General features: G+C 55.6%; 53 protein-coding genes (1 of these 53 running past the window's edge). 35 read left to right on the plus strand and 18 right to left on the minus strand.

What is annotated here, in order from left to right; translation table 11 throughout:
* Nucleotides 1–185: hypothetical protein (locus tag CJD38_RS18600; RefSeq protein ID WP_206363058.1), on the plus strand; the 185-nt coding region annotated here is incomplete at its 5' end.
* 181 nt (nucleotides 186–366) lie between these two features.
* On the opposite strand, the gene tyrS is transcribed toward CJD38_RS18600, so the two are convergent.
* Entirely contained in the window at nucleotides 367–1578 is a 1212-nt protein-coding gene (tyrS, locus tag CJD38_RS16905; RefSeq protein ID WP_170107382.1) for a tyrosine--tRNA ligase, read from the minus strand.
* A 213-nt stretch (nucleotides 1579–1791) separates the two neighbouring features.
* On the opposite strand from tyrS, the gene CJD38_RS16910 reads away from it, so the two are divergent.
* The 3 genes from CJD38_RS16910 (at nucleotide 1792) to CJD38_RS16920 (ending at nucleotide 6096) form a co-directional block, all read left to right on the plus strand.
* Nucleotides 1792–3198: a M23 family metallopeptidase gene (locus CJD38_RS16910; protein WP_107941568.1), complete on the plus strand. Its 1407-nt coding sequence runs from the start codon at nucleotides 1792–1794 to the stop codon at nucleotides 3196–3198.
* 14 nt (nucleotides 3199–3212) lie between these two features.
* Nucleotides 3213–4319, plus strand: a complete 1107-nt coding sequence (locus CJD38_RS16915; protein ID WP_107941569.1) for an anhydro-N-acetylmuramic acid kinase — start codon at nucleotides 3213–3215, stop codon at nucleotides 4317–4319.
* A gap of 91 nt (nucleotides 4320–4410) precedes the next feature.
* Nucleotides 4411–6096: a hypothetical protein gene (locus tag CJD38_RS16920; RefSeq protein ID WP_107941570.1), complete on the plus strand. Its 1686-nt coding sequence runs from the start codon at nucleotides 4411–4413 to the stop codon at nucleotides 6094–6096.
* 61 nt (nucleotides 6097–6157) lie between these two features.
* Here the strand turns inward: CJD38_RS16920 and erpA are convergent, their stop codons facing one another.
* Genes erpA through argC form a run of 4 tightly spaced genes read right to left on the minus strand, consistent with a single transcriptional unit; the run spans nucleotide 6158 to nucleotide 8794 of the window.
* Nucleotides 6158–6523 carry an iron-sulfur cluster insertion protein ErpA gene (gene erpA, locus CJD38_RS16925; protein ID WP_107941571.1) on the minus strand — a complete coding sequence of 122 codons (366 nt, stop codon included), beginning with the start codon at nucleotides 6521–6523 and terminating at the stop codon, nucleotides 6158–6160.
* Between the two features lie 20 nt (nucleotides 6524–6543).
* Nucleotides 6544–6999, minus strand: coding sequence for a bactofilin family protein (locus tag CJD38_RS16930; RefSeq protein ID WP_107941572.1), 456 nt, complete (start codon nucleotides 6997–6999; stop codon nucleotides 6544–6546).
* Nucleotides 7000–7003: 4 nt separating this feature from the next.
* Entirely contained in the window at nucleotides 7004–7753 is a 750-nt protein-coding gene (locus CJD38_RS16935) for a DUF6776 family protein (protein ID WP_107941573.1), read from the minus strand.
* A gap of 9 nt (nucleotides 7754–7762) precedes the next feature.
* The gene (argC, locus tag CJD38_RS16940; protein ID WP_107941690.1) at nucleotides 7763–8794 is read right to left on the minus strand and encodes an N-acetyl-gamma-glutamyl-phosphate reductase; all 1032 of its coding nucleotides are present in this window, start codon (nucleotides 8792–8794) and stop codon (nucleotides 7763–7765) included.
* Between the two features lie 92 nt (nucleotides 8795–8886).
* On the opposite strand from argC, the gene CJD38_RS16945 reads away from it, so the two are divergent.
* Nucleotides 8887–9303: a CopD family protein gene (locus tag CJD38_RS16945; protein WP_107941574.1), complete on the plus strand. Its 417-nt coding sequence runs from the start codon at nucleotides 8887–8889 to the stop codon at nucleotides 9301–9303.
* Here the strand turns inward: CJD38_RS16945 and CJD38_RS16950 are convergent.
* The gene (locus tag CJD38_RS16950; RefSeq protein WP_107941575.1) at nucleotides 9300–9746 is read right to left on the minus strand and encodes a GNAT family N-acetyltransferase; all 447 of its coding nucleotides are present in this window, start codon (nucleotides 9744–9746) and stop codon (nucleotides 9300–9302) included. The two genes, CJD38_RS16945 and CJD38_RS16950, sit on opposite strands and share 4 nt — an antisense overlap.
* Nucleotides 9743–11206, minus strand: a complete 1464-nt coding sequence (locus CJD38_RS16955; RefSeq protein WP_107941576.1) for a RimK family ATP-grasp domain-containing protein — start codon at nucleotides 11204–11206, stop codon at nucleotides 9743–9745. The genes CJD38_RS16950 and CJD38_RS16955 overlap by 4 nt, the downstream gene beginning before the upstream one ends.
* Before the next feature lie 167 nt (nucleotides 11207–11373).
* On the opposite strand from CJD38_RS16955, the gene CJD38_RS16960 reads away from it, so the two are divergent.
* Both CJD38_RS16960 and CJD38_RS16965 read left to right on the plus strand, forming a co-directional pair.
* Nucleotides 11374–12381, plus strand: coding sequence for an SPOR domain-containing protein (locus CJD38_RS16960; RefSeq protein ID WP_107941577.1), 1008 nt, complete (start codon nucleotides 11374–11376; stop codon nucleotides 12379–12381).
* 109 nt (nucleotides 12382–12490) lie between these two features.
* Nucleotides 12491–13174: a hypothetical protein gene (locus CJD38_RS16965; protein ID WP_107941578.1), complete on the plus strand. Its 684-nt coding sequence runs from the start codon at nucleotides 12491–12493 to the stop codon at nucleotides 13172–13174.
* Nucleotides 13175–13232: 58 nt separating this feature from the next.
* On the opposite strand, the gene typA is transcribed toward CJD38_RS16965, so the two are convergent.
* Nucleotides 13233–15068, minus strand: coding sequence for a translational GTPase TypA (typA, locus tag CJD38_RS16970; RefSeq protein WP_107941579.1), 1836 nt, complete (start codon nucleotides 15066–15068; stop codon nucleotides 13233–13235).
* Between the two features lie 128 nt (nucleotides 15069–15196).
* A complete protein-coding gene (gene purT / locus CJD38_RS16975) occupies nucleotides 15197–16378 on the minus strand; it encodes a formate-dependent phosphoribosylglycinamide formyltransferase (protein ID WP_107941580.1) in 1182 nt (393 codons plus the stop codon).
* 112 nt (nucleotides 16379–16490) lie between these two features.
* Between purT and pyk the strand changes: the two genes are divergently transcribed.
* The 3 genes from pyk to CJD38_RS16990 all read left to right on the plus strand — a co-directional run bounded on the left by pyk (nucleotide 16491) and on the right by CJD38_RS16990 (nucleotide 19362).
* The gene (gene pyk / locus CJD38_RS16980) at nucleotides 16491–17915 is read left to right on the plus strand and encodes a pyruvate kinase (RefSeq protein WP_107941581.1); all 1425 of its coding nucleotides are present in this window, start codon (nucleotides 16491–16493) and stop codon (nucleotides 17913–17915) included.
* A 62-nt stretch (nucleotides 17916–17977) separates the two neighbouring features.
* Nucleotides 17978–18685, plus strand: a complete 708-nt coding sequence (locus tag CJD38_RS16985) for a glycerophosphodiester phosphodiesterase (RefSeq protein WP_107941582.1) — start codon at nucleotides 17978–17980, stop codon at nucleotides 18683–18685.
* A gap of 17 nt (nucleotides 18686–18702) precedes the next feature.
* Nucleotides 18703–19362 carry a glutathione S-transferase family protein gene (locus CJD38_RS16990; protein WP_107941583.1) on the plus strand — a complete coding sequence of 220 codons (660 nt, stop codon included), beginning with the start codon at nucleotides 18703–18705 and terminating at the stop codon, nucleotides 19360–19362.
* 15 nt (nucleotides 19363–19377) lie between these two features.
* Here CJD38_RS16990 and ppk1 read toward each other — a convergent pair whose 3' ends face one another.
* The 4 genes from ppk1 to CJD38_RS17010 all read right to left on the minus strand — a co-directional run bounded on the left by ppk1 (nucleotide 19378) and on the right by CJD38_RS17010 (nucleotide 24561).
* On the minus strand, nucleotides 19378–21450 hold the full coding sequence (ppk1, locus tag CJD38_RS16995) for a polyphosphate kinase 1 (RefSeq protein WP_107941584.1): 2073 nt from the start codon (nucleotides 21448–21450) through the stop codon (nucleotides 19378–19380).
* A gap of 65 nt (nucleotides 21451–21515) precedes the next feature.
* Nucleotides 21516–22400: a phosphatase PAP2 family protein gene (locus CJD38_RS17000; RefSeq protein ID WP_107941585.1), complete on the minus strand. Its 885-nt coding sequence runs from the start codon at nucleotides 22398–22400 to the stop codon at nucleotides 21516–21518.
* A 90-nt stretch (nucleotides 22401–22490) separates the two neighbouring features.
* A complete protein-coding gene (gene glnA / locus CJD38_RS17005) occupies nucleotides 22491–23900 on the minus strand; it encodes a glutamate--ammonia ligase (protein ID WP_107941691.1) in 1410 nt (469 codons plus the stop codon).
* Between the two features lie 256 nt (nucleotides 23901–24156).
* The gene (locus tag CJD38_RS17010) at nucleotides 24157–24561 is read right to left on the minus strand and encodes a PsiF family protein (RefSeq protein ID WP_206363059.1); all 405 of its coding nucleotides are present in this window, start codon (nucleotides 24559–24561) and stop codon (nucleotides 24157–24159) included.
* 257 nt (nucleotides 24562–24818) lie between these two features.
* Here CJD38_RS17010 and glyQ point away from each other — a divergent pair, with 257 nt between their 5' ends.
* Genes glyQ through CJD38_RS17025 form a run of 3 tightly spaced genes read left to right on the plus strand, consistent with a single transcriptional unit; the run spans nucleotide 24819 to nucleotide 27066 of the window.
* The gene (gene glyQ, locus CJD38_RS17015; RefSeq protein ID WP_107941586.1) at nucleotides 24819–25715 is read left to right on the plus strand and encodes a glycine--tRNA ligase subunit alpha; all 897 of its coding nucleotides are present in this window, start codon (nucleotides 24819–24821) and stop codon (nucleotides 25713–25715) included.
* The gene (locus CJD38_RS17020; protein WP_107941587.1) at nucleotides 25712–26434 is read left to right on the plus strand and encodes a hypothetical protein; all 723 of its coding nucleotides are present in this window, start codon (nucleotides 25712–25714) and stop codon (nucleotides 26432–26434) included. The genes glyQ and CJD38_RS17020 overlap by 4 nt, the downstream gene beginning before the upstream one ends.
* Complete coding sequence (locus tag CJD38_RS17025; protein ID WP_107941588.1) at nucleotides 26431–27066, plus strand: glutathione S-transferase family protein; 636 nt, start codon at nucleotides 26431–26433, stop codon at nucleotides 27064–27066. The genes CJD38_RS17020 and CJD38_RS17025 overlap by 4 nt, the downstream gene beginning before the upstream one ends.
* A 49-nt stretch (nucleotides 27067–27115) precedes the next feature.
* Here CJD38_RS17025 and CJD38_RS17030 read toward each other — a convergent pair whose 3' ends face one another.
* Both CJD38_RS17030 and katG read right to left on the minus strand, forming a co-directional pair.
* A complete protein-coding gene (locus CJD38_RS17030; RefSeq protein WP_107941693.1) occupies nucleotides 27116–27544 on the minus strand; it encodes an organic hydroperoxide resistance protein in 429 nt (142 codons plus the stop codon).
* 39 nt (nucleotides 27545–27583) lie between these two features.
* Entirely contained in the window at nucleotides 27584–29782 is a 2199-nt protein-coding gene (gene katG / locus CJD38_RS17035) for a catalase/peroxidase HPI (protein ID WP_107941589.1), read from the minus strand.
* A 360-nt stretch (nucleotides 29783–30142) separates the two neighbouring features.
* Between katG and glyS the strand changes: the two genes are divergently transcribed.
* Genes glyS through CJD38_RS17055 form a run of 4 tightly spaced genes read left to right on the plus strand, consistent with a single transcriptional unit; the run spans nucleotide 30143 to nucleotide 33485 of the window.
* Nucleotides 30143–32191 carry a glycine--tRNA ligase subunit beta gene (gene glyS, locus CJD38_RS17040; protein ID WP_107941590.1) on the plus strand — a complete coding sequence of 683 codons (2049 nt, stop codon included), beginning with the start codon at nucleotides 30143–30145 and terminating at the stop codon, nucleotides 32189–32191.
* Nucleotides 32192–32202: 11 nt separating this feature from the next.
* On the plus strand, nucleotides 32203–32640 hold the full coding sequence (locus CJD38_RS17045) for a PH domain-containing protein (RefSeq protein WP_107941591.1): 438 nt from the start codon (nucleotides 32203–32205) through the stop codon (nucleotides 32638–32640).
* Nucleotides 32641–32649: 9 nt separating this feature from the next.
* Complete coding sequence (gene gmhB, locus CJD38_RS17050) at nucleotides 32650–33186, plus strand: D-glycero-beta-D-manno-heptose 1,7-bisphosphate 7-phosphatase (RefSeq protein ID WP_107941592.1); 537 nt, start codon at nucleotides 32650–32652, stop codon at nucleotides 33184–33186.
* Nucleotides 33186–33485, plus strand: a complete 300-nt coding sequence (locus CJD38_RS17055) for a hypothetical protein (protein ID WP_107941593.1) — start codon at nucleotides 33186–33188, stop codon at nucleotides 33483–33485. Before gmhB ends, CJD38_RS17055 begins: the two co-directional genes overlap by 1 nt.
* 132 nt (nucleotides 33486–33617) lie before the next feature.
* Here CJD38_RS17055 and CJD38_RS17060 read toward each other — a convergent pair whose 3' ends face one another.
* A complete protein-coding gene (locus CJD38_RS17060; RefSeq protein WP_107941594.1) occupies nucleotides 33618–34634 on the minus strand; it encodes an AraC family transcriptional regulator in 1017 nt (338 codons plus the stop codon).
* Between the two features lie 111 nt (nucleotides 34635–34745).
* Here CJD38_RS17060 and CJD38_RS17065 point away from each other — a divergent pair, with 111 nt between their 5' ends.
* The 14 genes from CJD38_RS17065 (at nucleotide 34746) to CJD38_RS17130 (ending at nucleotide 51435) form a co-directional block, all read left to right on the plus strand.
* The gene (locus tag CJD38_RS17065; protein WP_161554274.1) at nucleotides 34746–35843 is read left to right on the plus strand and encodes a glutathione S-transferase family protein; all 1098 of its coding nucleotides are present in this window, start codon (nucleotides 34746–34748) and stop codon (nucleotides 35841–35843) included.
* A gap of 143 nt (nucleotides 35844–35986) precedes the next feature.
* A complete protein-coding gene (locus CJD38_RS17070) occupies nucleotides 35987–38083 on the plus strand; it encodes a DUF1302 domain-containing protein (protein WP_107941596.1) in 2097 nt (698 codons plus the stop codon).
* Nucleotides 38084–38195: 112 nt separating this feature from the next.
* Entirely contained in the window at nucleotides 38196–38879 is a 684-nt protein-coding gene (locus CJD38_RS17075) for a thioredoxin domain-containing protein (RefSeq protein ID WP_107941597.1), read from the plus strand.
* 3 nt (nucleotides 38880–38882) lie between these two features.
* Nucleotides 38883–39494 carry a 2-hydroxychromene-2-carboxylate isomerase gene (locus CJD38_RS17080; protein WP_107941598.1) on the plus strand — a complete coding sequence of 204 codons (612 nt, stop codon included), beginning with the start codon at nucleotides 38883–38885 and terminating at the stop codon, nucleotides 39492–39494.
* Nucleotides 39491–40543, plus strand: a complete 1053-nt coding sequence (locus CJD38_RS17085; protein ID WP_107941599.1) for an MBL fold metallo-hydrolase — start codon at nucleotides 39491–39493, stop codon at nucleotides 40541–40543. The genes CJD38_RS17080 and CJD38_RS17085 overlap by 4 nt, the downstream gene beginning before the upstream one ends.
* Complete coding sequence (locus CJD38_RS17090) at nucleotides 40540–42297, plus strand: sulfatase family protein (protein ID WP_107941600.1); 1758 nt, start codon at nucleotides 40540–40542, stop codon at nucleotides 42295–42297. Before CJD38_RS17085 ends, CJD38_RS17090 begins: the two co-directional genes overlap by 4 nt.
* 8 nt (nucleotides 42298–42305) lie before the next feature.
* Complete coding sequence (locus CJD38_RS17095; RefSeq protein WP_107941601.1) at nucleotides 42306–43145, plus strand: peptidyl-prolyl cis-trans isomerase; 840 nt, start codon at nucleotides 42306–42308, stop codon at nucleotides 43143–43145.
* Nucleotides 43142–45406, plus strand: a complete 2265-nt coding sequence (locus CJD38_RS17100) for a DUF3604 domain-containing protein (RefSeq protein ID WP_146166011.1) — start codon at nucleotides 43142–43144, stop codon at nucleotides 45404–45406. Before CJD38_RS17095 ends, CJD38_RS17100 begins: the two co-directional genes overlap by 4 nt.
* A 30-nt stretch (nucleotides 45407–45436) precedes the next feature.
* Nucleotides 45437–45709, plus strand: coding sequence for a hypothetical protein (locus CJD38_RS17105; RefSeq protein WP_107941603.1), 273 nt, complete (start codon nucleotides 45437–45439; stop codon nucleotides 45707–45709).
* Nucleotides 45710–45711: 2 nt separating this feature from the next.
* The gene (locus CJD38_RS17110; RefSeq protein ID WP_107941604.1) at nucleotides 45712–46515 is read left to right on the plus strand and encodes an SDR family NAD(P)-dependent oxidoreductase; all 804 of its coding nucleotides are present in this window, start codon (nucleotides 45712–45714) and stop codon (nucleotides 46513–46515) included.
* A 4-nt stretch (nucleotides 46516–46519) separates the two neighbouring features.
* Nucleotides 46520–47698: a glutathione S-transferase family protein gene (locus tag CJD38_RS17115; RefSeq protein ID WP_107941605.1), complete on the plus strand. Its 1179-nt coding sequence runs from the start codon at nucleotides 46520–46522 to the stop codon at nucleotides 47696–47698.
* 52 nt (nucleotides 47699–47750) lie between these two features.
* Complete coding sequence (locus tag CJD38_RS17120) at nucleotides 47751–49490, plus strand: alkyl sulfatase dimerization domain-containing protein (RefSeq protein WP_161554275.1); 1740 nt, start codon at nucleotides 47751–47753, stop codon at nucleotides 49488–49490.
* A gap of 173 nt (nucleotides 49491–49663) precedes the next feature.
* A complete protein-coding gene (locus CJD38_RS17125; protein ID WP_107941607.1) occupies nucleotides 49664–50722 on the plus strand; it encodes a class I SAM-dependent methyltransferase in 1059 nt (352 codons plus the stop codon).
* Nucleotides 50719–51435 carry a pseudouridine synthase gene (locus tag CJD38_RS17130; RefSeq protein WP_107941608.1) on the plus strand — a complete coding sequence of 239 codons (717 nt, stop codon included), beginning with the start codon at nucleotides 50719–50721 and terminating at the stop codon, nucleotides 51433–51435. Before CJD38_RS17125 ends, CJD38_RS17130 begins: the two co-directional genes overlap by 4 nt.
* 446 nt (nucleotides 51436–51881) lie before the next feature.
* Here the strand turns inward: CJD38_RS17130 and folB are convergent, their stop codons facing one another.
* Both folB and tsaD read right to left on the minus strand, forming a co-directional pair.
* Complete coding sequence (folB, locus tag CJD38_RS17135; RefSeq protein ID WP_107941609.1) at nucleotides 51882–52259, minus strand: dihydroneopterin aldolase; 378 nt, start codon at nucleotides 52257–52259, stop codon at nucleotides 51882–51884.
* A 2-nt stretch (nucleotides 52260–52261) separates the two neighbouring features.
* Entirely contained in the window at nucleotides 52262–53269 is a 1008-nt protein-coding gene (gene tsaD, locus CJD38_RS17140) for a tRNA (adenosine(37)-N6)-threonylcarbamoyltransferase complex transferase subunit TsaD (RefSeq protein WP_107941610.1), read from the minus strand.
* 190 nt (nucleotides 53270–53459) lie between these two features.
* On the opposite strand from tsaD, the gene rpsU reads away from it, so the two are divergent.
* The 4 genes from rpsU to rpoD all read left to right on the plus strand — a co-directional run.
* Complete coding sequence (gene rpsU, locus CJD38_RS17145; protein WP_107941611.1) at nucleotides 53460–53675, plus strand: 30S ribosomal protein S21; 216 nt, start codon at nucleotides 53460–53462, stop codon at nucleotides 53673–53675.
* Nucleotides 53676–53770: 95 nt separating this feature from the next.
* The gene (locus CJD38_RS17150; RefSeq protein WP_107941612.1) at nucleotides 53771–54223 is read left to right on the plus strand and encodes a GatB/YqeY domain-containing protein; all 453 of its coding nucleotides are present in this window, start codon (nucleotides 53771–53773) and stop codon (nucleotides 54221–54223) included.
* 246 nt (nucleotides 54224–54469) lie between these two features.
* Nucleotides 54470–56236, plus strand: a complete 1767-nt coding sequence (gene dnaG / locus CJD38_RS17155) for a DNA primase (protein ID WP_107941613.1) — start codon at nucleotides 54470–54472, stop codon at nucleotides 56234–56236.
* 123 nt (nucleotides 56237–56359) lie between these two features.
* Nucleotides 56360–57671 carry the 5' portion of an RNA polymerase sigma factor RpoD gene (gene rpoD / locus CJD38_RS17160; RefSeq protein ID WP_107941614.1) on the plus strand. The gene runs 545 nt beyond the window's last position, so the window shows 1312 of its 1857 coding nt (coding positions 1–1312); its start codon is at nucleotides 56360–56362; the stop codon falls past the right edge of the window.

The following is a 57671-nucleotide window of genomic DNA, read 5'->3' on the forward strand; positions in this document are numbered from 1 at the left end:
CACGGAAGCACCCACACAAATTACTTGCTTTGACTGTTAAAGATCTGGCTGTCGGCTCGCTTCAAAACTTCAAAGCGGCGTCAGCGGGGAGGCGAATTCTACATAGGGCTGATAGGGCGTCAACAACCTTTTATGAAGAAAATATTAAACCAATGATTAATAACGAATTTTTAGTTTTAAAATGAGCATTCAACAGGCCAAATTGCGCAGAATTTCCACGTGCTTCAAATGGTAATTCTTCTATATTCGATCAAATTAAACATTTAACGGCTTAATTTTCGAATCTGCGGCATGCAAACAGCAAAAACCAACTGCATAAAAAATGCCCCGCAAAGCGGGGCATTTTTAGTGACACTTTGAAAGCGCTTAACTATTCGCTTTAAGCACCGCACGTGCATAACGACGCGAACCCACTTGCAGGAGATAAGTCTTCCCCGGCAACAACGCCAGACCTTTGTCTTCTACACGCTGCTGATCCACGCGAACCGCCTTCTGCTCGATCATGCGATTGCCTTCTGTATTACTGGCCACAAGCCCCGCTTGCTTAAGAACGTGCGCCAATCCCATGCCAGCTGCAGGCACAGCGATCTCTACCTCTGGAATATTCTCAGGAAGCTCTCCCTGACTGAACTGCGACACAAATTCTTTCTGCGCCGCCTCGCCCGCTGCAACACCATGGAAGCGCGCAACGATCTCCTGCCCCAATGCAAATTTGATATCGCGTGGGTTGGCGCCCTGCTCAACGCTGGCACGCAAGCCCGCGATCTCGCTTAAGGGGCGGAACGACAGTAAGTCGTAATAGCGCCACATCAGCGTGTCGGAGATCTTCATGATCTTGCCGAACATCTCGCCCGGCGCATCATTGACACCAATGTAGTTGCCCAGAGACTTCGACATCTTCTGAACGCCGTCCAAACCCTCAAGGATAGGCACCGTCATGATGCATTGCGGACGCTGTTGATGCGTCTGCTGCAAATGACGCCCGACTAGCAGATTGAATTTCTGATCGGTGCCGCCCAGCTCCACATCCGCCTTCAAGGCCACGGAGTCGTAACCCTGCAATAAGGGATAGAGGAACTCATGCACGGCGATCGGCAAGCCTTCTTTGTAACGCTTGCTGAAATCATCACGCTCCATCATGCGCGCGACCGTATGCTGCGCAGCGAGACGGATCATGCCCTCAGCGCCCAGCTTGTCTAGCCAATGGCTATTAAACGCGATGGTGGTGCGCTCAGGATCCAGAATTTTGAAAACCTGATCCTTGTAGGTCTTTGCATTCTCTTCAACCTGCTCGCGCGTTAAAGGCTTGCGCGTTTCGTTCTTGCCCGTGGGGTCGCCGATCATGCCGGTGAAGTCGCCGATCAGGAAGATTGCCTCGTGCCCAGCCTCTTGAAACGCACGCAACTTGTTGAGCAGCAGCGTATGTCCAAGGTGCAAATCTTTAGCTGTCGGGTCGAAGCCGGCCTTAATTCGTAGCTTTACACCTTTTTCCGCCGCTTCTTTAAGCCGCGTACGGAACTCTTCGCGAGGAATGATTTCTTCTGTACCGCGTTCGATTTCGGCGAGGTCAATTGTCATGATTTTTGCTTGGACTTTGGTGAGGGCAAACCCTCGAGTGTTGTTTTGTTTAACTTTGTGACGGACACCAACAAGATAACCCAAGTGCTTGCGTCATATGAGAAATTATGTTCCCTTACGTCTTTGCTGCACCAAAAAAGACTTGAGTCACCCAAAAAACAGGGAGAGTGACTGCGCTCTAAGCGCGGCCCGTTTATCTTTTGGATCAAATAGATGAAGCAAGATTATAGCTTAAGCACCGCGCCTCGCCGATTGGCAGCGTGGCGCTCGGTATTGATGGCCGGAATTTGCGCAGTAAGCCTCACAGCGTTGCTGACGCGTGAAGGTACTGCCAGCCGTCACACCGCAACACCGAACGAAGCGACAACTGCAATCACCACCACCGACGCCACCACGGGTGCTGCGTTCGATACTGCCGTTCAAGATTCCGTAAGCGACACCCTGCCCATTCCAAGCTCCACTGACTGGGTCACTGTAGAAGTCAAAGCAAACCAAACCATCTCTTCGATCATCGAAGGGCAAGGCATGGCCAAAGATGAATGGCTTGCTTTGATGGCGCTCGGCAAATCCACTTCGCGCCTCAAAAAGCTGCGCTCCGGTGACAAGATCAGCCTGCGCAAAAACTCAGAAGGCGAACTCGAAGAACTGTCGTTCGAACTCGATCAGACGCACACGCTGCAAGTCCGTCGCGTTAACGACAAGCTAGAAGCAATCACCCTTGAAGCCGAACTTGAACGCCGCATTGCTCAAGCTGCCGGCACGATCACCCATTCACTATATGTAGACGGCGCTAAGGCCGGACTCAGCAAGCGTCAGATTTCATCGTTTGTTTCGCTGTTCAACTATGACGTCGACTTTGCACTCGGCTTGAGCGACGGCGATCGCTTCGTCGTGATCTATGAAACGCTCTACAAAGAGAACGGCGAGAAAGTTCGTGACGGCGACATCATTGCCGCCTCACTGACCAGCCGCGGTCGCACCTACCGCTCGATGCGATACACCCGCGCTAACGGCACGTTCGCTTATTACGCACCAGATGGTCAGTCGCCTCGCAAAGCGTTTATCCGCACGCCAGTCGATTTTGCACGCATCAGCTCCGGCTTCAACCTCGCACGTCGCCATCCCATCCTCAACATTATCCGCGCACACAAAGGCGTGGACTATGCTGCAGCGACTGGCACGCCAGTGAAGGCAACCGCCGACGGCAAAGTAGAGTTCAAAGGCATCAAGAGCGGCTACGGCAATGTGATCGTGCTCAAGCACGGCTCGAAGTACGAAACCGTTTACGCACATCTCTCGCGTTATCGCGAAGGCTTGCGCCAAGGCCAACCAGTCCGTCAGGGCCAGGTCATCGGCTATGTCGGTTCGACCGGTCTCGCAACCGCGCCGCACTTGCACTATGAATTCCACGTCAACGGGCAGTACAAGAATCCGCTGACTGTTGCGCTGCCACGCGCCAATCCGCTCTCGCGTTCACAGTTGGCAAAATGGCGTGCTGAGAATGCATTGGTCATCGCGATGATGGATGAACTCAGCCCTGTCACTGCGTCGAACGACAAACAAGACACAACGAAAAGCCGCAAAGCGAAACTCAGCAAAGCTGCCAACACTCGCGGCTAATGTAGGTTAGCGACATGCGCGCTTTATATATTGGCGTCATGTCGGGAACCAGCATGGATGGCGTCGACGCGGCGCTATGCGAATTTGACGGTCTGATTTTTCGCAAACTCGTTGCGACACATACGCTGCAATACGAAGTCGCTCTCCGTGAGCGGCTTCTGCATTTACAGCGCCGCGAACCCAGCCTCACGCTGCGTGAATTTGTTGAGCTTGACCAGGGCGTAGCCAAAACATTTGCATCGGCCGTGCAAGAACTCATCGCGCAAGCTGGCGTGCAGCCTTCGCAAATCACCGCCATCGGCAGCCACGGCCAAACCATTTTTCATGATCCGCTGGTTCTTGGCAGCAGTCTGCAGCTAGGCAACCCCAGTCTGATCAGCGCGCACACCGACATCGATACCGTCGCTGATTTCCGCCGCAAAGACATGGCGCTCGGTGGTCATGGCGCGCCGCTTGTGCCTGCGTTTCACGAAGCAATCTTTGGCTCACGCAACGAAATGCGTTGCGCCGTAAATATCGGCGGCATTGCCAACATCACTGTGTTGCCATGCGACGAAAAACCAGTGCGCGGTTTTGATACCGGCCCTGGCAATGGATTGATGGACGAGTGGGCTGCGCGTCACTTACAGAAATCTTTCGATCACAACGGCGAATTCGCCGCCGCCGGCACGCTGAACCAAAACTTGCTCGACGCCCTGCTTGCCGATCCCTACTTCGCATTAACACCGCCAAAGAGCACAGGTCGTGGCGACTTTCATCTTGATTGGCTGGAACAGCGTTACCCGACACTGACGCAGCTGTCGCCTGCAGACGTGCAACGCACGCTGTGTGAACTCACTGCGCGCAGCATCGTCGATGCCATCGCTGCTCACGCTCCAACAACACATCGCATCATCGTCTGCGGTGGCGGCTCTAAAAATGGTTTCTTGATGCAGCGCTTGACCGCGCTCAGCGGAAAGCCGGTGGGCGTCAGCGATGACTATGGTCTGTCCAGCAGTTGGGTCGAGGCTGCAGCTTTTGCGTGGCTGGCCATGCGCACGATCAACAATCTGCCCGGCAATCTTCCCGCAGTCACCGGCGCCAGCGCGTCCAGCATTCTCGGTGGCATTTTCCGCGCTTGAAGCACATCAGCCTGCTTAGGCTGATTTTCTACTTCTGAGCGAGCAAAGCAGGTGATAGTTTGCCGCCCCCATTAGCGACTCAGAAAATCCAATGCCTGCAATCAAGATCACGTCAGCCGCGAGCATTGGTTTAGCGATTTTCTTAACTGCTTGTGGCAGCAGCAGCCCCGTTGATCAGCAAGCTGCAACAAAGCCGCGTCCAGTCATCACCGATACCGGCCCCGCGTCTGGAACACGCACACTGCCCGACCCGCTCTGCGTCGACGATTACTTGGGCACTACAGGCCTGCTCGCTTCGCTGCCGATTGATCACGGCTCACTAGGCCCCGATGCAATTGAAGGCGGTGCCGCTGCAGAACCCAGCATTGCCGTCACCCTGCCCGCGCGCGTACATCTGCGCGGCACGCGTGAAAGCTACACCGCCAAGCACTACGTCGCCGTGCGTGAAGGACGTTTGTTTGTAAAAGCCAATGAAGAAGTCACTGGCACACAGGAGATGTGGCGCGAAATGCTGGTGCCGCGCTGCCTGCAAGGCAAAGTGAGCGAAGTCTCCGCCGACGGCACCGTCGTGCTCGCACTCAATCAAGCCCGCGATATTTACAGCTGGGACAGCGCCAACTACGGGCCCGGTGCCAGCGGTTGGACGCGCCGCTGGGGCGCGCCGTTCTGGACTGACATGGGCGAAGCGATTCCCGCCGACGTGCGTGACTGGGCAACCTCGCACACTTCCGGCTCAAGCGACGACGTGAACTACATCGACTCCGCAGGCCGCGAACAAGCGATCTACGGCATCCTCACCGTCTACGCGCTACGTGGCGATGGTCTGCGCATCACTTACATGGATCCTTGGCTGCCCAGCGACGAGAGCCGCGAAGTCTGCGGCCCTGAGCGCGGCACGGTGCCGATGGCGGGCCTCACTGGCAGCGGATCAACCGTGATGGTGGTTGGCCGCGACGGACGCATCTACACGCGCCTTTACGAGTTCGATGTATCCGGCGGCAACGCCGTGTTCTTTGATTACTCATGGCAAGACCAAGAAAACGTCGCCGCGCCGCTACTGCAACTCCCTGCGCCAGACTGGATTGCACACAGCACGATCCCTGGCCGATTCACCAATCGCCTGAGCCTGCGCAAACTTCCGCCGGATACACGCCATCGCATCATGCGTGTAGAAGGCTGGGACAGCAGTGGCCGCACGGGTTACTGGCAGAAAGATATTGCCGAAAGAAAATGGAAGTTCGTGCGCACTGACGAAGCGATTCGCGGCACTGAAATGCCCTTGCAAGACACCGCGCGCTATCTGCCAGAAGACAGCCGCTACAGCGGCAACATTGATGGCTACGCAGCAGAAGTACTCGACTTCAATCCTTACTGCTCACCCGCCACCTTGCGTCTGCAGATCGAAGGCAAGCCACTCGATCTCGTACTGCACAGCACCGACGGCCTTCGACAAGAACGCCGCGCGCGTGGCCTCGACGGCAATCCGCATGTTTATCGTTCTGCGGTGGAAGTGCCTAAAGCAATCTGGAACAAGCTCGATACACAGCCGGCAGCCGTACAAACTTTCATTCGTGCGCACTTCGGCAGCAAACGCTTTCTCACCGGTCCGCTCTCGGCCACACCCGGCAAACTACAAATTGCGCAGCCGTGCTGGACGCTAAGACGCGATAGCGATGTTCTCGATTTGCCAGTGCCCTTTCCGGACGCAGGCATCATTGCGGCAGAAGTATTGGCCGCGCAGGAAGAAGGAAGACTACCAGCCGTCTGTCTCCCTTAAACCTCAGACACAAAAAAGCGGCCCGAAGGCCGCTTTTTTGTTTGCGCAAATATTTACCAGATCAAACCGAGAACGATGATCCGCAACCGCAGGTCGTGGAAGCATTCGGATTGCGAATCACAAACTGCGAGCCCTCAACCGATTCCTTGTAGTCGATATCCGCACCAGTCAGATACTGGAGACTCATCGGATCGATCAACAACGTCACGCCGTTTTTCACGACAACCGTGTCATCTTCCTCGCTGTGCTCATCAAACTTGAATCCGTACTGAAATCCGGAGCAGCCACCGCCAGTGACAAACACCCGCAGCATCTGCTCGGTATTAATTTCATCACTCAACAGCTCGCGCACTTTGTCCGCCGCTGAATCGGTGAAATTCACCAGTGGGAGTTCCTGCGCCTGCGCGTGGGTATCGTTCAAATCCATGACACAACCTCTGGGCTAAATTAAAGCCCTTTTAAGCGGCGTGCTTCACGGAGTTCGTCCGTGTTGTCATCGCCAGAATTCTGTAACGCAGGCGTTGCATGTCCGTCACCGGTTTCATGCACCAGCTGGCCATTAACTGCCGCGCCGCCTTCCATTTCCAGTATGCGGTAGTAGACATTGCCCACCACGCGCGCTCTTGCTGCCAGTGTGATCTTGCCGGCGGCATGTACATCTCCGACAACCTGACCGTTCAACACTATATTGGGGACGCGAACGTCGCCTTCAATGCATCCCGACTCACTTACCGACAAAGAAGAGTTCTTGTCGCCCGATGAATCGACCTTGCCTTTGATCTTGCCGTCGATATGAAGGCCACCGGCAAAACGCACGTCACCGAGAATTTCGGTCTGACGGCCAATGAGGGTGTCGACGCTACCGCCCGTTTTGGCTGGGCTGCTTCCAAATAGTTTGCTCATTTCCTTACTCTCGCTTCAGAACGATTTTGTTCCAGTCGAACTGATCCTCAACTGGCGGGGCTCCTTCCACATCTGTGACCAGCTTGGCGGTCACTCGCATCGGCTTAAATCCCTCGGGCAGATTCAACTCGCCGGAGAATTCTTCAAAGTACTTGAAGGAAAATAGCAGATTTTTAGTATCCCCAGTGGCGACATCTTCCCAACGCAGGGTTTGTTTGACGCCCAGTCGCGAGCCTTCGATCAACAAATTGATGCTGCCATCGATGCGACGGTCATGGCGCACGGACTGAATCAGGGCTAATTCATAGCGAAACGCTCGTGGATTAGCCCCGGGAATCAATTTCATGTCATAAATTCGCACACCAGCGCGTGCAAGGTCAGGCGAAACGATGCCGCGATAAAACGCCAGCTGCTCGCGCAGATCTGACACTTCTTTCTGTAAACCACCGAGCGAGCCCTTCACCGTATCGCAGGCCTGGGTATCAATCTCGCCAGATTGCTGGGTGTAGACCACCTGATCTTTCAGCGTCGACACTTCTTTGAGCGCCGAGCGCAGATCGTGACTGAGCTGACGACGCTCATCGCGCAGCTGCTCGACCTCCAACTGCGAACGCGCGAAGTCAGACACCGTATGTGCACGCGTATAGCTGTAAAGCGCAAATGCGCCCAACGCCAACAGGGCAGCACCAGCCGCAACGAAACCTGGCTTACGCCAAGGCCGGTGCTGCTGAATGATGATTTGGTGCTTCTTCAAGAGATTCGCTTACGGCATCAAAGGCGGTGCTTTCAGACCCAATGTTTCATCGAGACCAAACATGAGATTCATACACTGCACAGCCTGGCCAGAAGCGCCCTTCACCAAGTTGTCGATCACCGACAGCACGACCACCGTCTTGGTGTCCGGTGCTTTGTGCACGGCAATACGGCAAACATTTCCGCCGCGCACCGAACGCGTTTCTGGGTGATCGCCCGCAGGCAATACATCCACAAACGGCTCGTTCTGATAACGCGCTTCAAACAACTTCTGCAGATCGACGGAGCGATCTTTCAGCCGCGCATAAGCCGTGACATGAATGCCACGAATCATCGGCGTCAGGTGCGGCACAAACGTCACGCCCACAGGGCCGCCAGCAACGATGCCGAGTTCCTGATCAATCTCAGACTGGTGACGATGTCCGGTCACGGCATAAGCCTTGAGCATGTCGGCGGTCTCGCTATACATCGAGCCGAGCTTGAGTTCGCGACCCGCGCCCGAGATACCAGTCTTGCTGTCCGCAATGATGCCGTCGGTTTCAATTACGCCCGCAGCCAGCAGCGGCGCCAAAGCCAGCTGTGTAGCGGTGGCGTGGCAGCCGGGGTTGCCGATGACCCGCGCTTTGCGAATCTCGTCACGATGAAGTTCTGGCAAACCGTAAACCGCTTCGCTCAGCAGATCCGTCGCACTGTGGTCCATCTTGTACCAGTGCTTGAACTGCGCGGTGTCTTTCAAACGGAAGTCAGCCGACAGGTCGACGATCTTGACGCCCGCAGCCACCAGCTCCGGCGCCATCTGCATGGCGGTGCCGTGTGGCGTGGCAAAGAACACCACGTCGCAACCTTTCAGCGTGGCAACGTCAGGCGCGCTATAGCAAAGATCGGTATGGCCGCGCAGCGAAGGATAAAGCGCATCGGCGCGACGGCCGGCTTCCTGGCGCGAGGTGAGAACCTGAACCTGAACCTGCGGGTGCTGCGCGAGAATCCGCAGCAATTCGGCGCCGGTGTATCCGGTGCCGCCAACGATGCCTACCTTAATCATCTCTTTTTCTGCCACTTCCAAAACCAAGGGCGCGATAATAGGCCTTCTGGACGCGCTAGTCATGCGTCTGCCCCTGCGTAAGGAAGGTTCTCGTGCTCTGGCTCAAAGCGTTTCACATCATCTTCATGGTCACTTGGTTCGCCGGCCTGTTCTATCTGCCGCGCTTGTTCGTGTACCACACGGAAGTCACTGACGAAGCTGGCCATCAACGCTTTGTAACAATGGAACGCAAACTGTTCGCGATCATGAGCATCGGTATGCTCGGCACACTGGTCTGCGGCGTGCTGATGCTGATGAACAACACGGCATATATGCAGATGGGTTGGGTGCACGCCAAGTTGGGCCTCGCGTTGCTGCTGATCGGCTATCACCATTGGCTGATTGCGCCGATGAAGCGCTTCCGTACCAAGACCAACACCAAGAGCGGGCGCTACTATCGGCTCATCAATGAAGTGCCAGCCTTCTTCTTGGTCACGATGGTGATCTTGGCGGTTGTGAAGCCGTTCTAAAGCGCTTTACGCAAACGCAATCCGTCGCTGCCATCGTCGTAAAAAGCGGGCAGCGATTTTTCTTCGGCGTAACCCAGCTTGCGATACAGCGCCCTTGCGGCGCTGTTGTCTTGACGCACTTCGAGCGTGACCGCGCTTAAACCCAACTTGCGCGTTTGTGTTTCTGCAGCGGCGACCAACTTTGCAGCGAGTCCTTGCCCGCGCATCTGCGGTAGCACAATCACTGAATAGATACGCGCGCTGTGAACGCCCTTGCGCGTGAGCAAGACCAGCGAACCCACCAGTTCATTCGCTGCTTCGACGACCCAGACATGCGCACTCGGCGCACGCAGAAAATTCCGCACGGAACGTGCAGACATTCGGTCAGAAGGAAAATGCGATTCCATTTCCAAGATTGCTGCAGCGTCTTTTGCAGCGCCACGGCGAATCTTGATGGCGCTCATGTCTTGGTGCGTGCTTCAAGACGTTTAAGAAAATACTCCATCACCTTTCGATAGAGCGTTTCCTTCAGAAACAAATCTTCAACGCCGAAATCGATATTCGGGTTGTCGTTAACCTCAATGACCTTCACGACTTTGCCGAACTGCTTGAGATCGACACCGTAGAGACTGTTGCCGACAGCTCGCGCGGCTTGCACGGCAATGGTCAACACCTGCGCCGGAACATCTTTGATATCCAGCGTTTCGTGTTTGCCTTCTTGCTTGCCGCCGTTCTTGCCGCGCTTCACGACCTGCCAATGTTCTTTGGCCATGTAGTAGCGACAGGCGTAAAGCGGTTGGCCATCGAGCACGCCGACGCGCCAATCGTATTCAGTCGGTTCAAACGACTGCGCGATGATCAGATCAGAGCGCTCCAACATTTCGCGCGTCTGACGTTTGAGCTCGGCCTCGGTCTCAACCTTGATCACGCCTTTCGAGAACTGCGAGTCCGGCTGCTTGAGCACGCAAGGGAAACCCAACTCACGCGCAACATGACTGACGTTGCCGCGATGAATCAACAGTGTCTTCGGCTGCGGGATGCGGTGACGATCCATCAACTGTGCGAGGAATACTTTATTCGCTGCGCGCAAAATCGAAACCGGATCATCCACAACAATCAAACCTTCACGTGCGGCACGTCGTGCGAAGCGATAAGTGTGATGATTAACCGCCGTAGTCTCGCGAATGAATAGTGCATCGAACTCAGCAACGTGACCGTAGTCACCCTTGTCGAGAAACTCGACTTCAAAGCCAAGATCTTCTGCCGTTCTCTCAAATAGCTTGAGCGCTCGTGCATTCGACGGCGGCTCTTTCTCGTCTTCGTTAACCAGAATCGCTAAGTCGTAACGTGCAGATTCTTTCTTCGCACGCGGCGAGCGTTTGCGCGTGAAGTAGCCGCCGGCCGCTTGATACAAAATTTCGTGATGCGATGGCGGTACTTCGCCCAAAGCGATGGCACCCAAGGTATCGACGCGCCATTCGTCATCGCGATAAACAAACTTGGCTTGTAGCAAGGGCGCGGGATACAGATTGAACAACGCACGCGCGAGACGTTCGTGACGCTTGGCCAGCGATACGCCAAAGTAAACGTTCATCACGTACTCAGACGAACCGATACGCGCAAGACTCTGCTGAATCAGCTCTTCGATTTCATCATTGAGTACAGACGGTGATTCCGCCAGCTTCAAATCCTGAATTGTGGTGACTTCTGGCAGCGGCTTGTGTCCACGCGCACTCGCGAGCAGCGACACGTAATAGCCGGTGCTCTGATAACTAAACGAACGACAGAGGTTGTAGATGCGCGTCGTGCGCGGTGCGCGCGTATGCGTTTCGTGCGTGAGGTAATCCCAAGCAGTAACCACTTCAACGTCGGGAATATCGACGGGCCAGTCTGAGCGCTGGTCAACCACCACCACGCCGGTCATAAGATCACGCCACGCAAATGCGCCGCGCTGCAGATGGCGGCATCAGTAGGGAAAGGCTCAGGTGAATCTTGCGCGTCGGGCATGTTTGGAGCGGTTGTTATGGGCTGCTACCGCGCGCGAATCCTAGCATGGCTTGCAGTGATCGCGGCCATACAAAATAATGCCGTATGCGCTATACGATCCTGATCGGCCTGCTGGCCGCCGTCGCCCTGCCTGCACGTGCAGAAATTCCACTCGACGCTGCTGAAGTCATACAGCCCGCGCAGCTCATTCGTGACAATCGCACGACGGCATTGCAAGTGCGTCAAACGCTGGCCGAAGGCGACATCATCAAAACCGGCGGCAGCCGCGCTTCGGTGACCATGCACTTTGCCCGCGACGGAATTCTCACACTCGGGACCTCCAGTCAGCTGCTTATTCATGGCGCATCACCAGCCAATCTCGGTCGCGGCGAAGTACTGCGGGCGCAACTGGTGCGCGGCGAACTAACGTTGGAGGCCTACCCCGCCAGCAATACCGTGCCCAAAGACTATCGCCTGAATGTCGGGCCACTTCAGGTGCGCGCGCTCGGCGCCGATATGTGGGCGTTCGCCAACAGTGAAGGCGAAGCGGTATGCCTCCATCAAGGCGCACTCGAAATCACCGGTAGCGTAGGCGAGCAACGACTCGACTTTGCTGGAGATTGCCTGCGGCACCGAACCGGAGGCCCGCTGCAATTTCTGCCGGGCGGCGAAACAGAGCTGAAAGATCGTCTGCTGACGGCTGAGCAAAGCACGGTCGATACCGCAGAAGCCGAGCTCCGTCCCGTCAATGTGACGACGCCTCCGAAGATCCAAGTAACGCCGGCGCCGGTAGTTGTCGCTGCAGTAGCTGCACCCGTATCCGCACCTGTGTCTACACCTGCGTCTGCACCCGCCCCACGCAAAGCCGTGAACACTTCTCCACAGTGGGTTGTGGTGATCGCCACGGCACGGAGCCGTGAGGCCGCAGAAGGCATCGCTTATAAGCTCGCAAAGCGAACCCTGAGAACCACGGTTCGCGAAACCGGCAAGCCGCAGGCCCCGTATAGCGTGACCTTTGGAAACTTTGCGACACAGAAAGAAGCGACCCAATTTTCGAAGAAGCTTCAACGCAAATACCACCTGAAAGTGCTTCGCGTCGCGGCCTTGTCCTAAACCTGCACGGCAGATAAACGGCAGAAACATCACGCTTCGACGGAACGCCACTCCTCGCTAAGCCGCGCATGATTCCACACAGGACTTCCGAGTTCGTGTGGAGGCGGCAATGCTTGACGATGACATCCGTATTTTGGTCGCGCAATGGCGATCACTCGCGACGTATCCATTGCTGGTCGCCGCGCTCACTTGCAGTGCCAAATGCGCGCACGCAGCTGACAACTCCACTGCCACGCCACGCTGGAATTATCGCGACTATCTGCTCTATAGCGCGCCGCCATCGCCCGCCATGTTTGGTCACCCGCAAAACATGACGCAGATCAGCATCGGTCAGATTCTGCAGCAGCGCAACATCAACTCCGGCGGCGCCGCACGCAATTTATTGTTGTCAGCAGGCTTTGATACGCGCGCCGATTGGGAGTCGATCCGATACGGCCTAGGTTTCTTTACGAACCTGCCGGAAGCCGGCCAATTTCATTTCAATCTCTATGTGCGCGCCAACGCGAAGCGACCTGGTTTCCGATGGCAGTTGCAGCCGACAGGATTGCCGATCGTGTCGGAGTCTGGCCATCAAAACTGGTCAGTCGGTGGCTACGTCGATTACAGCCGTGCGCAGCGAGGGCAAAGCACCCGCGTCGGTGTGGCGCCACAACTCATTCTTAATCTCAGCCCAACGCTACACGTTCCGGGTGACGCACAAGCCAGCATTCAATACGCGTATTGGCGCAGCACACTCGATGACGATGCTCCGCAGGGTCGTGCATTGCAGATGGCGCTGCGCTGGCGGTTTTAATTCGATCCACAAATACAAAAAGGGCCGCTTTCGCGGCCCTTTTTATTTACGGCTTAAATTAGCCGTCATTGCCCGAACGTTTACGCTCGTGCTCTTTCAAGAACTTCTTACGCACGCGGATCGACTGCGGAGTCAGTTCAACGAGTTCGTCGTTGTTGATGAATTCCAGAGCCTGTTCTAGCGAGAAGCGAACTGGCGGGGTGAGGATGATGTTTTCGTCCGAACCCGAGGCGCGCATGTTGGTGAGCTTCTTGCCCTTCAGTGCGTTCACAACGAGATCGTTTTCACGTGAGTGAATACCGACGATCTGGCCTTCGTAAACTTCATCGCTAGGCGCTGCAATCATCTTGCCGCGTTCCTGCAGGTTGAAGAGTGCGTAACCGAGCACTTTGCCCTGTTCGTTGGAGATCATCACGCCGTTACGACGTTCGCCGATGCCAGCAACTTCAGCCTTAGGACCGAAATGGTCGAAGTTGTGGAACAGCAAGCCGGTACCGGAGGTCATCGACATGAATTCCGTCTGGAAGCCGATCAGGCCGCGCGAAGGAATGATGTATTCCAAACGGACGCGACCGCGACCATCTGGAACCATGTTCTGCATCTTGCCGCCGCGCTCAGCGAGGCCGGTGATGGTGCCGCCCTGGTTCGCTTCTTCAACGTCTGCAATCAAAGTTTCGAACGGTTCGTGCATCACGCCGTCGACTTCTTTGAGAATAACCTGCGGACGCGACACGCCAATTTCGTAGCCTTCGCGACGCATGTTTTCGAGCAACACGCCGAGGTGCAACAGGCCGCGGCCTGAAACCTTGAACTGGTCTGGGCTTGCGCCCTGCTCAACGCGCAGCGCGACGTTGGTTTTGAGTTCTTTCTGCAGACGGTCGCTGATCTGACGCGACGTTACGAACTTGCCTTCCTTACCAGCGAAGGGCGATTTGTTGACCTCGAAGGTCATGCTCATCGTTGGTTCGTCGACAACCAGTGTCGGCAGCGCTTCTGGATTCTTGGCGTCGCAAATCGTTTCGGAAATGCCGAGTTCTTCGATACCCGTGATGGCGACGATATCGCCAGCCTGTGCTTCTGGAACTTCGACTTTGTCGAGGCCCATGAAGCCGAGAATCTGCAGAACCTTACCCATGCGGACCTTGCCGTCACGGCCAACAACACTGACCTGCGTGTTGGATTTGATCTTGCCGCGCTTGATACGGCCGGTGCCGATAACACCGACGTAGCTGGAGTAAGCCAGCGACGTAACCTGCATCTGGAACGGACCATCAACGTCAACCTTCGGCGGCGGAACCTTGTCCACAATCATCTGGAACAATGGGTCCATGTCGCCTTCGCGGATGTCTGGATTGTCGCCAGCGTAACCGTTGAGTGCCGATGCGTAGATCACTGGGAAGTCGAGCTGCGTGTCGTTAGCGCCGAGCTTGTCGAACAGGTCAAACACCTGGTCCATAACCCAATGCGCGCGAGCGCCTGGGCGGTCAATTTTGTTGACGACGAGGATCGGGTTGAGGCCCATGTTGAAGGCCTTTTGCGTCACGAAGCGCGTCTGCGGCATTGGGCCGTCAGCAGCGTCAACGAGCAAGCAAACGCAATCAACCATCGACAGAACACGTTCCACTTCGCCGCCGAAGTCGGCGTGTCCGGGGGTGTCAACGATGTTGATGCGATATTCGATATTGGTGCGCTTATCCGTCCAGCGGATCGCGGTGTTCTTCGCAAGAATCGTAATGCCGCGCTCACGCTCCAGATCGTTGGAGTCCATGATGCGTTCGCCGAGCTCTTCGCGCTTGTCGAGGGTGCCAGACTGTCGCAGCAACTTGTCCACCAGGGTCGTTTTGCCGTGGTCAACGTGGGCGATAATGGCGATATTGCGGAGATTCTCAATCATAGGAAATGATGCGGCGCAGCAAAAAATGGGTCGCGTAGTTTACGCGTATCCCCTCAGCCGCGATAGGGGCCTGATAGTTGTCATCTTTTACAGTTTTGTGGCGGCCGGTCAGACCACCACAAACCGGCTCAGCCCTGCTGATGAACCGCTGAGCCCGCCCGACGCGCCTTGGCGCGGGCCTCTTCAATCGTGTCACCCAGCGCTAAAGCCACGCCCATACGACGTTTTCCGATGATTTCGGGTTTACCGAACAGACGCAATTGGGTGTCCGGCTCGGCCAAAGCTTGAGCCGAACCGACGAAAGCTGGCGCCTTGCGGTCGCCTTCCAACAGGATGGCGCTGGACGCTGCCGGACCGCGCTGGCGGATATTCGGGATCGGCAAACCCAGAATCGCGCGGACGTGTAGCGCAAATTGAGGCAAATCCTGCGAAATCAGGGTGACAAGGCCGGTGTCATGCGGACGCGGTGAAACCTCACTAAAGATGACGTCTTCGCCACGAACGAACAGTTCCACACCAAACAGACCGCGCCCACCGAGCGCAGTGGTGATTTTTTCAGCAATCTCTTCTGACTTGCGCTGCACCGTCGCCGACATCGGCTGCGGCTGCCAGGACTCGCGATAGTCGCCATCAACCTGAAGATGACCAATCGGCGCACAGAAACTTGTGCCGCCCACATGGCGCACGGTCAGCAAAGTGATTTCGTAATCGAAAGGCACAAAGCCTTCGACGATCACGCGGCCCGCACCGGTGCGTCCGCCATGCTGGGCGTATTCCCAAGCATGCGCGATATCAGCCTCTGACTTGATCGTGCTCTGCCCTTTGCCGGATGACGACATCACCGGCTTGATCACGCAGGGAATTCCGACGACTTTTACCGCTTCGCGGAAGTCGGCTTCGTTATCGGCAAAGCGATATGGCGAGGTCGGCAGCTTCAGCTCTTCGGCGGCAAGGCGGCGAATGCCTTCGCGATCCATTGTCAGACGCGCAGCCAGCGCAGTCGGGATCACGGTGTAGCCTTCTTTTTCCAACTCGATCAGCGTCGGCGTATGAATCGCCTCAATCTCCGGCACGATGTAGTGCGGTTTTTCGAGTTCGATCACGCGGCGGATCTCTGCGCCATCCAGCATGTTGATCACATGACTGCGATGCGCAACCTGCATCGCAGGCGCGTTGGCATAGCGATCCACGGCAATGCACTCCACACCGTAACGCTGCGCTTCGATGACGACTTCTTTACCCAGCTCACCGCTACCCAACATCAGCAAGCGAACGGCATTGCCGCTGAGCGGCGTTCCCAAAATAGTCATAAATAATCTTTTCGTGGTCCAGATTCAGTTCAACTTCGATAAAAGTTTGTGCGGGAATCAACACAGCTTCATCGAGCGGTAGTAAGCTAATTCTATCTGGAGAAAACACGCAATGCGCCGCCGCACCAAAATCGTCGCCACCCTTGGCCCCGCCACCGACAGCCCCGAAGTTCTGAAACGCCTGATTGCTGCTGGCGTTGATGTGGTCAGACTTAATTTTTCACACGGCAAAGCCGAAGATCATCAGCGCCGCGCCATGGCTGTCCGCGCTGCCGCCGCTGAACTCAAGCGCGATGTCGGCATTTTGGCTGACCTGCAAGGTCCAAAGATTCGCATCGAAAGCTTTGCCGATGGCCCGGTCGATCTGCAGGAAGGCCAAGCCTTCACGCTCGATACCGCGCTCGGCACCAACGCGGGCGATATCACTGTCGTCGGCTGTGCTTATGAAGAGCTTCCGCAAGACGTTGCGCCCGGCGATGTTCTGCTGCTCAACGACGGCGCCATCACCATGCTGGTCGACAAGATCGAAGGCACGCGCATTGTCTGTAGCGTGCTCGTAGGCGGCATTCTGTCGAATCGCAAAGGCATCAATAAGCAAGGCGGCGGCCTATCCGCTGCTGCGCTGACCGACAAAGATAAAGAAGACCTGCGCACTGCCGTTGCGCTCGATGTCGACTTCATCGCCGTCTCCTTCCCTCGCTCTGCTGCGGATATGGAAGAAGCGCGCACATTGGTCAAAGAAGCGGGTGGCACACAGCTTCTCGTCTCAAAGATTGAACGCGCAGAAGCGCTGGTCAATCTTGAAGAAATTGTTAAAGCATCAGATGTAGTGATGGTTGCTCGCGGCGATCTCGGCGTTGAGATTGGCGACGCTGAATTGCCCGGCTGGCAAAAACGCATCATCGCCGTCTCGCGCGAACAGAATCGTTTGGTGATCACCGCAACTCAGATGATGGAGTCGATGATCAGCAGCCCGATTCCAACGCGCGCGGAAGTGCTCGACGTTGCCAACGCAGTTATGGATGGCACCGACGCCGTCATGCTCTCGGCCGAAACCGCTGCCGGCAAATATCCGATCAAGACCGTAGAAGCGATGGCACGTGTTTGCATTGGCGCAGAGTCCAGCGCCGTCAGTCACTACCGCCGCGACTCACTGCGCTTCGACACCCACTTTGCGCACACTGACGAAGCTATCGCTATGGCCACCGCGTGGACTGCACGTCATATGCAAGCGCAAGCGATTCTCGCGCTGACGGAGTCCGGCAACACCGCGCTACTGATGTCGCGCAGCGGCATTCGCATTCCGATTTATGCGATGACGCAACACGAACGCACGCGCCGCAAGATGTCTTTGTGCCGCGGCGTTTTCCCAGTTGCGTTTTCGCCGATTGATTCTCTCAAGCCATCAGAAGAAGCCATTACAACACTCGCTGCCTGCGCCACACTCAAATCTGGCGAGCGCGTGCTTGTGACCAAAGGCGACTTCGATGGTTTTGCGGGCGGCACCAATAGCCTCAAGATTTTGATAGTGCCTTAAAACGTTTAGCCCTCTCTTCTGCATGCAGAAGAGAGGCGCATTAAAGCCGCTGGAGGTGTGCGATGGAATCGAATAACCCTTCACGAGAATTCACTGTCATCGGCCATCGCGGCGCGCGTGGTCACGCCCCAGAAAACACTCTGCTCGGCTTTGATGCCGCGCTATGTCTCGGCGCGCATTGGGTGGAGTTTGATGTGCAACTCCATGATGGCGAACTGCTGCTGATGCACGACCTGCGACTGGAACGTACAACCAACGGCAAAGGTCGGCTCGACGAACACACGTTTGCACAACTGCGAACGCTTGATGCTGGCAAAGGCCAACAGATTCCTACGCTGCAAGAAGCGCTATCGCTGATTGACCAACGCATCGGCGTCAACATCGAACTTAAAACTTGGAACGGCACGGGTGCAGCCGTCGCGAATGTTTTACGTGAGGTTGTCGCGCAAGGCTGGCCACTGGATAAAATCCAAGTGTCGTCATTCCACTTGCCCGAGCTTTATGAATTCCACGATCTCGCACCAGAAATTCCGATCGGCGTTCTGCTCTGTGGCGTACCGCTGGACTGGGCCGGTTGCGCAGTTGAGCTTGGCGCCGGCTCGCTCAATATCTCAGATGAATTTATTGACGAACGTCTGATCGCTGATGCTCACGCGCGTGATCTCAAAGTATTTGTCTACACCGTCAATCACCCCGACGAAATTACGCGCATGAAAGCAATCGGCGTTGACGGCATCTTCACCGACTATCCCGATCGCGCACTCGCTTAACTTCACACGGAACCACCATGATCACGCTCTTCACGGCGCCCACGCCGAATGGCCACAAAGCTTCGATCATGCTCGAAGAACTCGGCGTTCCTTACAAAGTGCAACTCGTGAACATCGGCATTGGCGACCAAAAAAAGCCCGACTACGTAAAGCTCAATCCCAATGGCCGCATTCCAACCATTGTTGATCACGAGAATGGCGACTTCGCCGTATTTGAATCCGGCGCCATCCTGATTTATCTCGCCGAGAAGTACGGCAAGCTTTTGCCGAGTGACGTCAAAGGCCGTTCAGAAGTCATTCAGTGGGTGATGTTTCAAATGGGCGGATTAGGGCCGATGCAAGGCCAAGCCAATGTTTTCTTCCGCTACTGGCCAGAAAAATATCAGCCGGGCATTGATCGCTATCAGAAGGAAACGCGCCGCATCTACGAAGTGCTCAACGCGCGCTTAGAAGGCCGTGAGTTTCTTTGCGACGAATATTCCATCGCGGATATCGCGACTTATCCTTGGGTAAAGATTCACGCTTGGGCAGGCGTAGAAGTTGAAGGCCTGCCGCATCTGAAAGCATGGATGACGCGCATGTGGGAGCGCCCCGCAGTTCAGCGCGGCCTCGCAGTGCCAGGCAAAGTGGATCCAGAAGCAATTTTGAAGTCCGCACAGAGCATTGTTGTACGCTAGTGCACGACTAAAGAATCAACTCTGAGATTCTTCCAGTAGCTTGATCTGCACGCCCTTGCCTTCCGGCTTTTCAGCGCGCTTATAGACGCCATCGGCGTGCAAGAACCAACTCTGCGCGGTGTCTGCTAGATAAGACTGCAGCTGATCGATGATGCGTTCGCGGATTTTCTTGTCGAGTACTGGGAATGCGATTTCCACACGACGGAACAAGTTACGTTCCATCCAGTCAGCACTCGATAAATACACTTCTGGCTCTTCGCCATTCTGAAAATACAGTACGCGCTGGTGCTCAAGGAAACGACCAACGATCGAACGTACGCGAATATTTTCAGACAAACCTTTCACGCCCGGACGCAGTGCGCACATGCCGCGCACGATCAGATCAATCTGCACGCCCGCCTGTGACGCCTTGTACAAGGACTGAATTATTTCCGGCTCTACCAAGCCATTCATCTTGGCGATGATGCTTGCGGGCTTGCCCTTCTTCGCATTCTCCGCTTCGCGTTCAATCTTGGCGTGCATACCTTTTGATAAGGTAAACGGAGACTGCAACAGATATTTAAGCTTGCTAACTTTGCCGAGGCTGGTGAGCTGCAAAAACACAGCATGCACGTCCTTGCACATTGCAGCATCAGCGGTGAACAAACCGTAGTCGGTATACATGCGCGCAGTGCGCGGATGGTAGTTGCCGGTACCAAGGTGGGCGTAATGCCGCAGGCCGGTTTCTTCGCGACGAACGACCAAGCACATCTTGGCGTGCGTCTTATAACCGACGACGCCGTACACAACATGCGCACCAACATCCTGCATTTTTTCAGCGAGATCGATGTTGTCGGCTTCATCAAAACGCGCACGCAGTTCAATCACTACCGTAACTTCTTTGCCTGCGCGAGCCGCTTCAATCAGCGCATCAACCACAAGCGACTTTGCGCCCGTGCGATACAGCGTCTGTTTGATCGCAAGAACTTTAGGATCTCTTGCCGCCTGACGCAGAAACTCTACAACCGGCATGAACGAGTCGTAAGGATGCTGCAGCAACACATCGCGTTCACGCACGACGCTGAAAATATCGCCACCAGCGAGCGCCTTAGGAATACGCGGCGTGAACGTCGGATACTTGAGGTCAGGACGATCCACCATGTCCGGAATCGCCATCAGGCGCATCAGGTTCACAGGACCGTTCACCGAATACACATCGGCTGGCGTGAGCTGCAGAACGTCCATCAGGTATTGCGACATTTGCTCTGGGCAATTGTGCGCAACTTCGAGGCGAACCGTGTCGCCCCACTGGCGCTGCGACAACTCGCCTTCCAGTGCAGCGATTAAATCTTCGGCTTCTTCTTCATCAACCAACAAATCGGAATTGCGCGTAACACGGAACTGATAACAGCCACTCGCTTCCATGCCTGGGAATAGATCATCGACGTAAGCATGGATAACTGAAGACAGGAAAACAAAATCGTGCGGGCCAGTGCCTGCAACATCTTTAGGAATCTGAATCAGGCGCGGCAATGCACGCGGCGCCTGCACCACTGCAAATGCCGTGTTGCGACCAAAGGCATCTTTGCCTGAGAGCGACACAATAAAGTTGAGTGATTTATTCAGAATGCGTGGAAACGGATGCGCTGGATCCAGCCCCATTGGTGACAGCACTGGCAGCAATTCATCGCTGAAATATTTACGCAGCCATGAGTCCTGCTCCTGCGTCCATTCCGAACGACGCAAGAAGCGCACGCGCTCTTTTTCCAACTCAGGAACGATCACATCGTTGAACACGCGGTATTGCTCATCAACCAACGCATGCGCGCGCACGCTGATCGCGCCTAGCATTTCCTGCGGCATGATGCCGTCAGGCAGGCGCTGGTTGGGATTGAGCTCGACCATCTGCTGCAGGCCAGCAACACGAATCTCGAAGAACTCATCGAGATTGGAGCTAGCAATGCAAAGAAACTTCAAACGTTCCAACAAAGGAACAGTTTCATCTTTGGACTGTTCAAGCACGCGGCGATTGAATTCGAGCAGCGACAACTCTCGATTCAAGAAAAGATCAGCGGGCTGCAATTCCATTTCGGGCGGATTCTGGCTCATAGACCGTCTAGTAGACACTTCCTTTGCTACGGTTATATGACAACGCTAACACCAAAAATGTTCGATCAGGCGCTCTGTTCCTGCATTTCAATCTCGCCGGCCATTCTTGACCGTTCATAAAGATACGCCGTTGATACGCCAATCGCAGCAATAACGACGCCTCCGAGCAGATCAACGACATAGTGATAGCGCAGGTAAACCGTCGACACCCACAAGGCAATGCACGGCAGTAGCAGCCACCAGAAGCGGCGACGGTAATGGCGGAAATCAAAAATCAGCAGGTACAGTGAAGCCGCGCAGTGAATGCTCGGGAACACATCAACGCCGTTACTGCCCTGATTCACCATCGGCAACATTGCTTGCGTGAGCCAACCACCATCAAGCGGCGGCAGGTCCGTCATGCTCAAGTGCGGGCCACCAGCGGGTAGCAAGGTGTAACCCATAAAGCCCAATGCATACGTGGTGAAGAGTCCGACGATGCAAGCGCGGAAGCGCGTTAGATCGTTCACGCAATACCAGCCCGGGCCGACGATCAAAATGTAGAAAAAGAATAGATAAGCCGCGACCATTAGATCGGTGAACCACGGCAGATGCACCGCTGTTAACGCAACCGCTGGCGTAAGGCCCAACAAGGAATGATCAAGTTGCGCCAGCAATGCATCCGCAGATGAAACGCCGAGTAAAGGCACTGCTGTTGCGAGTGTGTAAAACGAAAGCCCCATCACACTGGGATACCACAGCAAGCGAACGCGCCAAGCGATAGAGCTAGGTGCGCGACCACTCGCCGCAACTGCGACGACGCAACCGAATGTAAATGCGAAGAAGGCGAGCGTGTGCCAGTCGGAAAAACCGACGCTCATAGCCAAGCGCACTGCAGTCAGCGCGAGAAATCCGCCGAAGGCCCACTCGTGGGGCAATACGTGACGCTTGTTGGTGACGCTTTCGCTCAAGCCTTGCTCCAATAGAAAACGCCCCGGGGCAACCGGGGCGTTTAAGTTTACTGCACGTTAACTGCGCGCTAAATACGCGCGGTTGGCGTCTTAGAGCGAGTAGTACATTTCGAACTCGATCGGATGGGTCGTCATGCGGAAACGCGTGACTTCCTGCATCTTCAGTTCGATGTAAGCGTCGATCAGTTCGTCGGTGAAAACGCCGCCCTTGGTCAAGAACTCGCGGTTCTTGTCGAGGTGTTCCAGCGCCATGTCCAACGAGTGGCAAACGCGTGGAATCTTTGCATCTTCTTCTGGTGGCAGATGGTAGAGATCCTTGTCCGAAGCTTCGCCCGGGTGAATCTTGTTCTGAATGCCGTCCAGACCAGCCATCAACATCGCGGTGAACGCGAGGTAAGGGTTGGCGGTCGAGTCAGGGAAACGCACTTCGATACGGCGGCCCTTAGGGTTCGCAACGTAAGGAATACGGATCGAAGCCGAACGGTTACGAGCCGAGTAAGCGAGCATCACAGGCGCTTCAAAGCCTGGAACCAAACGCTTGTAGCTGTTGGTGCCTGGGTTGGTGAACGCGTTCAGCGTCTTGGCGTGCTTAAGGATACCGCCGATGTAGTACAAAGCGGTTTCGGAGAGACCGCCGTAGCCGTCGCCGGAGAACAGGTTCTTGCCGCCCTTAGCGAGCGACATGTGAACGTGCATACCGGAACCGTTGTCGCCAACGATTGGCTTAGGCATAAACGTTGCTGTCTTGCCGAAGCTGTGAGCAACGTTCTGCACCACGTACTTCAGTTTGAGAACGTCGTCAGCCTTCTGCACGAGCGTGCCGAACTTAACGCCGATTTCGCACTGGCCAGCGGTAGCAACTTCATGGTGATGCACTTCGCATTCCATGCCAACGTCTTCCAACGTCGTGACCATTGCCGAACGGATGTCCTGCAGCGCGTCAACGGGTGGAACTGGGAAGTAACCACCCTTAACAGCAGGACGGTGACCGGTGTTGCCGGCTTCGTAATGCTTGCCGGAGTTCCAAGCTGCGTTTTCAGCGTCGATTTCAACGAAGCAGCCCTTCAGGCCTGAGTCGAAGCGGATGCTGTCGAAAATGAAGAATTCATTTTCAGGGCCGAAGAAAGCGGTGTCGGCAATGCCGGTGCTCTTCAGATATTCCTGAGCGCGCTTCGCGAGTGAACGCGGATCGCGGCTGTAGCCCTGCATGGTTGCAGGTTCAATAACGTCGCAGGTGATGACCAGAGTTGGGTCATCAAAGAACGGGTCCATAAAGGCGGTGGACGCGTCCGGCATCAAAATCATGTCGGATTCGTTGATGCCCTTCCAGCCAGCGATCGACGAACCGTCGAACATCTTGCCTTCGGTGAACAGCGCTTCATCAATGGTGTGAGCCGGCACGGTTACGTGCTGCTCTTTGCCCTTGGTGTCGCAAAAGCGGAAGTCAACGAACTTCACGCCCTTTTCTTCGATAGTCTTCAGTACGTCTTTACCCGACATGGGTGTCTCCTGCAGGAACGGTGGATAGGGTCGCCAGCAATCATGACCAGCGATGCGCCAAAATGCAGCATGAACTGTGCCAAGAAAGACCACAAAAGCGGCGCACATGATACCCGGAAACCTACGCAGCTAGATTCGATAAATCAGAACAAACCGGGCCTTACGATGCTTTTACTACTGCGCCCCAATATTCGCCCTCAATAAATAAGGCCCACTCCCCTTATAGATAGAGGAGTGGGCCTGATCCAGCAGCGGCTTAGTCTTTCAGGCAGTCCTTCATAAACGTCTTTCGCTCGGCTTTTTTAAGCCCCTGCGTCTTGGCCTCGGCATTACAGGTTTTCATCTTGGCCTTGCGTGCCGCCTTCTTTTCGGCCTTTTCGGCGTTCTCAGCCGCGCTGAACTTGCCCATGCACTGCTTCACAAAGGCTTTGCGCTTTTCCTTTTTTAGGCCCTGCTGTTTGGCCTCCGCACCGCAGTCCTTTCGCTTCTGCTGCTTATCGGTCAGCTCCTTGCCGGTCTTTGGACTTACATCGTTAGCGTGCACCACCTGCGTCATCGACATCAGCGAAAGGCAGGACGCTGCGAGTAACATTTTCCACATGTAAACCTCCTGATTTATTGTTTTATTAGCGCCATCCATCGATCCGTTGAGGTGACGCAAAACAACTCTATCGAGGCCTTACAGTGCAAGACTGTGATGCACTCCCGATACGCTTTTAGGTTTGTTTTAATTTATACAATTAATAATTTATAAAGTTTTTAATAAAACACCTTCCTCTAGGCAAACGGTCATCGCCGCTCACACGCAATCCGGCTTAAAAGCCTTGATTCGCTATACTCGCGCAGCTTTTTTACTCGCTGCCGCCCAATAGCTCGCGAACAGGGCGGCAATACAGATTTCATTGGACATTTGGCGTCATGACTTTTCAGAACCTCATCCTCGCGCTTCAACAGTATTGGGCCAGCCACGGCTGCGTCATCGTTCAACCACTGGACATGGAAGTGGGCGCCGGCACCTTCCACCCCGCTACCTTCTTGCGCGCAATTGGTCCTGAAGCCTGGAATGCCGCTTACGTGCAGCCGAGCCGCCGCCCAACCGATGGCCGCTATGGCGACAACCCCAATCGTCTCCAGCACTACTACCAATTCCAAGTGCTGATGAAGCCCTCGCCGCCCAACATCCAACAACTCTATTTGGACTCGCTGCGCATGCTCGGCTTCGACCCGCTCACGCATGACATCCGCTTTGTTGAAGACAACTGGGAATCGCCAACCCTCGGCGCCTGGGGCCTCGGCTGGGAAGTCTGGCTCAACGGTATGGAAGTCACGCAGTTCACTTACTTCCAGCAAGTCGGCGGCATCGAATGCAAACCCGTCGCTGGCGAAATCACCTACGGTTTAGAGCGCCTCGCGATGTATATCCAAGGCAAAGAGAGCATCTACGACCTCGTGTGGTCTGACGTCGGCGGCAAGATCGTGACTTACGGTGACGTCTATCACCAGAACGAAGTCGAACAGTCCGCTTACAACTTCGAGCACGCAGACACCGCAGCATTGTTTGAGCGTTTTGCCAAGGCAGAAGCTGAATGCCAGCATTTGTTGGCACTGCCAACGCCATTGCCGCTACCCGCCTACGAGCGCGTGCTGCAAGCCTCGCACTCGTTCAATCTGCTGGATGCACGTTCAGCGATCAGCGTCACCGAACGTCAAGGCTACATCCTGCGCGTGCGTACGCTCGCCAAGGGTTGTGCCGAGGCGTACTACAACGCCCGCGCCAAGATCGTTGGCTTTGCACCGCTAAAAGCCGCTGCATGAATATCCGCTCGATCAGCCGCGCGGCGCTGCTCACCATTACAGCAACGCTGATTGGTTGCGTTCAGGCCGGCGGAGAACGTGCAGGCTTGGTACCGGGTGCCAAAATTGGAATCGTGAACCTAGTGGGTGCTCAGCCCAGAAATGTCCATGTTGGCACGACAATATTCAACAACTTCGACGAACCTTACACCTCAACTTTCGATTTTCGAGGGTTCATCGAGCGTGAACTTATTCAAGCGCTCACATACAACGCGGCCTACCGGCCAGAAGTCGTCGCGCTGACCCCAACGCTCAACAATGCTGTTGGCGTCGTAGAGTGCTCAACTTGGACCGGCCCACTAAGCGACGAGATCAAAAGCGAGCTTTCTCGGATTGCAGCGCATCAACGAATCGACATGTTTGTTGTCGCTGTTTCCGGCTGCAGTACGGTGGGGAGCAACGTCAAAATCACAGGGTACGGACTTCATACCCATAGCCTTCTCGCGCTTGACCGCGCCTATGCGTATTCATCCATCCTTTACCTACGCGTCATGCCCGATGGAGAGGCTCTACTCCCATACGGGGCGCCCAAAACAGCGGCGATGATTCCATTTGAAAGCGCAGTGATCAGCGATGGGCAGATGCGAAACCTTCCTCAACCAGAACTTCAGCGCATTGATCTTATGGTGCAGAACCTGATGCGCAATCAGATCTACGGTGTCGCCCTCTTAGTCAGATGAATATCCTAATTGGCATGTTCGATTCCCCCTTCGTGCGCCGCGTTGCGGTCAGCATGAAGTTGCTCGACATGCCGTTTGAACATCGCAATTGGTCTGTCGGCAAAGACCAAGCCGATATCCGTCGCTACAACCCACTGGGCCGCGTGCCGACCTTAGTGTTGGGCGATGGCGAAACGCTGATTGAGTCGAGTTCGATTCTTGATTTCCTCGACGAAACTGTTGGCGCAGAACGCGCGTTGCTCCCACGCAGTGGCGCTGAACGCAGACTCGCACTGAAGCTGATGGCAATTGCCAGTGGCATTGCCGACAAAGGCGTCTCGCAACTCTACGAAGGCGCGTTTCGCCCCGCAGAAAAGCGTCACGAGCCGTGGGTTGAGCGTTGCCGCTCACAGATGGATGAAGGCCTCGCAGAACTTGATCGCTATGCCACGACGCTGGATGGCAATGGCTGGCTGATCGGCACGCGCATGACGCAGGCTGATATCACCGTCGCTTGTGCAACAACCTTTGTGCACGAAGCATTGAGCCTTGATGCCACTCGTTATCCATCGTTGATGCGACAGGTTGCGCGTTGCGAAGAACTGCCAGTGTTCCGCGAAATTCATCTGCCCTTCTTCACGCCGCAGTCATAAAAAAAGCCGCCAGAATCTGGCGGCTTTTTTGTTTACAGCCTACGCAAAATCAAACCACGATCGTCTTGAGTCCAACTTCAACATTGCCGCGCGTCGCTTTCGAATACGGACAGAACTGATGCCCGCCTTCGACAATTTTCTGCGCGTCAGCTTCTGAGAGGCCACTGACCCAGGCGGTGATATCGACCTTCAATCCAAAGCCCGTCGGATCCTTGCCAATGCCGACTGCCACTTCGATTTCCAACGAAGTCGGTTTGAGCTTGGCTTGCGTCGCGACGTAATCCACCGCGCCCGCAAAACACGCTGCATAACCCGCGGCAAAAAGATCTTCTGGCGTGGTGGTGCCGGGCTTGCCGGGGCCACCCATAGCCTTGGGTACAGACAAATCCGCCTTGACCAAACCATCACGCGTTTCGGTATGACCGTTACGACCACCTGATGCCACTGCGTGAGCGGTGTAGAGCACTTCAACTGACATATCCATTCTCCTGTTGATGATTGGTCAAGGCTTGCGCCATTAAGCTTTAAGGTCGTAGCGATTGAGGTTCATCACCTTGCTCCACGCTGCTACGAAATCACGAACGAACATCTGCTGCGCATCGCTGCTTGCGTAGACTTCTGCGAGAGCGCGAAGTTGCGAGTTGGAGCCGAACACGAGATCAACAACAGTACCAGTCGCCTTGACCTGACCCGTTTTCTGATCGCGTCCTTCCAACACATTTTCTGATGCCGCGGACTTCTGCCACTTCGTGCTCATGTCGAGCAGGCTCACGAAGAAGTCATTGGTCAGCACCTCCGGACGCTTGGTGAACACGCCATGCTTGGCTTGGCCCACGTTCGCATTCAAGGCGCGCATGCCGCCGATCAACACCGTCATCTCTGGCGCAGTCAGCGTCATCAAGTTCGCACGATCCAACAACAACTCCGCCGCAAATGCCTCGCGTCCTTTCTTGATGTAGCTGCGGAATGCATCAGCCGCTGGCTCCAATACTGCGAACGAATCCACATCAGTTTGTTCCTGCGAAGCATCAGTGCGACCTGCTGAGAACGGAACCTTCACATCGTGTCCCGCTTTCTTCGCAGCAGCTTCGACAGCCGCAGCACCACCCAGCACGATCAAGTCCGCAATCGAAACTTTCTTGCCGCCAGATTGAGCACTATTGAACTCCTTCTGAATCGCTTCGAGCTTCTGCAAAACTTTCGCCAACTCAGCAGGCTGATTCACTTCCCAATCTTTCTGCGGCGCCAGACGAATACGCGCGCCGTTGGCACCACCGCGCTTGTCGCTGCCGCGGTACGTAGCAGCAGACGCCCAAGCCGTCGTCACCAGCTGAGAAATCGAAAGACCTGATGCAAGAATCTTCGCCTTCAAAGCCGCAACGTCCTGCTCATCAATCAGCTTGTGATCCACCGATGGAACCGGGTCTTGCCAGATCAACTCTTCCTTCGGCACCAGCGGGCCGAGGTAGCGAGCAAGCGGGCCCATATCGCGGTGCGTCAACTTGAACCAAGCGCGAGCGAACGCATCAGCGAACTCCTGCGGATTCTTCAAGAAACGACGTGCGATTTTTTCGTACGCCGGATCCATACGCAGACCCAAATCAGCCGTCGTCATCATCGGCGCGTGACGCTTCGTCGAATCGTGTGCATCAACCACAGCATCTGCGCCAGCGCCGCCTTTAGGCTTCCACTGATGCGCGCCAGCTGGGCTCTTGGTCAGCTCCCACTCGTAGCCGAACAGCGTCTCTAAAAAGCCGTTGTCCCACTTCGTCGGATTCGGTTTCCACGCGCCTTCAATACCGCTGGTGATGGCGTGTGAACCCTTGCCGCTCTCGAAACTGTTGCTCCAGCCCAAGCCCTGCTCTTCGATGGTCGCGCCTTCTGGCTCCTTGCCAACGTATTTGCCCGGATCCGCCGCACCGTGCGCCTTGCCGAAGGTGTGACCGCCCGCAACGAGCGCAACCGTCTCTTCGTCATTCATCGCCATACGCGCAAAGGTTTCGCGAATATCGCGCGCCGAAGCCACAGGATCAGGGTTGCCGTTAGGGCCTTCCGGATTCACGTAGATCAAACCCATCTGCACGGCACCCAGCGGATTCGCCAATTCGCGATCACCGCTGTAGCGCTTGTCGCCCATCCACTCGCTCTCGGAGCCCCAGTAGATATCTTCAGGCTCCCAAACGTCTTCGCGTCCACCGGCAAAGCCGAAGGTCTTGAAGCCCATCGAATCCAAAGCGACATTGCCCGCGAGCACCATCAAATCGGCCCAAGAAAGCTTGCTGCCGTACTTCTGCTTGATCGGCCACAGCAAACGACGCGCTTTATCAAGGTTGCCGTTATCCGGCCAGCTATTCAGCGGCGCGAAGCGCTGCGTGCCAGAACCGGCGCCGCCGCGACCATCGGCAATGCGGTACGTGCCCGCGCTATGCCAAGCCATGCGAATAAAGAGCGGCCCGTAGTGGCCGTAGTCAGCCGGCCACCAGTCTTGAGAATCGGTCATCAAGGCGTGCAGATCTTTGACCACTGCATTCAGATCGAGGCTCTTGAACGCCTCGGCGTAGTTGAACGCCGCGCCCATCGGATCAGACTGCGGAGAGTTTTGATTGAGCGCCTTGAGGTTGAGCTGATTAGGCCACCAGTTAGCGTTGTTTTGCGTGCTGGCAATGCTGTGCGTGCCAGCACCGCCAGAAAATGGGCATTTCGCTTCGTTAGACATCCTTATCTCCTTAGGTTGCGATGTAAATTATTTAGTGGGATTCAGCGTAGGCCGCAAGCGTTTCTTGCAGCCTACTCTTGAGTGGTATCTGGCGGGTCAATCGCCAAGTCTTGTAGATGGACATGAGTAACTCCGTTCGTTGTGTGCGACTATCTTCGACTCGGGGCATCGATTAATCCAATTTAATTATTTTTGACTTTGTATATTCATTGGCTATCGTGGCCGCTTCGATAGGCAAACCCAGTCTGAGCCCGGTTAAACCCCATTTCCCGCCAATACACGCAGAAATTTGGTGATCTGCTCCGGTTCACGGAAAATGACCGCCCTTTTGCTTCTGCATCACATAGATAGAACCCGTTCATGTCTGCTCAACCGCTCCTGATTGAAATTGGCACCGAAGATTTGCCGGCGCGTTATGTCGTGCCGCTCGCTAGCGCGCTGGCCAACGGCATTGCCGGCGGCCTGAGCAAGCGCGGCGTGGAGCCGGGTGCGCAGACAATCTTTGCAACACCACGCCGCATCGCTGTGCTGATTGATGGCGTTGCCACACAGCAGCCCGATCAGCTCGTGAAGCGCGACGGTCCCGCCGTTGCCGCTGCTTACAAAGACGGCAAGCCGACGCCTGCAGCACTGGGCTTCGCAAAGTCTTGCGGCGTCGAGTTTTCAGAACTCGTCGAGAAAGACGGCAAGCTGCACTTCTCCAAGAGCGCGCCGGGCAAAGCCACGGCCTCGCTGATTCCAGAAATTTTTGAAGAAACGCTCAAGCAGATGGACGAGCTCGTCCCCAAGCGCATGCGCTGGGGCTCGGGCGAAGAAACATTTGTGCGTCCGGTGCAGTGGTTGGTCGCGCTGCTCGGCAACGACATCGTTCCACTCCATCGCTTTGGTTTGGACAGCGGCCGCGTCACGTACGGCCATCGCTTTCACGCGCCTGCGCCTGTCTCGCTCGCATCGCCTGCTGCTTACCCGGATGCACTGAAGGCCGCGAAGATTTGGGCCGACGTTGCCAGCCGTAAAGCAGAGATCGAACGTCAGATCAAAGCCGAAGCCAAGAAGCTTGGTGGCGACGCCCGCATTGATGACGGTTTGCTGGACGAAGTCACCGCACTGGTTGAATGGCCCGTCGTGATCTCCGGCCGCATGGAAGATCGCTTCATGCAGCTGCCACCAGAAGTCATCATCGCCACCGTCGAAACCAACCAGCGTTACTTCACCGTGTTCGACGCGCAGAAAAAACTGCTGCCGGTGTTCATCACCATCAGCAACATCGAATCGAAAGATCCTTCGCAAGTGATTGAAGGCAACGAGCGCGTTGTGCGCCCGCGCCTTACGGATGCGCTGTTCTTCTGGGAACAGGATCTCAAGCAATCGCTTGAAGCCTACGGCGAGAAACTCTCGACCGTGACCTTCCAGAAAGATCTCGGCAGCATCGGCGATAAAGTCAGCCGTATTCGCAAACTCTCAGTCGCCATCGCTGATTTACTCAAGAGCGACAGCAAAGCCGCTGACCGCGCCGCCGCACTGAGCAAGAACGATCTCGTCACCAAAATGGTTTACGAGTTCCCAGAGCTGCAAGGCTTGATGGGCGGTTACTACGCCGAGAAATCTGGCGAATCCGCAGCGATTGCGACAGCCATTCGCGAACACTATTTGCCAACGCAACAAGGCACGCCGATTCCTTCGACCCGCGAAGGTCAGATCGTTGCACTCGCTGACAAACTCGACACCCTCGCAGGCATTTTCGCGATTGGTCAAAAGCCAACCGCAAGCAAAGATCCCTTCGCATTGCGTCGCGCTGCACTCGGCGCGCTGCGCATTTGTATTGAAGGCGCGCTGTCGCTCGATATCGCAGTCGTGTTGAAAGCTGCACTCGATGCACAGCCTGCTGGCAAGCGCGATGACAAGACGCTAACCGAACTCACCGAGTTCGTTCTCGAACGTCTGCGCGCTTACTACAGCGAACAGAATCTCCCAGTAGAAATGTTCGAAGCCGTAAAAAGCCTCGGCATCACCAGCCCGCTGGACTTCAATACGCGTGTGCAAGCACTTCGCAGTTTCTGGGCACTGCCCGAAGCAAAGAACCTCGCCGCCGCACACAAACGCGTGCGCAACATTCTCAAACAGGCTGGCGACGTCGCGCAGACGGCTATCGACGCCAAGTTGTTTGAACACGAATCAGAAGGCGCGCTGCACTCGCAGCTCACACAGCTCTCAAGCACCAACGCAAACGCTGATGGCGAAACCAAGCTGCGTAGCCTCGCAACATTGCGCGCACCTGTTGATGCGTTCTTCGAAGGCGTGATGGTCAACGCAGAAAATCCCGCCGTGCGCGCCAATCGCCTCGCCTTGTTGCATGCGCTTGATGTAGCGTGTCGTGAAGTGGCAGATATTTCCTGCCTGCCGGGCTAAAGAGAAAAAACATGGACGCGCAAGAAACATTGATCTGGGAAGGCTCACCGTCACAGTGGACCAATTTCAAGCTGTTCTTTATTTGCGGCCTGCTCGCCTTTTTAATCGTGCCAATCTTCATCGCACTGTGGCGTTGGTTGGAAACCCGCAAACACGTTTATCGCGTCACCACTCAGCGCATCATCATCACGCAGGGCGTGCTGACGCGCCGCACCGATCAGCTTGAACTGTATCGCGCCAAAGACGCCTCGATGCTGGAGCCATTCTGGCTACGCATCTTCAAACTCGGCCATGTTGACTTGGTCACGTCCGACCCAACGACGCCGACACTACGTCTACAAGCCGTTCCCAACGCCGCTTCGCTGCGTGAACAACTGCGCAACGTCATCGAAACACTGCGCGTAAGCAAAGGCATTCGCGAACTGGATCTCGGCGAAGTTCGACTCTAAAGGCTTGATATGAAACTCGTGATTCTTGATCGCAGTGGCGTCATCAACGAAGAGTCCGACGAGAACATGAAAGCGATTGCCGAATGGCGGCCGATTCCCGGCAGTCTTGAAGCCATCGCCCGCCTTTGCCAAGCCGGCTACCGCGTCTTTATCGCCAGCAACCAATCCGGCATCGGCCGCGGCTTTTACGATTACGACGCCCTGTTCGCCATGAACGACCGCCTGCAAAAGATGGTCGGCGAGTTCGGCGGCCGCATCGACGGCATCGAGTTCGCCCCCGATAGCCCGGACGAACCCAGCGAAATGCGCAAACCAAGTCCCGGCATGCTCAAAGACCTCGCCCGCCGCTTTCAGGTCAGCCTGGAAGACGTCTCTTTTGTCGGCGACTCCGCCCCAGACCTCCTCGCTGCACGATCAGCGGGCGCACGCCCTGTTTTAGTGCGAACCGGCAAGGGTTCACGCACTGAAATAGAGCATGAACTGCATGGGGCTGCGGTTTATGACGATCTGGCGGCGTTTGTTCGGGTTACGTTGGCCGCGCATTGATGAGCAGATGGAGCAGGCCACTTTCGGGGCTAGCACTTTTCTCCGCAGCGCTTTCAATTGCTGCTGCCATATTTGGCGATCTGACGATTGAAGGCTTAGCAGCCTACCTTTTGATAAACGTTTATTCCTATATACAACTGCGACAGTTCTTGTTGGACAAAAATATGATCGCAGGCATGGGTAGCACCATGCGAGCCGACAACCGAGAAGATACTTTAGTGAGGAAAGCCTATGCCGCCATGTTCATTGCGGCGCTTGCAGCACAAATAGCATTCTCAATTGCATCACTGATCAAGTGACGTAGCCCGGGTGAAACCCGGCTTTTTCATTTATGGAGAGGCGCTTCCCGGGTTTCACCCGGGCTACAAATTGGCGCACTTGTAGGCTGGGTTGGAGCGTAGCGAAACCCAGCAAATCTAATCGGCACTTCGTTAGGCCGCTAAACCCTTCGCATTCCTAAACTCCCCAGGCGAAACCCCAGTCCAACGCTTAAACGCACGCGTGAAACTGCTTTGGTCTGAGAAGCCTAGACGGAAGGTGACGTCGCACACCGTGAGCTGTCGCTCGCTCAAATATTGCTTGGCGAGTTCGCTACGGGTTTCGTCGAGAACTTGTTGGTAGTTGGTGTCTTCGTCGCGCAGTCGACGTTGCAGTGTTTTTTCGCTCATGTTCAACACGCCAGCAACATCGGCACGTGCGGGTTCGCCTGCTGGCAAACGTGAGATCAATTCGGCGCGGACTTTTTCGCTGATGCGTGCGCCGTCGAAGCGGCGCAGATATTCCATCACCACGCGATCGTTCTGCCGCGCGAGTTCCGGGTTGGCCATCGGCAGTGGCAAACTCATCATCTCATGTGGCACCAGCAATGAATTTTCCTCTGCGCGGAATTCAACTGAGCAGCCAAAAAACTTTTCGAACTCGGCGCGCGTTGCTTCGGTGCCACCACGACGCAAGCGAATTTCGACGGGCAGTTTCTCTACGCCCGTGAGCATGCGACCAAGCTTGAGCGTTGAGGCCATGAACAGATCGATGCCCTCATCAACCGTCGGTACGCCATCCAGAAAGCGCACCACTTCTTTGATGCCGCGCGGCGTGCGTTCAATCACCACATCGACGGCATTACTGACGATGCGCGAGAAGCGCGCAGTGCGCAGAAGCGCGTCTTCAAGATTCAGACTGGCCATCATCGCCAGACCGAGGCTATGGAACGTAGCGGGCTGCACATAGGCCGAAGCCTTGAGTGCAAAACAGGGGTCGCCAGTTTCCGCTACCGCCAAGCGCCAGAGCTTGGCCATTTTAGAAACGGGGTAACGACCATTCGGGTCGCGCAGGATTTGCGGATCCAAGCCCACCTGCGCAAACAGGCGCTCGCTATCTAACCCGTTCGCATCCAGCGTTCGGGAAATCGCGATTGCCCATGTGTTCAGCGTGGTGGCTTCTCTCGCCATTTCTGATGGCCCTGTCCTTATATGCTCAGAGCTTGTCCTCTAAAGACAAGATTATCAGACTGATGAGGGCTAAGGTCGCTTAAATCTTTTGCGCCTATGAGTCGGGGGACCATGAGCAAACCTTACATTCACTACGCTTGGCACCTGTCGTATTTCAGCGGCAAGTCGCGCAGCTATCTGCTCTACAAAGACATTCCGCATGTAGAGAAGGCGATCGACTTCTACACCTTCAGCGTGCGCGCCAAAAAGAAAACCAATGCGGCGGTGATGCCGATTGTGGTGACGCCAGAAGGCGAATGGCTGCAAGACACCAGTCACATCATTGATCAACTGGAGCAGCGATTCCCGACTGCGCCTGTTGTGCCGACAACACCGGTGCAGCGCATTGCGTCCTACCTGATGGAAATGTGGGGAGATGAATGGTGGTTGGTGGTGGCGATGTACACGCGCTGGTTTCATTCAGAAAACTACGTGGTTTTTCAGCGCGATGCGGGCCGTGGTTTGCTGCCCTACTTTCCGAGCTTCATTCAGAACAAAGTCGCGGCCAAAGCGGCGAATCAGATGCGTGGACATTTACCTTCGCTCGGCCTAGTGCCGGGACCGCAGATTGATCTCATCGCAAAGTGGACGCGTGACACGCTGGATCTACTCGACGCGCACTTCGCAAAACATAAATTCTTATTCGGCGACAAACCTTCCATCGGCGATTTCGGTTTGATCGGCCCGCTCTACGCCCACTTGGGTCGCGACCCTTGGAGTAAGCGTGAGTTGATTGATCCGCGTCCCAATGTGCGTGCTTGGGTTGATCGCATGAACAAACCGAAGCCACTGTCTGGTGCGTTTCTGCCGCAGGATCAAATTCCAGAAACATTGACACCGATTTTCCAAACGATGTTCAGTGAATTTCTGCCAATGATTGAAGCCATTCTGGCTGAAGTAAAAGCTGCATTGCCCAAATGCGCGCCGGGCAAATCATTGCCACGTGGCTTGGGCGAAGTGGAATTTCCGATGGGCAACGGTCGTTATCGTCGTGCAGCGATTCCGTACATCGTGTGGATGACGCAGCGAATTCTCGATGTCTATCACAGCATGAACTCGCGCGACCAAGCGAGCGTACGCGCATGGCTCACGGGATTAGGCGGAGAAGCTTTACTCGACATGGAGATTCCGCGTTTGCGCCGCGTTGGACTTCGTGTGGCGGCGGCATAAGCAAAGCGATAAATCCAATTCCTCACAGCTATAAGCTAAGAAAACCGATGCTGAGGTCGTAACAAACCAAGTCTCGCGCAATAAAATTTAAAAGATAAATCATGACCGCCACAGGCGGCAGATAATGGCAGGGAGAGAAGCTGATGACTCGTTTTGCACTAACTCGTATCGTGTGGCTTGCTGCTGCAATGGTCAGCGTTTCAGCGCAGGCACAAGACCTCAAATACGAGATCGGCGAATTGCAAATGGGGTTCACGGCGAGCGTCACTTCCGGCATCGCGATACGCACACAAGATCGCAATCTCAATCTTATCGGCAAGCTCAACGTACCGGGCCAGCAAAATCTTTGCACCGCAGACGATTGCATGTCGCTCTCCGGCGATCCTGCACCAAATCTTCGTCTGGTGAATGCCAAAGGTTCGTATAGCGGCGGCAACACGGACAACGGCAATCTCAACTACGACAAATACGACATCGTTCAAGCCTCAACGCGCCTGACGCCGACGCTGGCTTTTTCTTACGGCGACTGGAGCGGCAGAGTCCGCGGCATTTTGTTTTACGACCCGGTTAACGACGGCTTCGAAGAAACCCACCCCAACACGCGCTTCCAACCCGCACACACCAAACGACCAGACGGAGTGTCAGGTCGCTTTGCACGCGGCGGGCAATTGCGTGATGCCTATATCTCCAACGTGCTTCATGTTGCCGATCGCGACGTCACGATTACCTTTGGCAATCAGCGTCTGACCTGGGGCGAATCATTCTTAACGCCGCTGAACACGCTCAACACACTGGGCCCACCAGATGCCGTGCTCGCACGCATGCCGGGCTTTGAACTTCGCGAACTTTATCGCGCAGTACCCGCACTCTCGATCGCCACAGAAATTGTCGACGGGCTTTCAGCAGATGTGTTTTATCAATGGCGCTGGAACCCAGCGAATGCGGAACCTGTCGGCAGCTTTTTCTCGACCAATGATTTCATTGGTGGCGGTCACTACATCACGCTGGGCTTAGGCCAATATGCGGAAGACCCAGACAGAAAATTCCGTCCAGCAGGTATCAGCGGCCAGATCAGCCATTCTTCCCGCACCATTGAGTTGCTGTCAGAAAACTACGGCCGTCCAAAAAACGGCGGGCAGTACGGCATCCAGCTCAAGTATTACGCCGACAGCTTGTTCGGCGGCACCGAACTCGGCGCCTACTACGCCAACTATCACAGCCGCCTGCCACATATTTCTGTGATCAGCGCGAATGCCTCATGCACGCGCCAAGGACAAGCGGGCAGTTTCGTATCAGCGCTTGCGGTGTGTCAGGGTTTCAAGATTAATCCAAATGGCCTCGAACCCGTGCCGACCGACTCGATGAAAGCCTTCCTCGATTATCCAGAAGACATTCACATGCTCGGCCTGAGCTTCAGCTCCAACCTCGGCCCGTTCTCGCTCTCGGGTGAATATGCCTATCGCCCGAATATGCCTTTGCAGGTTCATGCAACGGATGTGATTTACGCAGGCCTTGCACCGGCGTTTCCAGAAGAAGACATCAATATTCCTGCGGATCTCTCGATTCTCGGACTCGATTCGCCTTTCACAATTCCCGGCCACCGCCACATCGCACCAGATTTCTTGAGCGTGTATCGCGGCATGGGCACGACAGGTTATGGCCCCAATCAAGTCATCCGCGGTTACGAGCGTTTCAAAGTAGGACAGTTCTCGCTTCTCGGCATTCACGTGTTCGGCCCCAACGATAACTACATTGGCGCGGATCAACTTCAGTTCTTGTTAGAAGTCAGCGGCACGCAAATTTTTGGTCTGCCAGAACTCAGCGAGCTACAACTTGAAGGCACTGGCAATCGCTCGCATTACAGCGAAGGCGCTGATGGCACCGGCTCGCCAACAGGACAAGTCGATTCTCTGCACATCAATCCAACGCAACAGAAAGATGGCGCAGCAACCTCGTTCTCCTACGGCTATCGCGTTGCGCTCAAAGGCCAATACAGCCGCGCCATTGGCGATATCAGTCTGTATCCAACGATCTTGTGGTTCCACGATCTCGGCGGCATTTCGCCTGCGACGATTGATAACTACGTAGCTGGACGCCAACAACTCAGCGCTCAGCTCGATGCCGAAATCACCCAAAGCATCGGTGCGGGCATGCAGTACCAGATCTTTACCGGTGGCGGTCGTAATAACCAACGCAGCGACCGCGACAACCTTGGCATGTACGTGCGTTACAGCTTCTAAATCGTACTCATCGCGACGGTTGTCCTGCGATGCATAAGTAATGTCCGGCGCGGCATAGACCGTTCGTCCACGCAGGACTAGCGTGTGATACCGATAAGACGAGGAGAAAATAATGTCAGCGGTGACCGAATATCTGCGGCGTGCTGTTGCACCACGTCTGGTGGTGGGCTTGTCGCGTAAGCGTGGCTTGCAGCAATTGCGCGCTGCATTTCGACGTGCCTTGGGACTGCGGACAAATATCGAACTCTTCTTTGCGTTTGATGATCCTTATGCCGCGATTGCGCTGCCCGGCCTGATCGAAATCGCTGCCGCACACAATGCAAAGCTGAATCTACTCCCGCTGATCGCGCGTGGCATTGATGGTGATCCTGCCGCCACTCAACGCAGCGTGCACGCCATCACGGATAGCCGCCGACTGGCACAACGCAATGGCCGCACATTAGCTCGTAACACACCACTCGCGGCAGAAGATTGTGCATTTCTTGCCGCTTGGACTATCGCAGCAGCGCAACATCCAAACCTGAATAGCTTTGTTGCCGACGCACTGGCACAACTCTGGTTCGGCTCCGACGCACTTCCAAGCGCAGATACTTACGCTGCGATTTATCAGCAACACATCGGCGCCCTGCCTCCGGCGGTAACAGCAGAACATCGCGCATCGCTCGCCAGCAATACGGCGCTTCTGAAAAAACTAGGCCATTGGGAATCACCCGCCGCACGCGTTGCTGGCGAGTGGTACTTCGCGCATGAGCGTCTTGTACAAATTGATGCGCATCTGCGCGCACTGGGTGCTTAAGCCATGCGCGATACGCTCGAATATTTTTTCTCTTTCCGCAGCCCTTATTCCTACATCTCCGGGCCACGCGCATTTGATCTGGCCAAGCGTTACAACATTGAATTGGTCTGGCGCGGCGTTCGCCCGATGGCGATGCGTGGCCAACCTCTGCCACGCAGCAAACAGTTTTACATCTTGCGTGACACCGCACGCGAAGCGGATCGCCTCGGCATGCCTTTCGGCAAGATTCATGATCCGCTTGGCGAAGGTGTATGGCGCTGTCTGACGATTGCTGAACTCGCCAAGGCTCAGGGTCGCCTATCTGAGTTTGTACTCGCTGCCAGTCGCGCCAGCTGGGCCGAAGGCATTGATGTGAATCTTGATGCGCCGCTGCGTGCGATCTGCGAGAAAGTCGGCCTCAATTGGAATGACTGCGTTGCCGCGATTGCTAACGCCGAATTCCGTCAACGCGTCGAAGAAAACACCGCGCGTCTCTCGCAACTCGGACAGTGGGGCGTTCCCACATTCCTGTTCCGCGGCGAAGCCTTCTGGGGCCAGGACCGCATTCAAGATCTTGAAGCCGTACTCACTGCCGCCGGTTTGGCTGCGCCTAACGCAGGAACCATCGCCAAATGAAACGCTCCCACTTCATCCTGATTGCACTTGTCGTTATCGCTGGCGCGATTTACGCCCAGCGTGGCCCACTGCTCGAAAGAATTATCACGCGACAAATTGATAAAACGCTGCAGCGTGTCGACAACAGCCTGATGACCGACGGCAAGCTGCACGTGATTCTCTGCGGCACCGCTGCGGCATTGCCAGACCCAGATCGCGCTGGCCCTTGCACAGCCATCATTGCTGGCGATCAATTCTGGTTGGTGGATGTAGGCCCCAGTTCATGGCGCAATGTGGATCAGTTGAACCTGCCGATCTCTAAACTCAGCGGCGTGCTGATCACGCATTTCCATTCGGATCACATTAATGATCTCGGCGAAGCCATCACACAAAGCTGGATTGCAGGACGCAGCAAACCGCTGGATGTTTACGGCCCGCAAGGCATTAGCGATGTGGTCGGCGGATTCCAAAAAGCCTTCTCCCATGACAAGCAATATCGCGTCGATCATCACGGCGCCGATTACATGCCGCCGTCAGGCGCAGAAGCCGTGGCACACGCACTTCCCACGCCGAAAGGGATTGAAGCCGAGCCTGTACTTGAACCGAACGGGCTCAAGATCAGCGTGTTCCGCGTCGATCACGCACCAATTGATATTGCCTTTGGTTACCGCTTTGAATATCGCGGCCGCAGCGTCGTCATCAGCGGTGACACCAAAAAGACAGAATCGGTCATCCACAACGCAAAAGATGCTGATCTGCTGATTCACGAAGCCTTGGCCTCGCACATGACCAAGCGCGCGACAGCCAGAGCCAAGGAACTTGGCATTACTCGCATCGCCAAACTTGCAGACGATGTGCGCAACTATCACGCCACACCAGTAGAAGCCGCAGAAGTCGCCGAAGCGGCGCATGCGAAGAAGCTCGTGCTGACTCACATCTTTCCGCCACTCGCCAATGGAGTGGCACGCCACTTGTTCTTGCAAGGCACCAGCGATGCTTACAAAGGTCCGATCATTCTCGGCGCTGATGGCACCCGCATTGATATCGACACTCAAGGAGCAAACCCATGAAAAAAAAAACCAATCAGACCGATCCTAGTCGTCGTCGCGTTCTAAAAGCGATCAGCGTCGGCGGCGCAGCACTAGCCGCTGGCGGCGTCATGAACAGCAATGTTTTTGGTGCTCAGGCGCCAACGATTGTTAAACGCAAACGTCCCAACATTCTGCTGATCATGTCGGATCAGGAACGTGGCTGGGCAGATCTGCCATCCAACCTTGGCCTCAACGCGCACGAGTGGTTGATGGAGCGCGGCGTTCATCTCGAGAATTTCAACGTCAACACCACGCCCTGCTCGCCATCACGCTCCAACATCTACACCGGCCAGCACACGCAGCTGACCAAGATGACGACTAACGTTGGCGCACCGCCGTTCCCTGAACTGGCAACGGATGTTCCAACCATTGGCCACATGCTACGCAAGGAAGGCTATTACACCGCTTACAAAGGCAAATGGCATTTGTCCGATATCTCATCGGAAGATCGCGTGCGCTATGGCCACAACAAGAGTTCACGCGATGCGTTGGAGCCTTATGGCTTCTCCGATAACAGCGATTACACGATTGCCGACGGCGCAACGTGGAGCGGCTATCGTCTTGACGGCCAGGTTGCATCCGAAGCCAGTCAATGGCTGAGCGAACAAGGCACGACCGTGAAGAACCCTTGGTTCCTCGCCGTAAACTTTGTGAATCCGCATGACATCGTTTTTTTCGATGACGTCGACCACCAACAATCACGCACGCGTCTTGATCGCGATTTTCTATCGCCGCTGTTGCCGCCGCCGGTTAATGGCCTCTACGCCAAGTATTGGGACGTGCCGATGCCCAAGAGTTTTTATGCCGACGACTTGAGCGGCAAACCTTGGGCGCAAACTTCTTACGTTGATTTCTGCAATGCCTGCTACGGCAAACTCGACCCCAAGGACGAACGCCGCTGGCGCAAGTATCAGAGCTATTACTTCAACTGCATCCGCGATGTCGACTCGCATGTGTTGACGGTTCTGCAAACGCTGGAGAACCTCAAGCTCGATCGCGAAACCATCATCATCTACACCGCTGATCATGGCGACATGCTGGGCGCACACCAGCTGCGTCAGAAAGGGCCGTTCATGTACAAAGAGAACGTGCGCGTGCCGTTCTTCGTGGCGCATCCGGATGTACGTGGCGGCACCACTTCGCAATCACTCGGTAGCGCGATTGATATCGCGCCGACCATTCTCGGCTTCGCTGGCGTCAAAGATTCTGAGCGTGCTGAACGCTATCCCGCACTCAAGGGCGTCAACCTTGCGCCAGTCATTCAGGATCCCAAGGCGCGTACTGCGCGTGATACCAAGGGCCATCTCTACGATTACAACAGCACACTTTATGTTGATCCAGACACCGCCAAGGCGCTGATGATCAATAAAGAAAATGCGACCTTCTGGAATCTGCTCAAGCACAACTTGGCGCGTGGCAACCTTGGCCCTGTGATGACGCATCCCGGTTTGTTCCGCGGCGTGTTCGATGGTCGCTACAAACTGGCGCGCTACTTTGCGCCGAATAGCCATCACATTCCGAAGGATTGGGACACGCTGCTCAAACACAATCAGCTGGAGCTTTACGACACGCTAAATGATCCGAACGAGATCGTGAATCTTGCCGCCAAGCCTGAGCAGCACAAGGAACTGATCTTGTCGCTCAATAAAAAGATCAATGCACTGATCATGGATGAGATTGGCTTTGACGATGGCCGCGAGCACGCGGGTCCAACGTTCTTGTACCAACTCTGAAGTCATTCATGGCTAACGCACGTCGCACCGTAACGTTTAGCGCGATCTCCTTTGTCGCAGGTATTGGGCTCACGCTGGGCTGGGTGCGCACGCATGAGCCAGCACCGGCGGTGACAGAAGTCAGCAACATTATTGCGATTGCGCCACCACTGAAAGCCACCTTAGAAAAAGCTGACGCATTGCAACGCTGGATCGACAACGAAATTCTATTTCGCGAAGCCCTCAAGCGCGGTTATGCCTTGGATGATTTGATCGTGCGCAATCAATTGCAGCAGCGCATCCGTCAGGCGATTCAGCATGAGTCGTCTCAGGCGCACCCGAGCTATGCACAGCTACAGACTTTCTTGCAGCAGAACCTCACGCTGTACCAGAGCAAGCCACGTTGGAGCTTTGAGCAGATTTATCTCAGCCGCGGCGCTCATGGTGATCGTCTGGTGACAGATGCGGCCGCTATCGCTGCGCAGCTACAAAAATCAGCTGAAGATAAAAATCTAGGCGATCCATTTCCAGCAGGTCGCGTTATCAGTAATGCGCCCGCTGTAGCGATCACCCGTGATTTCGGATCGGCTTTTACACAACAACTCTCCAGCTTGCCGCTGAATAGTTGGCAGGGCCCGATTGAATCATCGCTGGGCCTGCACTTTGTCCGTGTAACGGCGATGCAGCCCGGACGCCCAATGGCATTCGAAGAAATCCGTACACGTCTCGTCATCGATTGGCGCGAAGCGCAAAAGCAACAAGCATTAGAACTGGTGCTGACCGATCTTCGGCCGCGCTACAAAGTGGCCTCTCGCGTCGGCGACACAACAACGCCGATGCACGATATCCACGAAGAGGAAACACCGTGACCTTCAAACATCTCTCGGCGCTAGCGCTGCTTGCGTTGCTTGCGGCCTGTAGCCGCAGCTCGTCGCCAGACACTGCGGCCGGCGGCAACAGCGGCACGCCGTTCAACGAAAAGGTGGATTGCACCGGCACACAAGCTGATCGCAAGAATGCTTACTTTGGTGATCTGCACGTTCACACGCTTTATTCCGTCGACGCATATTTCTTCAACGGCCTCAATGGTCCGCGCGAAGCGTTTCGCATTGGCAAAGGCGAAGTTGGAAATCTGCCTACTGGCGAGACTGACGCCTACACCGCTGGACGCACCATTCAGTTGGATCGCCCTTTGGATTTTGCAGCAACCAGCGATCACTCTGACTTTCTCGGCAACTGGCGTTTGCTGTGCCAAGTCAATGGCACGCTACCGATTGGCGTGAATCCCGCCTGCAATCTGGTTGGCGATTATCTGCGTCAGAACATCACCACCATCATTAACGGCGGTCAGCCACCTGCATTTACTGCACTCACCGCTGGCGTCAGCGAACTGCCGACGACCGCGTCGCCGTGGCAAGACGAGCTGCGTATTTCCGATGAAGAGAATGTGCCTTGCACGTTCAGCACCTTTGTCGGCTACGAGTGGACCTCGCAGAAGTTCGATCAAATGATTCATCGCAACGTCTATTACACCGGCAGCAATCTGCCGCAAGACGTGCCACATGTTGCAACGCTTGAAGACCTTATCGCGATAGCGACAGGCCAAGGAACGTCGAGCAATATGAACGACGACTGGCGTCTCTACGATTATCTGGAACAGAACTGCGACCCTGCGCAAGGCTGCAAGAGCATCGCGATTCCGCACAATCCGAATCAGAGTAGCGGCGGCATGTATCTGGCGCGCGATCCTGCGACGGGCTTGCCACCGGGCCGTGATGGGGCACCGCTGACTTTGGCTGATGCCAAGCTGCGCGCGAAGTACGACAACGTCATCGAAATCTTTCAGCACAAGGGAAATTCCGAATGCGCTGTAGGCCTCGGCCCTTACGAAACCAAGTTTGATCCAGCCTGTACGCTCGAGTTGGCGAAGAATGTTTGCGTTGGCTCTCCGCAAGATCCGCCGGAATGTAAGAAGGTTTGTACCGGCAATCCCGCAACCGATCCGGACTTCTGCTCGCTCACTACTGTTGCAACCGGCGTGTGCGAACAAGCGGGCCGTGACGGCACATCAGGCCCTGTGCACAAATGCGTCGCACCACTCGACATGGCGCGCAACATTCTTGCTGACGGTCTCGCGATTCGCGACACGCTTGGCGTGAATCCGATGCGCATGGGTTTCATCGGCTCATCCGATACGCACAACGGCGATCCTGGCAATGTCGGCGAAAACGGATTCCCCGGCCACGGTGGCGTGCTCGACAACGGCCCACGCACGCAGCTCGGTTACTGGACTTGCGATGGTCAGAATCAAGATCCAACCAATCCCGCGAATTGCAGCAACCGCCAGTTCCTAGATCGCGCACGCTTGTTTAATCCCGGCGGTCTCGCCGGTGCATGGGCACCCGAGAACACTCGCGAAGCCATTTGGAGCGCGATGAAGCGTGGCGAAACTTTTGCAACATCGGGTCCGCGTATTCGCATTCGTACCTTGGCGATGTGGACCAAACCGCCAGCTGATATCTGCGATCAACTTTCGGCAGGACACAATCCCGTCGACGCGGGCGAGATCGCAGGCGCGGTGATGGGCGGCAACTTGCCTGACAACCCAACGCCTGCAGCGCCTTATATCGTGGTGTGGGCGCAGCAAGATCCGGGCGGCGCAACACCGGGGCTGCCACTACAGAAACTCGATCTGATTAAAGGCTGGAGCGATGCGAGCGGTCAACCGCACGTCAAAGTGTTTGATGCGATCGCTAAAACTTCTTCGAAGGTTTCGATGCCATCAAGCGCGGACTGCAGTGTGAAACCTGCGGGCCATCCGGAGCGTTTATGCACGGTTTGGCGCGATCCAAAGTTCAATCCACGCGAGCAGGCTTATTACTACGCACGCGCTTTTGAGATCCCGAGCTGCCGTTGGAGCACACGCCTCTGCACCAAGAACAACGTCGATTGTTCCAAGCTCGACCCCGCCAATGGCATATTCCCAGCCGACAGCGGCATGCAAGGCTTTGAAGGTTGCTGCGGCATCACTGGAACAGTGGGCAGCTTTAGCGGACGCAATAGGTTCAGTACGATTACGGAACGCGCTTGGGCCTCACCTGTTTGGTTTGTGCCGAAAGCCCAGCCTTAAACTCACAATTTCATAACAAGGACGAAATCAATGCAAAACAAGAAATCTTTTTGGGGCGTACAGATGGCACTCATCAGCCTCGTCTACATTTTCGCAGCGTTTAAAGCATTGAGCGGTGATTTCTCTCATCCGACTGTGCTGATCTCTGCGCTTCTGCTCGCTGCGCATGCGCTTGAAATCCCCGTTGCGTTCTACGCATTGAAAGGCCGCTCGGCTTCTGTGCCACGCGTTCTGCTTCTGTGCCTGCTGTTTGGATTGGTCTGGTGGGTTCCGGCGCGCCGCGGCGTGTTCGCGGTCAATTAAGAATGAAATCGTTCAAAAATAAAGTCGCGCTAATTACCGGCGCCAGCAGCGGCATTGGCGAATCCATCGCGTTGGCACTCGCAGCAGAAGGCGCCAAGCTTGAACTGGTCGCACGCGATCGTGAACGTCTTGAGCATGTGCGCGATCTTTGCGTGGCCAAAGGCGTTGAAGTGCATCTGCACTTTGCCGATGTTGCTGACGAAGCGCAGATGAACAAGGTGGCAGACGACGTGCACGCACGTCACGCCGCGATTGATGTGCTGGTCAATAACGCCGGCGTTGTCATGGGCGGCTTCACTTGGGAAGTCGAAACCGCGGATTGGCGCAGACTGCACGACGTCAACGTGATGGGCGTAGTGCATGGCATCCGCGCTTTCCTGCCGCAGATGATCGAGCGTCGTCAAGGTGGCCATGTCGTCAACATCTCCTCGGTATCGGGTTTGGTTGGCGTGCGCGGAATGGGCACTTACAGCGCCAGCAAGTTCGCGGTGGTGGGCTTGTCAGAATCACTGCGCATGGAAATGCACCGATTCAACATCGGCGTCAGCGTGATCTGTCCGGGCTATGTGAAAACGCCGATTCAGAGCAAAGTGAAAATGGTCGGCACACTATCGAGCCCTGATGCACGTGCTCGCGTTGAGAAAGAATTTTCGAAGACAAATCTGATGCCAGAGACTGTTGCACAGCGCACGCTGCAAGCGATTCGCCGCAACGAGTTCATCGCATCAATCGGTCGCGAAGCCGTGATGGTGCGCATCTTCAAGCGTTGGGCACCAGGCCTGCTCGAACGCTCGCTACGAGGCTAAAACGATGGCTTCGCCGTACACGCTCTATGTTTTTCACATTTCCTACTTCAGCGGAAAGATGCAGGCCTACCTGCGTTACAAGGAGATTGCGCACGAGACCATAGAGCCCAAGTGGGGCGGCGATCTGCTCAATACCATTTACCCGAATACCGGTTTGATGAAAGTACCGGTGGTGAAGACGCCTGCTGGTGAATGGCTCGCGGATTCGACGCCGATGATTGATTGGTTCGAAGCCAAGCATCCACAAGGCGCTGTGATTCCAAGCGATCCTCTGCAAGTTTTCTTCAGCCGCCTGCTGGAAGACTATGCCGACGAATGGCTGTGGCGCCCTGCGCTGCACTATCGCTGGAGTTACGCCACTGATGCACACGCCGCATCACGTCGCTTCGCCGAAACATTCATGAGCACGCAGCCTATGCCCAAGGCGATGACGGCCGCTACGCTGCGTGAACGCCAGCATCGTATTTATGTTGCAGGCGATGGAGTCACCGAAGACACCTGGGCGCATGTGGAGTCGGTTTATTTAAATACGCTGGATCGTCTGCAAGCGATCTTTGAGAAGCAGCCCTTTCTGCTTGGCGGCAAACCGAGTCTTGCTGATTTTGGTTTCTTCGCTTCCATGTTCCGCCACTTCAGTCTCGACCCCACACCGAGCCTGATCATGCAGGAGCGCGCACCAGCCGTATTCGAATGGGTGGCACGCCTTTGGAACAGCCGTCATTCCACCAATACAGGAGCTTGGGCAGAAGCCGGAACTTTGCCTAGCGGATGGACGCCGATTCTTCGCGACATTGGCGAGGCGTATCTCCCGTACCTGCACGCCAATGCTGTGGCGTGGCGCGAAGGCCGTAAGACTTTCGACTTTGAAGTGCAAGGCGTGCAGTACAAGAAGTTGCCAGTAGTTCAATACCGCGTCTGGTGCCGCGAGCGTCTGCAAGAACATTTGGCCGCTGTGCCGGAAGCCTCTCCCGCCGCAGTCGAAAATATTCTGCGCGATGCAGGTGCATTGGAGCCGCTGATGCGTGATGGCCACATTGCATCCAATTTGCATACGGCAGATGCGCCGCCGTTATGCCGACCACGCAAAGTCGCGCTGGGTGACAAGCTCTCGCGTTATCTCATCGGTACGCATTGGCATGCACCGAAGGCCACGCTACAGGCTGGCCAAAAGAAGTCCTCATGATTTTTTGCGCGCTCTGAAACGTGCAGCGCTCACGCTTACGGAATCTTTTTCCATGCTTCGATACGCACGCTTTGTTTTAACCAGCTGCCTCACTGCAGCATTAGTGATCGCCGCTGGCTGCGGGCGCACATCCTCCTCAGCGCCCGCTGAAGCCACCGCACCAACGCCGCAAGCACTGATTGCGCATAGCGAAGAATTCAAGCGCGGCGTTGAGAAGGTCACCGAAGGCGTTTATGTCGCGATGGGCTTTGGCATCGCCAATTCGATCATGTTGGTTGGCACTGACGGCATCATCATTGTCGACACCACCGAAACCGTCGAAGCCGCACGCGAAGTGCTGGCCGAGTTCCGCAAGATCACCGACAAACCCGTGAAGGCGATTGTCTACACGCACTCGCATCCGGATCACATTGGTGGCGCTTCAGTCTTTGCCAATAGCGCGAACGTGCCGATCTACGCGCAAGAAGATGTCGCAAAGAACATGGACAAGCTCGCCACCGAACTGCGCCCCATCATCACGCAGCGCTCGATGCGCATGTACGGCACTCAGCTCACGCCGGAGCAACGGCCGAACATTGGTGTGGGCGGTTATCTGGCGGTGAATGCAGACAGCACGTTCGGCGTGATTCGTCCAACCAAAACTTTCCGCGATACGCTGGAAGACACCGTTGCGGGCGTTCACTTTCAACTCGTACATGCACCGGGCGAGACCGACGATCATTTGTTTGTGTGGCTGCCTGAGAGCAAGGTGCTGCTGCCCGGCGACAACATCTACAAATCATTTCCGAATCTCTACACCATCCGCGGCACGGGATATCGCAGTCCGAAAGCTTGGGCGGCGTCTGTCGACAAGATGCGCGCGCTGCATGCCGAAATTCTGGTGCCGAGTCATTCTCGTCCTTTGATTGGCGCTGCAAAGATTGATGCAATCCTGACTGACTATCGCGATGCGATTCGCTATGTCTACGATCAAAGTATTCGCTTGATGAACCAAGGATTGGTGCCAGACCAAATCGCCGCGCGCATTCGCTTGCCTGCGCATCTAGCTCAGTCTCCTTACCTGCAAGAGTTTTACGGCAAGGCCACGTGGAGTGCGAAAACTGTTTTCGACGGCAACCTCGGTTGGTTTGATGGCGACCCAGCGCATCTGCAACCACTGCCGCCTGAGGATGAAGCGCAGCGCATGGTTGCACTGGCTGGTGGCGCTGCCGCGCTCGACGACAAGATTGAAGCCGCAGCGAAAAGTGGTGATACGCAGTGGGCGCTGCAGCTCACGGGCTACGCCTTGCGTGTCAACGCAGATGATAAGCGCGCCAAGCAAGTGCGTATCGATGCGCTGCGCAAACTGGGCTACGCAGAAACCAATGCGCCCGCGCGTGACTACTACTTGATGTCCGCAGGCGAACTCGCAGGTGAGTTCAGACCGATTGAAGAAGCAGCCAAGCCGACGCCTGCGATGCTGGCTGAGATGCCGATGTCGCTGTACTTCGACGGCATGGCGGTGAATCTGCATGCAGAAGATTGCCTCGATAAAGTCATCAAGGTTGGTTTTGATTTCACCGATAGCAAAGAGCAATACACCTACATCGTGCGCCGCGGCGTCTCTGAAGTTATCAAAGGTATCGCGCCAGATGCCGACATCGTTGCGCGTGTGCCTGCGCAAACGTTCAAGGAAAGTCTGGCCAAGCTGCGTAATCCGGCGATCACCATGGTCAAGGATGTTGAAGTGACCAAGGAAAGCAAACTGGAGTTCTTAAGCTTCATGGCCTTGTTCAAGCCGCCGAATCAATAGTGAACCAACGTAGGAGCGCCTCTTAGGCGCGATGGCTTTTGTGCCAATCGCGCCTAAGAGGCGCTCCTACAGAAAAATGCCCTCTTCGCGAGGGCATTTTCATTGAGGGATCAGACGTCATCACGCGGTTTCTGAGAAAATCCGCGGAATGACTCTCCGAATGCTCGCTCCTTATGTCTCTTGATCTCGCCGACGAGGCGCTGAACACGCTATTCCAGCCCCTTGCCGAAGGCCTACTCGACTGGCCGACCGAAGGTGGCGTGCTGTTCTTGCGCGCGCGTACAGGTCACGCGCTGCAACAGTCCTCCCACCTCGGCTTAATCTGCGAGCAGGAGTTCAAACCATCCGCTGATGCGCTGACGAATGCGGGGCTGACGACCGTCGAACTGGATTCTCTGGAGCCATCACGTCGATTCGCACTGGTGCTGGTACTGCCGCCAAGACAGCGCGAAGAGGCGCGTGCGCTGCTGGCACAGGCGGTCGCGCGTTGCGCGCCAGGTGGACGAGTGCTGGCCAGCATGCGTAACGACGAAGGCGCACGCACGGGCGAAGACGATCTGGCACTCCTCGCTGGCGGAATCAGCAACCTGTCGCGACGCAAATGCCGCGCGTTCTGGACCGCAGCACTGCAAGGGCCCGCTGATCTAGAGCTGGCAGATAAGTGGGCCAAGCTCGACGCGCCGCGCGCAATCCTCGACGGCCGTTTTATTAGTCGACCCGGCGTGTTCGCCTGGGATCGCATCGATCCAGCGTCGGAACTTCTCGCAGCGCATCTGCCAAAGAATCTTGCAGGCCACGCAGCGGATCTTGGCGCTGGTTACGGTTATCTCTCCACAGAACTGCTGACACGTTGCCCACAGATCACGACGATTGATCTATACGAAGCGCAGTCGCGCGCGCTGGCGATGGCTCGTGAAAATCTGCGCGATGCGCGCGTGCCATGTGAATTCTCTTGGCATGACGTCACGGCAGGTCTGTCGCGCCACTACGACGTAATCGTCAGCAATCCGCCGTTTCATGCACAGAGCCGCGAAGATCGGCCCGACCTCGGCCGCCGCTTCATCTCGGTTGCTGCGCAATCGCTGAATGCGAACGGCTCATTCTGGATGGTCGCCAACCGTCACCTCGCTTATGAGTACACCTTGAACGAATGCTTTGCGGAAATCCGTAGCGTTGCCCAAAAAGGCGGATTCAAAGTAATCGAAGCGCGCGGCCCGAGGCAGCAGGCATGACGCTGATCAGGCTACTCGCCAACCTCGGCTACGGCAGTCGCAAAGCAGTGACAGCGATGTTCCGTGAAGGCCGCATCACCGACGCTGCAGGCGAAGTGCTGTATGCCGATGATCGCGTTGCGCACTCCGTAATCCACGTTGATGGCGAGCCGCTGGATCCTCCAGCCGGACTGACGCTGATACTGCACAAACCAACCGGCTATACCTGCTCAACCAAAGATTCCGGCCGCATCATTTATGACCTGCTGCCGCCGCGTTTCATGTTGCGCTCACCTCTGCTCGCGTCCGTCGGGCGACTCGATCGCGAGACCAGTGGCCTGTTGCTGATGACAGACGACGGCGGCTTGCTGCACCGAATCGTTTCACCAAAAGCCGCACTCGGCAAAATCTATGAAGCCAAGCTCGCAGAGGACCTGCGCGGTGACGAAGCGGAAATCTTCGCCAGCGGAACATTGATGTTGGAATCGGAAAACACCCCGCTCGCGCCAGTGCGAATGGAAACGCTGGGACCACGTGAAGCACGCTTAGAACTCACGGAAGGGCGCTATCACCAAGTACGTCGCATGTTCGTTGCTGTGGGCAATCATGTGAACACGCTGCACCGCGCGCGGATTGGCGGATTGTCGTTAGGCGATTTGCCTAGTGGGCATTGGCGAGTGTTGGGCGCGGATGATTTGGAGACGCTGTTTCGACGCGGCTCGGAATCTTATTGATGAGCCAGTGCGCCGCCTTGCGGCGTAAAACTTCCTGCTCTGCTTTGACATCGTGTGTTCCGCGCTGTGGCGCGGGTAACTTTCTTTGATTAACGTCAAAGAAAGTCACCAAAGAAAACGTTTCTAAAAGCAAAGCCACTCTTGCTGTTACTTGAGCGAAGGGTCAGCACGACAACCGACTCTATTCCTGAGCATGTAAAAAGTGATGGCGGCACTTTTTCCTCGCATCGGAAACAGCAGCCAGATAACGTTTGTGCGCTAAAAGCTGAAAGACACAAGTGGCTTTGCTTCTAAGGGTGCTTTCTTTGGGTTACGTTTCTTTGCACCGGCAAAGAAAGGTAACTCGCGCCACAGCGCGAAACACGCCATCTCAATCAGCACAGGCAGTTTTACGCCGCAAGGCGGCTAACTAAAACCTCAACGTTGCGAGTCAAGCCACTCGAAATTTATCGAGCTCCACAAACCGCGTAATCCCCACGCTGCCGCTCAATCTCCACACCAACCGCATCCACCCCTGGAACCGCACCAGGCTTGGCAATACGCAGCTCAAGCGTGTCAATCGGAAATTCCGCAAACAGAAAACGTGCAAGACGTTCCGCCATGGTTTCCAGCAAATGTACGTTCTCGCCTTTAACGAAAGCCATCACCGCATCGCTAATCGCGTGGTAATTCACCGCGTCACGAATATTGTCGCTGGCTGCTGCAGCACGCGTGTCAACACCGACCACGATGTCGATAATCAATGGACGTTCAGCACGCTGCTCCCAATCGTAAATACCGATCACGGTGTGTGCTTGCAGTCCACGAATAAAAACTTTGTCCATGCTTAAACGGTTTCCAACTCAGTAATCGGCCAACGCGGACGCGCTAGCAATGTGTGCGTGTGTTGCCCTTGCGAGCGACGCGCCCAACCAACGTAGGCAATCATTGCCGCGTTATCGGTGCAGAACTCGTGTCGCGGGAAATGCAGCGAGATGTTGTTCTTGCGTGCGAACTCGCCAAGACGTTCACGCAAACGAAGATTCGCGCCGACACCACCAGCCACCACCAACGCAGGAAATCCGGTTTGCTCAATCGCACGCGCGCATTTGATTGCGAGCGTTTCAGTCACTGCTTCTTGAAAGCCGTGCGCGATATCCGCTTTGTCTTGATCCGTCGCGCCTTTAGGCAGCGCAGTGAGCACCGCGGTTTTGAGGCCGCTGAAACTAAAGTCGAGGCCCGGGCGATCCGTCATCGGGCGCGGAAATTTGTAGCGGCCCGGTGTGCCCAGCTGAGCGAGTTTGGCCAGATGCGGGCCGCCGGGATACGGCAGTCCCATCATCTTGGCGGTCTTGTCGAAGGCCTCACCGACGGCGTCATCGAGGCTTTCGCCGAGAATTTCGTAGTCGCCAATTCCGCGAACAGCCACCAACAAGGTGTGTCCGCCGGAAACCAAAAGAGCCATGAACGGGAATTGTGGGCGGTCCGCTTCCAGCATCGGCGCCAGCAAATGGCCTTCCATGTGGTGGACTGGAATCAGCGGCAGATTGTGGGCGGCTGCCATACCCGCGGCCACCGCCCCGCCTACCATCAGCGCCCCAACCAGACCCGGGCCGGCGGTGTAGGCCACGCCTGTTAGTTGATCTGGACGCAGATTAGCACGCGCTAAAACCTCACGAATCAATGGGTTAATTCGCGCCACGTGGTCGCGCGAGGCTAATTCCGGCACTACGCCGCCGTACTCGGCATGCAGGGCAACCTGACTATATAAGGCGTGCGCCAATAGCCCGCGCTCGCCGTCATAGATGGCGGCAGCGGTTTCGTCACAGGAGGTTTCGATGCCAAGAACGGGCATAGGACTGATGGTGTTAAGGGAATTCTTTAATGAATAGTCCGAGGCAAGGACGCCTCGGAACCCAGACAGGGACGTCGACACTCCCCGGCACGCGATTCTAAGCGGATTGCGCCAAAGGCGCGAACCGCTTAGAATCGCGGCCCTTTTACTGGGCGTGTGCCCCTTCGCTGTATCCTGAGAGTTCTGAATAATGCCAACTGTACGTGTCCGTGATAACGAGCCGTTTGAAGTCGCCCTGCGCCGTTTTAAGCGCACTTGCGAAAAAGCCGGAGTCCTCACCGACGTTCGTAAGAAGGAATTCTTCGAAAAGCCGAGCCAGGAACAGAAGCGTAAGCGCGCAGCTGCCGTGAAGCGTCAGCAGAAGAAAGTATCTCGCGAAGCGACCCGTCGTACTCGCCTGTACTAAGAGCCGGTAAATAGGCCGGCACATTTCAATATTGTGCCGGCCTGCTCTTCAAGTCCGTCACAGCTCCCTGTAGCTCATCAAGACGGACTCTAAAAATGTCACAAGACCTCAAAACCCGCGTTCTTGAAGACGTCAAAACTGCGATGCGTGCGCAAGAAAAACTGCGCCTGTCAGTTTTGCGCATGCTCACTGCTGAAATGAAACAACGCGAAGTCGTTGATAGCGTCGAACTCACCGACGCCGTAGTCAGCGCCGCCATCGAAAAGATGATCAAGCAGCGCCGCGATTCCGAAAAGCAGTACACCGATGGTGGCCGCCCTGAACTCGCCGCCAAAGAAGCCGAAGAAATCAAAATCCTGATGGTTTATCTGCCCGAGCAGCTGACGGCCGATGAACTCGTGGCCCTTGTGAAACAGGCCGTTGCCGAAACCGGCGCGGTTGAAGGCAAGGACATGGGCAAGGTGATGGCCTGGATCAAACCCAAGGCACAGGGCCGCACTGATATGGGCAAGGTCTCGGGCCTGATCAAAGCACAATTGGCGGGCTAAGTCCGGCTTGTCATCCCCGCGCAGGCGGGGATCCAGTTTTCGTTCCAATTTGCACCAGCGCTAGAACTGGATGACTCGCTACGCTCGCCCTTCGGGCGCCCAAAAATGGGCGTTCAACGCGCTAAGCGCTTTTGTCCCGCCTCCGCGGGAATGACGACAAACAGCTGAACTCCAATCCCTCTCCCGACCGAGAGGGATTTTATTTTTTGTTAGTGCCATCCCAAGTTGACCCGCTAAACTCTGATCGTGGCCGGCCGAATTCCTGAATCGTTTATCCAAGATCTCCTCGCACGAACGGATATCGTCGAGGTGATTAGCTCGCGCGTGGAACTTAAACGCGCTGGCCGGGAATATCGCGGGCTCTCGCCGTTCACACACGAAAAATCGCCGTCGTTCTTCGTCAATCCAGCGAAGCAAATGTTCTTCGACTTCAGCTCGGGCAAGAACGGTAACGTCATTGGTTTCTTGATGGAGTTCGATCGCCTCACTTACGTTGAAGCGATTGAAGACCTCGCACGCAATGCAGGCCTAGAGGTGCCGCGCGAAGGCGGACACCACACTGATCGTCTCGTGCTTGATGGCCCACTCGATGCCTCGGCCGCTGCAGAACGATTCTTCCGTGAGCAGCTACGCAAGTATCAACCTGCGATTGATTACCTGAAGAAGCGCGGCGTCAGTGGCGAAACTGCCAAGACTTTCGGCATTGGCTACGCACCGGAATCATGGGACGCGCTAACCAAATTTTTCCAAGACACCGGGCATGCAGTTGATGCAGGACTACTGATCAAACGTGACGACGGTAGCGGCGTCTACGATCGCTTCCGTAATCGCGTGATGTTCCCGATTCGCGATACACGTGGCCGCACAATTGCCTTCGGTGGTCGCACGCTCGGCAACGATCCTGCGAAATATTTGAACTCGCCAGAAACACCGCTCTTCCATAAAGGCAGAAATCTTTTCGGCCTCTACGAAGCGAAACAATCCGATTCGAAGCTGCCCTACCTGATCGTTGTCGAAGGCTATATGGACGTCGTCATGCTCGCGCAGCACGGCATTCAAGAAGCTGTTGCGACGCTGGGTACAGCAACCACGCAAGATCATCTGCATCTGCTGTTCAAATCAACCAGCAAAGTCGTGTTCTCCTTCGATGGTGATCGCGCTGGCCGCGCCGCTGCATGGCGTGCGCTCGAACAAGCATTGCCGGAAGTCTACGAAGGCCGCGAGTGCGTCTTCATGTTCTTGCCGGACGGTCACGACCCCGACACGCTGGTGCAGGAAATTGGCGCTGACGAATTCCGCAGACGCATTGGCGAAGCACTTTCGCTCTCGCAATTCTTGCTCGGTGAACTCGCTAAGCAAGTGAATCTCGGCACCATGGATGGCCGCGCGCGTCTCGCTGCATTAGCTCGTCCGCATATTGAAAAATTACGCGAAGGCCCACTGCGCGCATTGATTCTCGACGAGCTCTCTCGCCTCACGCGTCTGTCGCGCGCAGACATGGAAGCGACTCTGAATCGCCCTCAAGCTAACGGCGGCTCTACTCAATCCAGCTACGCACAAAACGTATCGCCCGGCCCAGGCAAAGCAGAAACCGGCGCAAGTCGTCCGATCAAACGCGCGATGCAACTTTTGCTAGAACGTCCTTCGCTGGCCGAACGCGTCGAGCACTTTGAATTGCTGGCGCAGAGCGACGCGCCCGGCGTGGAGTATCTGATCGAGATGATCGATTTCTTCCATGCACATCCAGAAGCACACGCCGCACAATTGCTTGAATTTTGGCGTGACACTCCCAAATCAAAGGCATTGGAAAGGCTGCTCCAGCAGGAAGTTAACGTGGATGAAACCACGCTGGAACGTGAATTTTTGGAGACGATTACGCACCTTTTGCAGAAGGGTTTGCGTGCGCGAGTTCAGAACCTGCTGGCCGAAGCCCGCCTACGCCCGCTGACGATTGCTGAAACCCGAGAAATTGAAAGCATTACCAGAGACTTAGCCACCAAAGCACAGTCCTGAAATGAGCCCAAAACAGGGGGCTTTACTGGCGGCTTTTGAGCGGATTTTTGGGTCGAATGTGTATAATTAGCAGCACATGACGGCCTTTTTTGGCCGCTTTTTTGTTACAGAGTTCAGCCGAATATGACCGTGAATCCTTCCGTCGCTGATAAACAATCCCAGATCAAAGCCCTGATTGCGCAAGGTAAGGAAAAAGGATTTCTGACTTACGCTGAAGTTGCTGACCATCTACCTGAAATCGTAGATGCGGAGCAGATCGAAGACATCATCAGCATGATTCAGGCGATGGGTATTCCGGTTCACGAAGAAGCACCGGATACCGAATCACAGTTGTTCGCAGAACCCGCTGTTGTCGCCACGGCTGAAGAAGAAGAAGACGCCGCTGAAGAAGCGATCACCAACGCCACGGTAGACGATCAGTTCGGTCGCACCACCGATCCAGTGCGCATGTACATGCGCGAAATGGGCAGCGTTGAACTGTTGAATCGCGAAGGCGAAATCCGCATCGCAAAGCGCATCGAAGAAGGCCTCAACGAGGCCATGTACGCGATGGCGCAGTACCCCGAGACCGTTGCCATCCTGCTCGAATCATTCGAGCTGCATAAGGCTGGCAAGAAGCGTCTCGCAGAAATTGTTACCGGCTTCTTTGATCCTAATGCTGAAGAAGCTCCGCCTCCGCCGCCTCCACCAGAAGTGGAAGAAGACGATGAAGCAGAACTCGACGTTGTTGCTGGCGCCGAAGAGGAAGAAGAAGCAGTCGACACGGGTCCTGATCCAGTTCTGACCGCAGAAAAATTTGCTGAACTCCAGAGCCTGTATGACAAGGCTTGGGACTCGTTGCTCAAACTCGGCAGCGCCAACAAGAAGACTCAACAGAATCGCGCAGCAGTTGCCGAGCTGATCATGACCTTCAAGCTGTCACCGAAGATGGTCGACGAAATCACGCGCAACCTGCGTGCTCGCGTTGATCAGGTTCGCAGCACTGAGAAGTCGATCATGCGCATCTGCGTCATTGACGCTGGCATGCCGCGTGACGAATTCCTTCGCATGTACAAAGAAGGCGGCGCGACCAGTGAAGACTGGATCGTTAAAGCGATTCGCGGCAAGCGTAAATATTCTTCCGAGCTGAATACGCGCAAAGAAGAAATCTTTGAATTCCAGGCCAACCTTCGCAAGATGGAAGGCGACAACCTGCTCACGCTGGACGAAATCAAAGACATCAACCGTCGCATGAACGTTGGCGATGCCAAGGCTCGTCGCGCGAAGAAGGAAATGGTGGAAGCCAACCTTCGTCTCGTGATCTCGATTGCGAAGAAGTACACCAACCGCGGCTTGCAGTTCCTCGACTTGATTCAGGAAGGCAATATCGGTTTGATGAAAGCTGTCGACAAGTTTGAATATCGTCGCGGTTATAAATTCTCAACGTACGCGACGT

The sequence above is a fragment of the Stenotrophobium rhamnosiphilum genome (assembly GCF_003052265.1).
GTDB lineage: Bacteria > Pseudomonadota > Gammaproteobacteria > Nevskiales > Nevskiaceae > Stenotrophobium > Stenotrophobium rhamnosiphilum.

What these genes read in the sequence shown, in the direction of transcription:
- tyrS (WP_170107382.1), bottom strand. Translation starts at nt 1,578, where the DNA reads ATGACAATTGACCTCGCCGAAATCGAACGCGGTACAGAAGAAATCATT.
- CJD38_RS16910 (WP_107941568.1), top strand. Translation starts at nt 1,792, where the DNA reads ATGAAGCAAGATTATAGCTTAAGCACCGCGCCTCGCCGATTGGCAGCG.
- CJD38_RS16915 (WP_107941569.1), top strand. Translation starts at nt 3,213, where the DNA reads ATGCGCGCTTTATATATTGGCGTCATGTCGGGAACCAGCATGGATGGC.
- CJD38_RS16920 (WP_107941570.1), top strand. Translation starts at nt 4,411, where the DNA reads ATGCCTGCAATCAAGATCACGTCAGCCGCGAGCATTGGTTTAGCGATT.
- erpA (WP_107941571.1), bottom strand. Translation starts at nt 6,523, where the DNA reads ATGGATTTGAACGATACCCACGCGCAGGCGCAGGAACTCCCACTGGTG.
- CJD38_RS16930 (WP_107941572.1), bottom strand. Translation starts at nt 6,999, where the DNA reads ATGAGCAAACTATTTGGAAGCAGCCCAGCCAAAACGGGCGGTAGCGTC.
- argC (WP_107941690.1), bottom strand. Translation starts at nt 8,794, where the DNA reads ATGATTAAGGTAGGCATCGTTGGCGGCACCGGATACACCGGCGCCGAA.
- CJD38_RS16950 (WP_107941575.1), bottom strand. Translation starts at nt 9,746, where the DNA reads ATGAGCGCCATCAAGATTCGCCGTGGCGCTGCAAAAGACGCTGCAGCA.
- CJD38_RS16955 (WP_107941576.1), bottom strand. Translation starts at nt 11,206, where the DNA reads ATGACCGGCGTGGTGGTGGTTGACCAGCGCTCAGACTGGCCCGTCGAT.
- CJD38_RS16960 (WP_107941577.1), top strand. Translation starts at nt 11,374, where the DNA reads ATGCGCTATACGATCCTGATCGGCCTGCTGGCCGCCGTCGCCCTGCCT.
- CJD38_RS16965 (WP_107941578.1), top strand. Translation starts at nt 12,491, where the DNA reads ATGCTTGACGATGACATCCGTATTTTGGTCGCGCAATGGCGATCACTC.
- typA (WP_107941579.1), bottom strand. Translation starts at nt 15,068, where the DNA reads ATGATTGAGAATCTCCGCAATATCGCCATTATCGCCCACGTTGACCAC.
- purT (WP_107941580.1), bottom strand. Translation starts at nt 16,378, where the DNA reads ATGACTATTTTGGGAACGCCGCTCAGCGGCAATGCCGTTCGCTTGCTG.
- pyk (WP_107941581.1), top strand. Translation starts at nt 16,491, where the DNA reads ATGCGCCGCCGCACCAAAATCGTCGCCACCCTTGGCCCCGCCACCGAC.
- CJD38_RS16985 (WP_107941582.1), top strand. Translation starts at nt 17,978, where the DNA reads ATGGAATCGAATAACCCTTCACGAGAATTCACTGTCATCGGCCATCGC.
- CJD38_RS16990 (WP_107941583.1), top strand. Translation starts at nt 18,703, where the DNA reads ATGATCACGCTCTTCACGGCGCCCACGCCGAATGGCCACAAAGCTTCG.
- ppk1 (WP_107941584.1), bottom strand. Translation starts at nt 21,450, where the DNA reads ATGAGCCAGAATCCGCCCGAAATGGAATTGCAGCCCGCTGATCTTTTC.
- glnA (WP_107941691.1), bottom strand. Translation starts at nt 23,900, where the DNA reads ATGTCGGGTAAAGACGTACTGAAGACTATCGAAGAAAAGGGCGTGAAG.
- glyQ (WP_107941586.1), top strand. Translation starts at nt 24,819, where the DNA reads ATGACTTTTCAGAACCTCATCCTCGCGCTTCAACAGTATTGGGCCAGC.
- CJD38_RS17020 (WP_107941587.1), top strand. Translation starts at nt 25,712, where the DNA reads ATGAATATCCGCTCGATCAGCCGCGCGGCGCTGCTCACCATTACAGCA.
- CJD38_RS17025 (WP_107941588.1), top strand. Translation starts at nt 26,431, where the DNA reads ATGAATATCCTAATTGGCATGTTCGATTCCCCCTTCGTGCGCCGCGTT.
- CJD38_RS17030 (WP_107941693.1), bottom strand. Translation starts at nt 27,544, where the DNA reads ATGTCAGTTGAAGTGCTCTACACCGCTCACGCAGTGGCATCAGGTGGT.
- katG (WP_107941589.1), bottom strand. Translation starts at nt 29,782, where the DNA reads ATGTCTAACGAAGCGAAATGCCCATTTTCTGGCGGTGCTGGCACGCAC.
- glyS (WP_107941590.1), top strand. Translation starts at nt 30,143, where the DNA reads ATGTCTGCTCAACCGCTCCTGATTGAAATTGGCACCGAAGATTTGCCG.
- CJD38_RS17045 (WP_107941591.1), top strand. Translation starts at nt 32,203, where the DNA reads ATGGACGCGCAAGAAACATTGATCTGGGAAGGCTCACCGTCACAGTGG.
- gmhB (WP_107941592.1), top strand. Translation starts at nt 32,650, where the DNA reads ATGAAACTCGTGATTCTTGATCGCAGTGGCGTCATCAACGAAGAGTCC.
- CJD38_RS17055 (WP_107941593.1), top strand. Translation starts at nt 33,186, where the DNA reads ATGAGCAGATGGAGCAGGCCACTTTCGGGGCTAGCACTTTTCTCCGCA.
- CJD38_RS17060 (WP_107941594.1), bottom strand. Translation starts at nt 34,634, where the DNA reads ATGGCGAGAGAAGCCACCACGCTGAACACATGGGCAATCGCGATTTCC.
- CJD38_RS17065 (WP_161554274.1), top strand. Translation starts at nt 34,746, where the DNA reads ATGAGCAAACCTTACATTCACTACGCTTGGCACCTGTCGTATTTCAGC.
- CJD38_RS17070 (WP_107941596.1), top strand. Translation starts at nt 35,987, where the DNA reads ATGACTCGTTTTGCACTAACTCGTATCGTGTGGCTTGCTGCTGCAATG.
- CJD38_RS17075 (WP_107941597.1), top strand. Translation starts at nt 38,196, where the DNA reads ATGTCAGCGGTGACCGAATATCTGCGGCGTGCTGTTGCACCACGTCTG.
- CJD38_RS17080 (WP_107941598.1), top strand. Translation starts at nt 38,883, where the DNA reads ATGCGCGATACGCTCGAATATTTTTTCTCTTTCCGCAGCCCTTATTCC.
- CJD38_RS17085 (WP_107941599.1), top strand. Translation starts at nt 39,491, where the DNA reads ATGAAACGCTCCCACTTCATCCTGATTGCACTTGTCGTTATCGCTGGC.
- CJD38_RS17090 (WP_107941600.1), top strand. Translation starts at nt 40,540, where the DNA reads ATGAAAAAAAAAACCAATCAGACCGATCCTAGTCGTCGTCGCGTTCTA.
- CJD38_RS17095 (WP_107941601.1), top strand. Translation starts at nt 42,306, where the DNA reads ATGGCTAACGCACGTCGCACCGTAACGTTTAGCGCGATCTCCTTTGTC.
- CJD38_RS17105 (WP_107941603.1), top strand. Translation starts at nt 45,437, where the DNA reads ATGCAAAACAAGAAATCTTTTTGGGGCGTACAGATGGCACTCATCAGC.
- CJD38_RS17110 (WP_107941604.1), top strand. Translation starts at nt 45,712, where the DNA reads ATGAAATCGTTCAAAAATAAAGTCGCGCTAATTACCGGCGCCAGCAGC.
- CJD38_RS17115 (WP_107941605.1), top strand. Translation starts at nt 46,520, where the DNA reads ATGGCTTCGCCGTACACGCTCTATGTTTTTCACATTTCCTACTTCAGC.
- CJD38_RS17120 (WP_161554275.1), top strand. Translation starts at nt 47,751, where the DNA reads ATGCTTCGATACGCACGCTTTGTTTTAACCAGCTGCCTCACTGCAGCA.
- CJD38_RS17125 (WP_107941607.1), top strand. Translation starts at nt 49,664, where the DNA reads ATGTCTCTTGATCTCGCCGACGAGGCGCTGAACACGCTATTCCAGCCC.
- CJD38_RS17130 (WP_107941608.1), top strand. Translation starts at nt 50,719, where the DNA reads ATGACGCTGATCAGGCTACTCGCCAACCTCGGCTACGGCAGTCGCAAA.
- folB (WP_107941609.1), bottom strand. Translation starts at nt 52,259, where the DNA reads ATGGACAAAGTTTTTATTCGTGGACTGCAAGCACACACCGTGATCGGT.
- tsaD (WP_107941610.1), bottom strand. Translation starts at nt 53,269, where the DNA reads ATGCCCGTTCTTGGCATCGAAACCTCCTGTGACGAAACCGCTGCCGCC.
- rpsU (WP_107941611.1), top strand. Translation starts at nt 53,460, where the DNA reads ATGCCAACTGTACGTGTCCGTGATAACGAGCCGTTTGAAGTCGCCCTG.
- CJD38_RS17150 (WP_107941612.1), top strand. Translation starts at nt 53,771, where the DNA reads ATGTCACAAGACCTCAAAACCCGCGTTCTTGAAGACGTCAAAACTGCG.